Source organism: Mycobacterium sp. NS-7484, assembly GCF_001953975.1.
Taxonomy (GTDB): Bacteria; Actinomycetota; Actinomycetes; order Mycobacteriales; family Mycobacteriaceae; genus Mycobacterium.
In genome coordinates this window covers 1-42,294 of record NZ_MBEJ01000031.1, presented here as the reverse complement: position 1 = coordinate 42,294, position 42,294 = coordinate 1, and the positions used below count along the sequence as shown (strand labels likewise).

General features: G+C 66.2%; 41 protein-coding genes. 14 read left to right on the top strand and 27 right to left on the bottom strand.

The window, feature by feature from the left end; translation table 11 throughout:
- Positions 1-2,782: RND family transporter (locus A5733_RS07665; RefSeq protein ID WP_076239699.1), on the top strand; the 2,782-nt coding region annotated here is incomplete at its 5' end.
- Position 2,783: 1 nt separating this feature from the next.
- Here A5733_RS07665 and A5733_RS07660 read toward each other — a convergent pair.
- Genes A5733_RS07660 through A5733_RS07640 form a run of 5 tightly spaced genes read right to left on the bottom strand, consistent with a single transcriptional unit; the run spans position 2,784 to position 6,491 of the window.
- The gene (locus tag A5733_RS07660; protein WP_076239698.1) at positions 2,784-3,440 is read right to left on the bottom strand and encodes an O-methyltransferase; all 657 of its coding nucleotides are present in this window, start codon (positions 3,438-3,440) and stop codon (positions 2,784-2,786) included.
- A gap of 17 nt (positions 3,441-3,457) precedes the next feature.
- On the bottom strand, positions 3,458-3,928 hold the full coding sequence (locus A5733_RS07655) for a TIGR04338 family metallohydrolase (protein ID WP_076239697.1): 471 nt from the start codon (positions 3,926-3,928) through the stop codon (positions 3,458-3,460).
- The gene (locus A5733_RS07650) at positions 3,925-4,653 is read right to left on the bottom strand and encodes a DUF2786 domain-containing protein (RefSeq protein WP_076239702.1); all 729 of its coding nucleotides are present in this window, start codon (positions 4,651-4,653) and stop codon (positions 3,925-3,927) included. The genes A5733_RS07655 and A5733_RS07650 overlap by 4 nt, the downstream gene beginning before the upstream one ends.
- A 21-nt stretch (positions 4,654-4,674) precedes the next feature.
- A complete protein-coding gene (locus A5733_RS07645) occupies positions 4,675-5,655 on the bottom strand; it encodes a hypothetical protein (protein ID WP_076239696.1) in 981 nt (326 codons plus the stop codon).
- On the bottom strand, positions 5,652-6,491 hold the full coding sequence (locus A5733_RS07640; protein WP_076239695.1) for an alpha/beta hydrolase: 840 nt from the start codon (positions 6,489-6,491) through the stop codon (positions 5,652-5,654). Before A5733_RS07640 ends, A5733_RS07645 begins: the two co-directional genes overlap by 4 nt.
- A gap of 24 nt (positions 6,492-6,515) precedes the next feature.
- Here A5733_RS07640 and A5733_RS07635 point away from each other — a divergent pair, with 24 nt between their 5' ends.
- On the top strand, positions 6,516-7,550 hold the full coding sequence (locus A5733_RS07635; protein ID WP_076239694.1) for a sigma-70 family RNA polymerase sigma factor: 1,035 nt from the start codon (positions 6,516-6,518) through the stop codon (positions 7,548-7,550).
- Between the two features lie 61 nt (positions 7,551-7,611).
- Here A5733_RS07635 and A5733_RS07630 read toward each other — a convergent pair whose 3' ends face one another.
- Positions 7,612-8,103 (bottom strand): VOC family protein, encoded by a 492-nt coding sequence (locus A5733_RS07630; RefSeq protein WP_076239693.1) that lies wholly within the window; start codon positions 8,101-8,103, stop codon positions 7,612-7,614.
- A gap of 142 nt (positions 8,104-8,245) precedes the next feature.
- Between A5733_RS07630 and A5733_RS07625 the strand changes: the two genes are divergently transcribed.
- Positions 8,246-9,370, top strand: a complete 1,125-nt coding sequence (locus tag A5733_RS07625; RefSeq protein ID WP_067768976.1) for an NDMA-dependent alcohol dehydrogenase — start codon at positions 8,246-8,248, stop codon at positions 9,368-9,370.
- Between the two features lie 101 nt (positions 9,371-9,471).
- Here A5733_RS07625 and A5733_RS07620 read toward each other — a convergent pair whose 3' ends face one another.
- Together A5733_RS07620 and A5733_RS07615 are read right to left on the bottom strand one after the other, a co-directional pair.
- On the bottom strand, positions 9,472-10,344 hold the full coding sequence (locus A5733_RS07620) for a type IV toxin-antitoxin system AbiEi family antitoxin domain-containing protein (RefSeq protein ID WP_076239692.1): 873 nt from the start codon (positions 10,342-10,344) through the stop codon (positions 9,472-9,474).
- 138 nt (positions 10,345-10,482) lie between these two features.
- A complete protein-coding gene (locus A5733_RS07615; RefSeq protein ID WP_067768342.1) occupies positions 10,483-11,259 on the bottom strand; it encodes an SDR family NAD(P)-dependent oxidoreductase in 777 nt (258 codons plus the stop codon).
- 72 nt (positions 11,260-11,331) lie between these two features.
- On the opposite strand from A5733_RS07615, the gene A5733_RS07610 reads away from it, so the two are divergent.
- The 8 genes from A5733_RS07610 to A5733_RS07580 all read left to right on the top strand — a co-directional run bounded on the left by A5733_RS07610 (position 11,332) and on the right by A5733_RS07580 (position 20,171).
- Entirely contained in the window at positions 11,332-12,051 is a 720-nt protein-coding gene (locus tag A5733_RS07610; RefSeq protein WP_076239691.1) for a pirin-like bicupin family protein, read from the top strand.
- Positions 12,029-13,288, top strand: a complete 1,260-nt coding sequence (locus A5733_RS07605; RefSeq protein ID WP_076239690.1) for a sorbosone dehydrogenase family protein — start codon at positions 12,029-12,031, stop codon at positions 13,286-13,288. The genes A5733_RS07610 and A5733_RS07605 overlap by 23 nt, the downstream gene beginning before the upstream one ends.
- A 198-nt stretch (positions 13,289-13,486) precedes the next feature.
- Positions 13,487-14,743 carry an MFS transporter gene (locus A5733_RS07600; protein WP_076239689.1) on the top strand — a complete coding sequence of 419 codons (1,257 nt, stop codon included), beginning with the start codon at positions 13,487-13,489 and terminating at the stop codon, positions 14,741-14,743.
- Positions 14,744-14,759: 16 nt separating this feature from the next.
- On the top strand, positions 14,760-15,194 hold the full coding sequence (locus A5733_RS07595) for a helix-turn-helix transcriptional regulator (protein ID WP_067768294.1): 435 nt from the start codon (positions 14,760-14,762) through the stop codon (positions 15,192-15,194).
- A 5-nt stretch (positions 15,195-15,199) separates the two neighbouring features.
- Entirely contained in the window at positions 15,200-15,619 is a 420-nt protein-coding gene (locus tag A5733_RS27680; RefSeq protein ID WP_067768344.1) for a VOC family protein, read from the top strand.
- A 3-nt stretch (positions 15,620-15,622) separates the two neighbouring features.
- The gene (locus tag A5733_RS07590) at positions 15,623-17,998 is read left to right on the top strand and encodes an excinuclease ABC subunit UvrA (RefSeq protein ID WP_198938750.1); all 2,376 of its coding nucleotides are present in this window, start codon (positions 15,623-15,625) and stop codon (positions 17,996-17,998) included.
- 301 nt (positions 17,999-18,299) lie between these two features.
- Positions 18,300-19,028: a TMEM165/GDT1 family protein gene (locus A5733_RS07585; RefSeq protein WP_076239688.1), complete on the top strand. Its 729-nt coding sequence runs from the start codon at positions 18,300-18,302 to the stop codon at positions 19,026-19,028.
- Positions 19,029-19,091: 63 nt separating this feature from the next.
- Positions 19,092-20,171, top strand: coding sequence for a phosphodiester glycosidase family protein (locus tag A5733_RS07580; protein ID WP_067768300.1), 1,080 nt, complete (start codon positions 19,092-19,094; stop codon positions 20,169-20,171).
- On the opposite strand, the gene A5733_RS07575 is transcribed toward A5733_RS07580, so the two are convergent.
- From A5733_RS07575 to A5733_RS07565, 3 genes are all read right to left on the bottom strand, one after another.
- On the bottom strand, positions 20,172-20,696 hold the full coding sequence (locus tag A5733_RS07575; RefSeq protein ID WP_076239687.1) for an adenylate/guanylate cyclase domain-containing protein: 525 nt from the start codon (positions 20,694-20,696) through the stop codon (positions 20,172-20,174).
- A gap of 199 nt (positions 20,697-20,895) precedes the next feature.
- A complete protein-coding gene (locus A5733_RS07570; protein ID WP_076239686.1) occupies positions 20,896-21,174 on the bottom strand; it encodes a barstar family protein in 279 nt (92 codons plus the stop codon).
- On the bottom strand, positions 21,171-21,578 hold the full coding sequence (locus A5733_RS07565) for a ribonuclease domain-containing protein (RefSeq protein ID WP_083666039.1): 408 nt from the start codon (positions 21,576-21,578) through the stop codon (positions 21,171-21,173). Before A5733_RS07565 ends, A5733_RS07570 begins: the two co-directional genes overlap by 4 nt.
- Positions 21,579-21,659: 81 nt before the next feature.
- On the opposite strand from A5733_RS07565, the gene A5733_RS07560 reads away from it, so the two are divergent.
- On the top strand, positions 21,660-23,795 hold the full coding sequence (locus tag A5733_RS07560) for an acyltransferase family protein (RefSeq protein WP_076239685.1): 2,136 nt from the start codon (positions 21,660-21,662) through the stop codon (positions 23,793-23,795).
- A 1-nt stretch (position 23,796) separates the two neighbouring features.
- Here the strand turns inward: A5733_RS07560 and A5733_RS07555 are convergent, their stop codons facing one another.
- Genes A5733_RS07555 through A5733_RS07545 form a run of 3 tightly spaced genes read right to left on the bottom strand, consistent with a single transcriptional unit; the run spans position 23,797 to position 26,458 of the window.
- Positions 23,797-25,344: a carotenoid oxygenase family protein gene (locus tag A5733_RS07555; RefSeq protein WP_076239684.1), complete on the bottom strand. Its 1,548-nt coding sequence runs from the start codon at positions 25,342-25,344 to the stop codon at positions 23,797-23,799.
- A 17-nt stretch (positions 25,345-25,361) separates the two neighbouring features.
- Positions 25,362-26,009, bottom strand: coding sequence for a TetR/AcrR family transcriptional regulator (locus A5733_RS07550; RefSeq protein ID WP_067768310.1), 648 nt, complete (start codon positions 26,007-26,009; stop codon positions 25,362-25,364).
- Positions 26,006-26,458, bottom strand: a complete 453-nt coding sequence (locus tag A5733_RS07545) for a MarR family winged helix-turn-helix transcriptional regulator (RefSeq protein WP_076239683.1) — start codon at positions 26,456-26,458, stop codon at positions 26,006-26,008. Before A5733_RS07545 ends, A5733_RS07550 begins: the two co-directional genes overlap by 4 nt.
- Positions 26,459-26,519: 61 nt before the next feature.
- Between A5733_RS07545 and A5733_RS07540 the strand changes: the two genes are divergently transcribed.
- Positions 26,520-26,849 carry an antibiotic biosynthesis monooxygenase gene (locus A5733_RS07540; protein ID WP_076239682.1) on the top strand — a complete coding sequence of 110 codons (330 nt, stop codon included), beginning with the start codon at positions 26,520-26,522 and terminating at the stop codon, positions 26,847-26,849.
- Here A5733_RS07540 and A5733_RS07535 read toward each other — a convergent pair.
- Both A5733_RS07535 and A5733_RS07530 read right to left on the bottom strand, forming a co-directional pair.
- Complete coding sequence (locus tag A5733_RS07535) at positions 26,846-29,065, bottom strand: AAA family ATPase (protein WP_076239681.1); 2,220 nt, start codon at positions 29,063-29,065, stop codon at positions 26,846-26,848. The genes A5733_RS07540 and A5733_RS07535 overlap by 4 nt on opposite strands.
- Positions 29,066-29,490: 425 nt before the next feature.
- Positions 29,491-30,297 (bottom strand): fructosamine kinase family protein, encoded by an 807-nt coding sequence (locus A5733_RS07530; protein ID WP_076239700.1) that lies wholly within the window; start codon positions 30,295-30,297, stop codon positions 29,491-29,493.
- Positions 30,298-30,381: 84 nt separating this feature from the next.
- On the opposite strand from A5733_RS07530, the gene A5733_RS07525 reads away from it, so the two are divergent.
- Entirely contained in the window at positions 30,382-31,104 is a 723-nt protein-coding gene (locus tag A5733_RS07525; protein WP_369830914.1) for a hypothetical protein, read from the top strand.
- Here A5733_RS07525 and A5733_RS07520 read toward each other — a convergent pair.
- The 11 genes from A5733_RS07520 to A5733_RS07470 all read right to left on the bottom strand — a co-directional run.
- The gene (locus A5733_RS07520) at positions 31,067-31,753 is read right to left on the bottom strand and encodes a YoaK family protein (RefSeq protein ID WP_067768320.1); all 687 of its coding nucleotides are present in this window, start codon (positions 31,751-31,753) and stop codon (positions 31,067-31,069) included. The genes A5733_RS07525 and A5733_RS07520 overlap by 38 nt on opposite strands.
- Positions 31,754-31,768: 15 nt before the next feature.
- Complete coding sequence (locus A5733_RS07515; protein WP_076239680.1) at positions 31,769-32,719, bottom strand: mammalian cell entry protein; 951 nt, start codon at positions 32,717-32,719, stop codon at positions 31,769-31,771.
- Entirely contained in the window at positions 32,686-33,237 is a 552-nt protein-coding gene (locus tag A5733_RS07510; protein ID WP_076239679.1) for a mammalian cell entry protein, read from the bottom strand. Before A5733_RS07510 ends, A5733_RS07515 begins: the two co-directional genes overlap by 34 nt.
- On the bottom strand, positions 33,234-34,211 hold the full coding sequence (locus A5733_RS07505) for an RDD family protein (RefSeq protein ID WP_076239678.1): 978 nt from the start codon (positions 34,209-34,211) through the stop codon (positions 33,234-33,236). The genes A5733_RS07510 and A5733_RS07505 overlap by 4 nt, the downstream gene beginning before the upstream one ends.
- On the bottom strand, positions 34,208-34,849 hold the full coding sequence (locus tag A5733_RS07500; protein WP_076239677.1) for a hypothetical protein: 642 nt from the start codon (positions 34,847-34,849) through the stop codon (positions 34,208-34,210). Before A5733_RS07500 ends, A5733_RS07505 begins: the two co-directional genes overlap by 4 nt.
- A complete protein-coding gene (locus tag A5733_RS07495; protein ID WP_067768349.1) occupies positions 34,819-36,369 on the bottom strand; it encodes an MCE family protein in 1,551 nt (516 codons plus the stop codon). The genes A5733_RS07500 and A5733_RS07495 overlap by 31 nt, the downstream gene beginning before the upstream one ends.
- A gap of 6 nt (positions 36,370-36,375) precedes the next feature.
- Positions 36,376-37,527: a virulence factor Mce family protein gene (locus A5733_RS07490; protein WP_076239676.1), complete on the bottom strand. Its 1,152-nt coding sequence runs from the start codon at positions 37,525-37,527 to the stop codon at positions 36,376-36,378.
- Positions 37,527-39,161, bottom strand: a complete 1,635-nt coding sequence (locus A5733_RS07485; protein WP_067768330.1) for a virulence factor Mce family protein — start codon at positions 39,159-39,161, stop codon at positions 37,527-37,529. Before A5733_RS07485 ends, A5733_RS07490 begins: the two co-directional genes overlap by 1 nt.
- An 18-nt stretch (positions 39,162-39,179) precedes the next feature.
- Positions 39,180-40,748, bottom strand: a complete 1,569-nt coding sequence (locus tag A5733_RS07480) for a virulence factor Mce family protein (protein WP_067768353.1) — start codon at positions 40,746-40,748, stop codon at positions 39,180-39,182.
- Positions 40,745-41,776, bottom strand: coding sequence for a virulence factor Mce family protein (locus tag A5733_RS07475; protein WP_067768332.1), 1,032 nt, complete (start codon positions 41,774-41,776; stop codon positions 40,745-40,747). The genes A5733_RS07480 and A5733_RS07475 overlap by 4 nt, the downstream gene beginning before the upstream one ends.
- On the bottom strand, positions 41,773-42,294 hold a 522-nt coding region (locus tag A5733_RS07470), incomplete at its 5' end, for an MCE family protein (RefSeq protein ID WP_198938749.1). The genes A5733_RS07470 and A5733_RS07475, both read right to left, overlap by 4 nt.

Here is a 42,294-nt window from a genome sequence, read left to right as displayed (position 1 = left end):
GGTCGCGCTGATCGCCGTCCTCAACGTCATCGTCCCGCAGCTCGAAGAGGTCGGGAAGATGCGTTCGGTGTCGATGACACCGGACGAAGCACCGTCGATGGTCGCGATGAAGCGCGTCGGCGAGGTGTTCCAGGAGTTCAAGTCCAACAGCTCGGTGATGGTCGTCCTCGAAAGCGACCATCCCCTCGGCGACGACGCGCACAAGTACTACGACGAGATCGTCGACAAGCTGGAAGCCGACAAGTTGCACGTCGAGCATGTCCAGGATTTCTGGGGCGACCCGCTGACCGCCTCGGGCGCGCAGAGCTCTGACGGCCTGTCGTCCTACGTGCAGGTCTACACCGCCGGTAACCAGGGCGAGGCGCTGGCCAACGAGTCGGTCGAAGCCGTCCAGAACATCGTCAACAGTGTGCAGGCGCCCGAGGGTCTGAAGGCCTACGTCACCGGCCCCGCCGCCCTGTCGGCCGATCAGAACATCGCCGGCGACCGCAGCATGCGGATGATCGAGGCGCTGACCTTCACGGTCATCATCATCATGCTGTTGATGGTCTACCGCTCCATCATCACGGTGATCCTCACCCTGGTCATGGTGGTGCTGTCGCTGACCGCCGCACGCGGCGTGATCGCATTCCTGGGCTACTACAACATCATCGGGCTCTCCACGTTCGCCACCAACCTGTTGGTGACCCTGGCCATCGCGGCGGCCACCGACTATGCGATCTTCCTGATCGGGCGATATCAAGAGGCCCGCAGTGTCGGCGAAGACCGAGAACAGGCCTACTACACGATGTTTCACGGCACCGCGCATGTGGTGCTGGGCTCGGGCCTGACCATCGCCGGCGCCACGCTGTGCCTGCACTTCACCCGGCTGCCGTACTTCCAATCCCTGGGCATCCCGCTGGCCATCGGCATGGTCACCGTCGTGGCCGCCGCGCTGACCATCGGGCCGGCGATCATCACCATCGCCAGCCGGTTCGGCAAGACCCTGGAACCCAAGCGCGCCTCGCGGACCCGCGGCTGGCGCAAAATCGGTGCGGCCGTGGTGCGTTGGCCCGGGCCGATCCTCATCACGACCATCGCCATCTCGATGGTCGGCCTGCTGACCCTGCCCGGGTACCGGACCAACTACAACGACCGCGAGTACATGCCGGCCGATCTACCGGCCAACAGCGGCTACGCCGCGGCCGACCGGCACTTCTCGCCGGCCCGGATGAACCCGGAACTGCTGCTGATCGAGAGCGATCACGACCTGCGCAACTCCGCAGACTTCCTCGTGATCGAGCGGGTGGCCAAGCGAATCTTCCAGGTGCCCGGCATTTCTCGCGTCCAGGCCATCACCCGGCCGCAGGGAACGCCGATCGAGCACACCTCGATCCCGTTCAACATCAGCATGCAGGGCACGACCCAGACCATGAATCAGAAGTATATGCAGGACCGCATGGACGACATGCTCAAGCAAGCTGACGAAATGCAGGTCACGATCGACACGATGACCAAGATGATCGCGTTGATGGAGCAGATGCGCGACGTGATGAACAGCATGGTCGGCAAGATGCACATCATGGTCGAGGACGTGAAGGAACTCCGCGACCACATCTCGGATTTCGACGATTTCTTCCGGCCGATCCGCAACTACCTGTACTGGGAACCGCACTGCTACGACATCCCGATGTGCTGGTCGATCCGGTCGGTGTTCGACACCCTTGACGGGATCGACACCATGACAGCCGATTTCGAGGAAATCGTGCCTGACATGGACAAGATGAACGCGTTGATCCCGGTGATGATCGCGAACATGCAGCCGATGATCGCCACGATGAAGACGATGAAGACCATGATGCTGACCATGCAGGCCACCCAGGGCGGCTTGCAGGATCAGATGGCGGCCATGCAGGACAACTCGACCGCCATGGGTCAGGCCTTCGACGAAGCCAAGAACGACGACACGTTCTATCTGCCGCCGGAGACCTTCGAGAACGAAGACTTCAAGCGCGGCATGAAGATGTTCTTGTCCCCGGACGGGCATGCGGTGCGGTTCATCATCAGCCATGAAGGCGATCCGATGAGCCCCGAGGGCATCAAGCACATCGACGCCATCAAGCTGGCCGCCAAGGAAGCCATCAAGGGGACGCCACTGGAGGGTTCCAAGATCTACCTCGGCGGCACCGCGGCCACCTTCAAGGACATGCAGGAAGGCGCCAACTACGACCTGTTGATCGCCGGAATCGCCTCGCTGTGCCTGATTTTCATCATCATGTTGATCATCACGCGCAGTGTGGTGGCCGCCGCGGTCATCGTCGGCACGGTGGTGATCTCGCTCGGCAGCGCGTTCGGTCTGTCGGTGCTCATCTGGCAGCACCTGATCGGCCTGGAACTGCACTGGATGGTGCTGGCCATGTCGGTGATCATCCTGTTGGCCGTCGGTGCGGACTACAACCTGCTATTGGTCTCCCGACTCAAAGAGGAGATCCACGCCGGCTTGAACACGGGCATCATCCGCGCCATGGGCGGCAGTGGCTCGGTGGTGACGGCCGCGGGTCTGGTGTTCGCGTTCACCATGATGTCGATGGCGGTCAGCGAGCTGGCGGTGATCGGTCAGGTGGGCACCACGATCGGCCTGGGTCTGCTGTTCGACACCCTGGTGATCCGGGCGTTCATGACCCCGTCCATCGCGGCACTGCTGGGCAAGTGGTTCTGGTGGCCGCAGATGGTGCGCCAACGGCCCAAGCCGGAGCCCTGGCCGCAGCCGATCCAGCGTCAACCGCAGGACACCCTGGCGTAGCTCATCTGACCAGCGCGACGGCGAACCCGTCCCAGCCTTTGGTGCCGACGGTCTGAATGGCCGCGGTGTCCAATCGCGGGTGGTCGCCCATCATCTCCAGCATGTCGCGCACGGCCCGCGCCTGCGCATCGTCGGCCGCCGGCTCCAACACCCGGCCGAACCGTGTGATGTTGTCCACCACGATGATCGAGCCAGGGTGGCCCAGCGTGATCGCCCACTCGACGTAGCCGACGTTGTTCTCCTTGTCGGCGTCGATGAAGACCAGGTCGAAGACGTCACCGCGCTCGGCCAGCCGTGGCAGCGTGTCCAGCGCAGCGCCGACGATCACCTCGATGCGGTCGGCGACCCCGGCCCGCTCGAAATTGGCCCGCGCCACCTCGGCATGCCGGGGCTCGTACTCGAGCGTGACGACGCTGCCGTCGGCCCCGACACCCCGGGCCAGGTTGATGGTGCTGTAGCCGGCGAGCGTGCCGATCTCGAGCACCTTGCGCGCCCCGGACATGGTGGCCAGCAACGACAACAGCTTTCCGTGTTGCGCCGACACCTCGATGGCCGGCATGTCGGCGGCCTGTGCGGATTCCCGCGCTGCGACCAGCGCATCGTCCTCGGTGTGCAGCACGTCGGTGAACATGGCGTCGACATCACGGGGTTCGGTCATGTGCGTCAGGTTAGACCTCAGACCACACCCTCTTTGGCGTAGACCATGCGCAGCACCAACCCGACCTCCGGACCCATGACCGACTCGCACAGCTCGCAGTAGGTGGCCACGAAGTCGGGGCCGTGCGCCGGGCCGTCGGTGCTGAGATGGTGGGCAAGTTCGTGCAGTATCACCAGCTCTCGCAGCGCCCAGGTGTCATGCTCGGGCACGGCGATGGCGGCCTTGCCGTCGATCAGCTCGTAATGCGCCGCGGTGGCCCCGCGCCGGCGGCGGACGGTCAACGGCTGCGCCCCCACTCGGGCGACCACGTCGTCGACGTAGCGCTGCACCGATTCCACGGAGCCGAATTTCGCCTCGGGCGGTAGCGTCAGCGAGGTACCGAAAAAGTCGATGGCCCGCGAACTGTGTTGTGCCGCGCGGTCGAACATGGTGCGCACGAACTGTTCGGCGGCATAGACCTTGGCGCGCTGGGTGTCCCGGGCGTTCATCGCTCCAGGGCGCCGCGGGCGCCGGAGATCTCCGAGGTCGGCCCGATCCGCGCGTGACGCCCGGCGCGGTCACCGGCCCGCCGGGCGGCCGACGAGTATCCAGCCGACGCACTCGACGCTCGCCAGGTGCCGCGCGCCTGCGACGTCTCCCGATAAAAGCTGCGCAGCTCGATATCCTTGTCCCGCAGGGCGATTGCCGTGCCCGGCCGATCTGCTTCGTCGGCCTCGCGGTGTGCTTCTTCGCGTGCCTGGGTCAGCCGCTGGCCGATGCGCGCACCGAAGGCGAGCTGGAAGTTGAGCCGTGCGGTGATGGTGGGTGTGGGCCGGTGGGCGCCCGAGGCGATGTAGGCCTCGGATGCCTTGACCATCTGCAGCAGCAGGCTGGTGTAGAGCGCGTGGGTGGCGTCGATGTCCTCGGCGAACCCGTAGGCGTAGACGAACGTCGAATTGGACGCCACATCGCATTTCACGTCGTTGGCCAGCCCGATCACCACGAACAACTGCACGTAGGTACGCAGGCCCTTGGTGCCGGCGGCGCCGATGGTGATGGTGCGCTGCACCGGCATCTGCGCCTTGGTCCGCTCGGCCGAATGCGCGCGGGCAAGCGCGAGGTCGATCGAGGTGGCGGTGGCCAGCCGCTGGGCGGCGGCCATGAATGCCTCGGCCTCGTGCTGGTTGTCGGTCCCCTCGGCCTGACGCAGCAGAGCGGCGATCCGCGCCAGCATCTTGTCGCTCACGCGACCAACCTAGCCATCGGCACCGACAAACTTGCCGATGGCGTCCACCACCTGGGGTGACAACGGGCCGGGCTTGCCGTAATCGGCGATGTTGTCGGTGGGATCGTCACGCAGGACGTGGTTGACGCCCTTGAGCTCGACGACCGTGAGCGCGGTGTGCCCCAGCGCGTCGACCAGCGGCCGTTCGGTCACACAGTTGGCCTGGGCGTCGGAGTCCGAGCAGGTGAGCAGCACCGGCATACCGTCGGGCAGCGCGGCGGCCAGCTGTACCGGGTCGATCTTGTCGGCCTCGATGATGGCATTCAGGTTGTCCCTGTTGACGATCGCGCTCAGACCCTCGGGGAGGTCGGCGGGCACGGTGCCCCTGGTGCGGATCTCCTCGACGGCCGCAAGCCAGGCGCTGAGCACCTCGGGCGCAGCCCCGGCGCGCACCCGGTTGGTGATGATGTCCAGATAGCGACCGCTCAACGGCTGAAAGAGCGCCAGCGAGTGCACCTTTGGATCTCCGGAGCCGGCCAGGGTCATGGCGTGGATGGCGCCTTCGCCCACCGCGTAGATGGACAACTTCGACGCATCGGTGTCGGGCTGATCGGCCAAGAACCGCAGTGCAGCGGCCGCGCCCGTGGTGTAGACGCCGCTGACCACCTCGGTCGGCCTCTTCTCGTAGGGGCCGAGTTTGGTGGCCCCGGTGCCGATCTTGTCGTAGCGCAGGCTGGCCACACCGTTGTCCGACAGTGTTTCTGCCAGCTGACGCATGTTGCCGATGGGGCCGACGACCTTGTTGTCGCCGTTGCGGTCGGTGGGCCCGCTCTCGGAGATCAGCAGTGCGGCTGGGCCTTTCGCGCCCTGGTGCCGGTAGCTTCCGTGAATGGTGAGACCGTCGGCGTCGAACGTGACGTCGGTGTCGGTCCAGGTTCGGACCGGCTCGTCCGGTGACCCACATCCCGCCACCACCAGCGCTGAAACCAGCGCCACCACAAGCCGTTTCACAGGTGTGTCTCGATCCAGGCCGTCACGTCGTCGAGCACCAGTTGCTTCTCGGGTTCGTTGAACACCTCGTGATAGAGACCCGGGTAGACCTTGAGGTGCACGTCCTGCGAGGCGACACATTCGACCAGCCGGCGGCTGCCCTCGGCGAGCACCAGGCGATCTTTCTCACCGTGCACCACCAGCAGCGGCGCGGTCAGGACCGACGCGCGTTGCGGCATGGTCTCCCCCACGATGATCAGGGCACGCGCGATGCCGGCCGGGACCTTGCCGTGCCAGACCAACGGGTCGGCCTTGTATGCCGCGACCACCTCGGGATCGCGGGAGACCGCGTCGACGTCCAGGCTCTCCACCGGGAGCCCGGGCGCGACCTTGCCGAGCGCCTTGGCCACGATCACCAGCACCGGAGACACGGCGGCCTGTGCGGCGACCGCGGGCCCGGACAGCACCATCGCGGTGTATTCGTCGGGGTATTCGACGCCGTAGCTGAAGACGATCCCCCCGCCCATGCTGTGGCCGAGCACGAGGCGCGGCAGCCGGGGGTGCGCCGCGGCGGCGATGCCGACCAGGGTGTGGAAGTCGTCGACATATTCGGCCATGTCTCGCAGGTACACGCGCTTGCCACCCGAACGGCCGTGGCCGCGGTGGTCCAGTGCGTAGACGATGAGCCCGGACTCGCCGAAGCGCTGCGCGACGTGGTGATAGCGCCCGGCGTGTTCGCCCAGGCCGTGCGAGAGGATGACGACGCCGCGCGGTGTGCCGTCCGGGGTCCACACGTCGTAGACGATGCGGACGCCGCCGACGCCGTCGAAGGTCTGTTCACTGCGCGTGCTGGTCACCCTGGCGAGCGTATTCGATCGAAGTTGTCGGGGGCGCTGCGTAAGCTCGCGAACGTGACGGTCCTCGCTCACCGCCTCGACGACGGCAGCCCTGCCGATGCGTTCCTGGCCGACGCCCAGCGCTATCGCCGGGAGCTGCTGGCCCACTGCTACCGGATGACCGGGTCGCTGCATGATGCCGAGGACCTGGTGCAGGAGACCTATCTGCGGGCCTGGAAGTCCTACGCAGGTTTCGAGGGCAAATCCTCGGTGCGTACCTGGTTGTACCGCATCGCCACCAACACCTGCCTGACCGCGCTGGAGAGCAAGCAGCGCCGCCCGCTGCCGTCGGGTCTGGGCAACCCGAGCTCGTCGCCGACCGATGAGATCACCGAACACCACGAGGTCCCGTGGCTGCAGCCGTTGCCCGATTCCGCCGATGACCCGGCGGATCCGAGCACGATCGTGGGGACCCGGGACTCGGTGCGGTTGGCGTTCGTCGCGGCCTTGCAGCATCTGTCGGCCCGTCAACGCGCGGTGCTGGTGCTGCGTGAGGTGCTGCAGTGGAAGGCCGCGGAGGTGGGTGAGGCGATCGGGGCCTCGACAGCCGCGGTCAACAGCCTCCTGCAGCGCGCCCGGGCCCAGCTCGACGCGGTGGGCCCCAGCCAGGACGACGAGATCGACCCACCGGATTCCCCGCACGCCCAGAACCTGCTGCGCAACTACATGGCCGCGTTCGAGGCCTACGACATCGACAAGCTGGTCGAGCTGTTCACCGCCGAGGCGATCTGGGAGATGCCGCCGTTCGACAGCTGGTATCAGGGGCCGCAGGCCATCGGCGACCTGTCCCGCTACAAATGCCCGGCCGAGGAGCCGGGCGACATGCGGTTCATCGCCACCTCCGCCAACGGCCAGCCCGCCGCGGCGATGTACATGCTCAACCGCGAGACCGGCCGGCACGAGGCGTTCCAGCTGCATGTCCTGGAGGTCCGCCCGGGCGGGATCTCGCATGTGGTCGCCTTCATGGAGTTGTCATTGTTCGAGAAGTTCGGGCTGCCCGCTGTTCTTGACGTGGGTTAGCGCCGAGTGGCCAGTTATGCCACGCGGTCTGGGCAATGGCGTGAACTGGCCACTGAAGCCCTCACTCTGACTTGTACGCCGCCTGCAATGCCGCGATGTCGAACTTGCCGACCGTACTGAGCACCGCGGACATCAATCGGGCCTCGGCGGCGTCGTCCCCGGTGCCCAGCAGGTCGTAGTACTCCGTCGGGGTGATCTGCCAGGCCAGCCCGTACTTGTCCTTGAGCCAGCCGCAGGGCAGCTCCTCCCCGCCCTCGACCAGCGCGGCCCAAATCTGGTCGAGCTGCTCTTGGCCGGTGACGCGGACCTCCAGCGAGACGGCCTCGTTGAACGTGAACTGCGGGCCGCCGTTGATGCCGACGAAGCGCTGCCCGGCCAGCTCGAACTCGACCACCACCGGCACGTCTTGCGGTGACGGTGAATCGGGATGAGAGGCGATGGTCTTGACGACGCGGCCGTTGCCGCCGAATGCGGCGATGTAGTGCTGTGCGGCCTGCTCCGCCTCGCGGTCGAACCACAGGTTGGGGACGATGTGTGCGTTGATCTCGGTCATGTCGAGGTAGACCGGCGCCGCGCCCCCAAGTCATCGGCACCGACGAGGAAACAGCAACTCGACAACGAAATAAAGCTCGCATAGATGCAGGTCAAAGACCAGTTACCCGACAGTACTGCAACCTGTTCTATTATCGCCTCCCATGAAGACCAAAGGCGCCCTGCTGTGGGAACTCAACTCGCCCTTCCAGGTCGACGAGATCGACCTCGGCGATCCCGTCGCCGACGAAGTACAGATCCGGATGCATGCCGCGGGCATGTGCCACTCCGACTACCACATCACCACCGGTGCCACCCCGATCGGCCTGCCGGCCCTCGGCGGCCATGAGGGCGCCGGCGTCGTCACCAAGGTCGGCAAGAACGTCACCGGCCTGGAGGAAGGCGACCACGTCATCCTCGCGTTCATCCCGGCCTGTGGCGAGTGTCCGCCGTGCCTGAAGGGCTTCCGCTCGCTGTGTGACCGCGGTGCCGTGCTGCTCGGCGGTAAGGCCATCGCCGACGGCACCAGCCGCATCCACGCCGGCGGCCGCGAGGTATCGCCGATGAACCTGCTCGGCACCTTCGCGCCGTACATGACCGTGCACAAGGATTCCGTCGTCAAGATCGACAAGGACATCCCGTTCGAGACCGCGGCGATCATGGGTTGTGCGGTGCCGACCGGTTTCGGCTCGGCCACCAACGTCGCCGACATCAAGCCCGGCGAGACCGCCATCATCGTCGGCGTCGGCGGCATCGGCATGAGCGCGCTGCAGGGTGCGGTGATCTCGGGCGCCAAGCACGTCATCGCGATCGACCCCAACGAGTGGAAGCGTGAGCAGGCCATCAAGTTCGGCGCCACGCACGTCTACCCGTCAATGGCCGAGGCCATCGCGCCGGTCATCGACGTCACCCACGGCCTGATGGGTGACAAGGTCATCATCGCCGTCGGTGAGATGAAGGGCGAGTACATCGAAGAGGCGATGATCCTGACCGCCAAGACCGGCACCTGTGTGGTGACGGGCATGGGGTCGATGATGGACGCCGACGTCAAGCTCAACCTGTTCCTGTTCACCATGTTGCAGAAGACGTTGAAGGGCAACATCTTCGGTGGCGGCAGCTCGCACGTGGAGACCCCGCGGCTGGCGGCGCTCTACAAGTCGGGCCTTCTCAACCTCGACGACATGATCACGCGGACCTACAAGCTCGAAGACATCAACCAGGGCTACCAGGACATGTTGGACGGCAACAACATTCGCGGCGTCATCAAGTTCACGGAGGCTGATTGGTAGCACCGCTACCGTGTCGGACTGGTAACGTTCCTCTGCCGAGCAGACACAAACCCGTACCTTTTCGCCCGAAAAGGTACGGGTTTGTGTCTTTTCGCGGGAGATCAGGCGGCGCGGTGAAACGCGCGGTAGATCCGTGCGCACAGCTCAGCCGGGTGGCGGCGCACATCGTCGACGACCGCGGGAATGCTGGTCCATCCGGCCTCGTGCAGCCGTGCGGATTTCATCCGATCATGCTTGAACGCTTCAGGATTCGCGTGCCAGTCGACGCTGTCGTATTCCGCCACCACCCAATGTTCCGGCCAGGCGAAGTCCACCCGCCACAGCTTTCCGTGTAGATCCCTGATCTCGTATTGCAGCTCCGGTGGGGGCAGGCCCCAATCGAGGAAAACCAGCCGCATCTCTGATTCCATCGGCGATTCGGACCTGGGATCTGCCAACGGCAACAGCTCACGCACTTTGACGATGCCCCGACGACCGTGCTGCTCCTTCACTGCACTCTCGAGTTCGGCCATCGTGCAGGTCTGGCTCCGCAGCGCGGCGTCAAGCGTCGCCAGCGCGCGTGGGCGCCTGAGCGTCCTGGCCAGTTCGATCGCCGTCCATGCCGGAGCGGTCAGCAGCCGGCCGTCGACCTTCTTGAGTGGCGCGCCAATTCGCTGGTGCACCATCAGGTTCGGTGACGGACGCATGCGCACGCCCGGGTCGAGGATATGAACGCGGTCATCAGGTTCGGTGTCAAAGCCATAGATCTGCGCAGCGGTGTTCATGCAGGCGACGATCGGCAGGCCCGCCACCAGATCGAGCGCACGGAGGCGGCACGCCATGTCCGGCGGGTGGGGCGAATACACCCCGTGCCAGACCCGGAACAGCGTGCCGGCCCGCACGCGGTTGGTGAGGGTTCGCTCGTTGATCGCGGCGAGCAACTGCCGCGTCGTGGCGACTCCGCCGTGGACAGCGAACACCTCATCGACCCCCATGGCGTTCGATGCTGACGGGAACCGCGCATTACCGCCAGCATCCGCCCATTTGCCCTGTGGATAACTCCGCGAAAAGACACAAACCCGTACCTTTTCGCGCAAAAAGGTACGGGTTTGTGTCTGTTCGGCAGAGGGACGTTACTTGGGGGGCATCCGGATGCCGCCGTCGACGCGGACCACCTCGGCGTTCATGTACGAGTTGGTCAGCAGCTCGACGACCATCGAGGCCAGCTCTTCGGGCTTGCCGAGGCGGTGCGGGAACAGCACCGACTCGCCGAGCTTGGCCTTGAACGCCTCCGACGCCTCGCCTTCGCCGTAGATCGGGGTGTCGATGAGGCCGGGCGCCACGGTGTTGACGCGAATGCCGACCGCGGACAGGTCACGGGCCACCGGCAGGGTCAGGCCGACGACACCACCCTTGGACGACGAGTAGGCGGCCTGCCCGATCTGGCCGTCGAAGGCCGCCACGCTGGTCATGTTGACGATGGCACCGCGCTCGCCGGTGTCGGTGAGCTCGTTGCGGCTCATCGCGGTGGCGGCCAGCCGGATGCAGTCGAAGGTGCCGACCAGGTTGATCGCCAGGACCTTCTTGTAGGCATCCAGGTTGTGCGCCGAGGCGAACTCGCCGTCCTTGCCGATAGTGCGCTGGGCCCAGCCGATACCGGCCGAGTTCACCAGTGCACGCAGCGGGCCGAGCTCGGTCGCCTTGTTGACGGCGGCCTCGATCTGTGCGGTGTCGGTGACGTCGACGCTGACGAAGGCGCCACCGATCTCCTTGGCGAGGGCCTCGCCCTTCTCCGCCTGCAGGTCAGCCACGACGACGCGGGCTCCCTTGGCAGCCAACTGGCGGGCAGTCGCCGCGCCGATACCTGATGCGCCACCGGTGACGATGGCGCTTGCTCCGTTGAGTTCCACGTCCAACACATTAAGCCCCTGCCCCGCCCGATCCACCGGTTGGTCAGCGAAGGGCATCGGTAGGCTGGCGCCATGGCTTCCGGGACGCCCACAGTCGACATCCGACGCGGGGCCGATCGCGGCACCAGCACGACCGACTGGCTGCAATCACGGCATTCGTTCTCGTTCGCCGACTACTACGACCCGGCCAACACCCACCACGGCCTGTTGCTGGTGAACAACGACGACATCGTCGCCCCCGGCGCGGGCTTTGACACCCACCCGCACCGCGACATGGAGATCGTCACCTGGGTGCTGTCCGGGCAATTAGCGCATAAGGATTCGATGGGCAATTCCGGGGTGATCTATCCCGGTCTGGCCCAACGAATGTCGGCAGGCACCGGGGTTCAGCATTCCGAGAAGAACGGATCCGACAGCGATCCAGTGCATTTCGTGCAGATGTGGGTGCTACCAGACCAAGCCGGGGTGACGCCGAGTTACCAGCAGCAGGAGATCGAGCTGGCCAACTCGCTGACCCCGATCGCGTCGGGCGTCGTCGACGCGGCCGTCACGCTGCACAACCGCAACGCCACCCTCTACGGCGCCCGCCTGCAGCCCGGCGACTCGGTGACACTGCCGCAGGCCCGCTACGTCCACCTGTTCATCGCCCGTGGCGCCGTCACGCTGGAGGGTTCCGGGCCGCTCAGCGCGGGTGACGCCGCCCGGCTCACCGATGCGGGCGGCCGGGTCACAGCAGACACTGAAACCGAGATCCTGGTTTGGGAGATGAATGCGGGTTTGGGCGGCGCGTAGCGCGATCGCAGTGATCACCGTGGCCGTGCTGGCCGCGTGCTCGGCCGAGCCGACATCCGAACCGGCGCCACCGTCGGCCTCGACCACCGAGCAACCGCCGGCAGGTTTGGCCTCGGTACTCCTGCAGGTGCCCGAGCGGTTCGCCCAGGCCCCGCTCGATGAACCCCGCCGGGCCCAGGTCCCCGCCGGGTGGACGATCGAGGTGATCGCGCGGATACCCAAGGCGCGGCTGGCCGCATTCGCTCCGGATGGCACCTTGCTGGTGTCGGTGCCGGCCACCGGGCAGGTGCTGACGGTGCTCCCCGAGCAGCGCCCCCTGCTCGAGGGGCTGGAGCAACCGCACGGCTTGGCCTTCGCCGGCTCGACACTGTATGTGGCCGAGAGCAACCGGATCGACGCCTACGACTACGTCGACGGGCGAGCGGTCAATCGCCGCACCGTCGCCGGTGACCTGCCCGACGCCAAGAGCCCCGAGCTGCACGGCGCCTATGCCCATGCCCTCAAGAGCGTGGCGGTGGGATCCGATGGGGCGGTGTACTTTTCGATCGGCTCCACCGGAAACGTCTCGGCCGAGGACCGCACCGCCACCCCGCCGCGGGCCACCATCATGCGGGTGCCGCCCGGCGGGGGTCCCGCGACACCGTTCGCCACCGGGGTACGCAACGGCACCGGGTTGGCTTTCGCGCCGGACGGCGCACTGTGGACAGCGGTGAACAACCGGGACAACGTGGCCGACCCGCAGGGCCGGGTACGCCAGGACTATGTGGACGACCACCCACCGGAGTCAGTGGCGAAGTTGACGCCGGGACGCGAATTGGGTTGGCCCTACTGCAATCCCGACGGGCCGCCGCCGGCCGGGTTCATCCGGGACATGCAGACCAACGCCGACGGCACCAAACTGGATTGCGCGGCACTGGCTCCCGTCGAGCAGACGCTGGGCGCCCACTCGGCTCCGCTGGGGATGAGTTTCGCGCAACTGCCGCCACCCTACGGACCCGGAGCCCTCGTCGGGGTGCACGGCTCCTGGAACCGGCAGCACCCGCAAGCCCCCGAAGTGTCGTTCTTTCCTTGGCACAACGGCACATTGAGCCCGCAGCAGACGTTGGTGGGCGGGTTCCAGGCCGACGACGGCAGCCGCTGGGGACGCCCGGTCGCGGCGGTGACCGGTCCGGACGGCGCGGTGTACATCACCGACGACTACGCCGGCGCGGTGTATCGGCTGGGTGCACCGGCCTAGTTGTCGTCCGAGCCACCAAACCGCCGTCCTACAGCTCTGTGTCACAGCTCATTTGACTGCCGCAAAGTCCCAGATCTAACCTGAAACGGCACGCAGCTATGTCGGGACGCACGCGTCCTAGTCATTGGGTCCGGGTGTCGACGGTGTTGGTGGGACGTCGGCACACCGCTTCGGCGTCCCTATGAACAAGGCTGATCGTTGACCACCACCACTACCGCCGGCGCGGTTGCCGGCAAGCCGCTGCGCTTCCTGTCCCGTCACTCCGGGCTTTCGTTCTTCCCGATCGCGCTGGTCGCGCGACTTCCGATCGCGATGCTCACGTTGGGTATCAGCGCGTACGTCGCCGCTGTCCGCGACTCGATCGCCGACGGCGGCCTGGCCGGCGGGTGCTATGCGCTGGGCGCGGCGATCGGCGGTCCGTTGGCCGGCAGTTGCGCGGACCGTTTCGGTCAACGCCGCGTCGGCTATGTGCTGCTGGTCGCCAACGCTCTGGCGGTCGCATCGGTGATCGCCACCGCTGCCGGGCAACTGCCGCTGCTCCTGGCCGTCGCCGTGCTCACCGGGTTGACCGTCATCCCGGTAGGGCCGTTCGCCCGGGTCCGCTGGACCACCGTGATCGACGCTCACGTGCCCGCCGACGAGCGCACCAGAGTCAAAGGCGCAGCCTTCGGTTACGAGACATTGGCCGACGAACTGACATTCGTGTTCGGGCCGGTGATCGTCGGCATATTGTCCTACGCCGCGGCATCCACCCCCTTGGTGGCGTGCATCGCGATCGTGGTTGTTTTCGGTTTCCTGTTCAGCCGTCACCGCAGTGCCCAGATGGTGCCGCGGGTGACCGCACAGTCGGCCTCGGCGGCACCGCTGACCACCCTGCTGCGCAGCGACCGGTTCACCTTGATCGCGACGATGACCGTGATCGGTGCTCTGCTGGGCTGCCAGGTCACCTCGGTGATCGCTTTCGCCCAGGAGCACGGCGCCATCTCCAACGCGGGTCTGATCTATGCGGGTTTCGGCGTCGGTTCGGGTGCTGCGTCGATCGGCGTCGGGCTGATCCAGACGTCGACGAGCTTGTATCGACGATGGCTGGCGGCCGCCGCCCTGGCGGTTGCGGTCAGCGCAGCGATGGTCATGGTCACCGAAACTTGGCTGCTGGCAGCGGTACTCGCGTTGCTGGGGCTAGGTATCGGACCGATCATCGTCACCGTTTACCAACTTGCCGGCGAGCACACCCCGGCCGGCCGGGACAGCCTCTACATGAGCACGCTCTCCAGCGCCCTGATCGGAGGCAACGCCATCGGGGCGGCGCTTGCCGGCGTGATATCCGAGGAGCACGGATCACGGTGGGGATTCGCGATCATCGTCGTCCTGTCCATCGGTCTGGGCGCGCTGGCCGCAGTGTCGAGGTGGGCATCGAAGTGGGCTCCGCGCCGAACCGCTGACACCGCACCGTAGCCGTACTATCGCCGATGTGGCCGACCAACCGCTAGCCGATCTCAAGCTGCTGCGCCGGGTCCGGGACCGCATCGACCGCGAGTACGCGCAACCGCTGAACGTCGAAGCGCTTGCCCGCGGGGTCAACATGTCTGCCGGGCACCTCAGCAGGCAGTTCAAGATCGCCTACGGCGAATCCCCGTATTCATATCTGATGACGCGTCGCATCGAGCGCGCGATGGCGCTGCTGCGCCGCGGTGACATGTCGGTCACCGAGGTGTGTTTCGCCGTCGGCTGTGCGTCGCTCGGCACGTTCAGCACCCGGTTCACCGAACTCGTCGGCATCCCGCCGAGTGCGTATCGGCAGCAGACCGCCGGAGTTACGGAAGGCATGCCGTCGTGCGTCGAGAAGCAGGTCACCAAACCGATCAGGAATCAAGAAGCGCCGGCCACCCGTCTCCACCTAGCGTGAACGACATGAACAGCACAGACATCACAATCCACTCCAGCATGCTTCCCCTCGACGATCCGGAGGAGTCCCTGGCGTTCTATCGCGACATCCTCGGCTTCGAGGTCCGCCTCGACGTCGGCAAGGACAAGATGCGTTGGATCACGGTGGGGCCGCCGAACCAGCCCGACACCTCTGTCGTGCTCTACCCGCCGTTTGCCACGCCCGGGCTCACGGATGACGAGCGCCGCACCATCGCCGAGATGATGGCGAAGGGTACTTTCGGAACACTGCTGCTCGCCACCAAAGATCTCGACAGTACATTCGAAAAAGTGCAGGCCGGAGACGTCGAAGTGGTCCAGGAACCGACTGAGCAACCATACGGTGTGCGGGACTGCGCACTTCGCGATCCCGCCGGCAACATGGTCCGTATCCAGGAGTCGCGCTAACCGATGCATCCCGCCGACAGTCACGATCTGATCCGCGTCACCGGTGCCCGGGAGAACAACCTCAAAGACGTCGACATCGAGTTGCCGAAGCGCCGGTTGACGGTGTTCACCGGGGTGTCGGGGTCGGGCAAGAGCTCGCTGGTGTTCGACACGATCGCCGCCGAATCGCAGCGGTTGATCAACGAGACCTACAGCGCCTTCGTGCAGGGGTTCATGCCGAACCTGGCCCGGCCCGAGGTCGACGTGCTGGACGGGTTGACCACCGCGATCATCGTGGACCAACAACGCATCGGGTCCGATCCGCGGTCCACGGTCGGCACCGCCACCGATACCGGTGCCATGCTGCGGATCTTGTTCAGCCGGCTGGGCACGCCGCATATCGGGTCACCGCAAGCGTTTTCGTTCAACGTCGCCTCGATCAGCGGGGCCGGGGCGGTGACGTTGGAGAAGGGTGGACGCACGGTCAAGGAACGGCGTGACTTCAACATCGTCGGCGGGATGTGCCCGCGTTGCGAGGGGCGCGGTGCGGTCAACGACATCGACCTGAGCGCGTTGTACGACGACACCAAATCGCTGAACGAGGGTGCGCTGACCATTCCCGGCTTCAGCATGGACGGCTGGTACGGCCGGATCTTCCGGGGCTGCGGGTTCTTTGATCCGGACAAGCCGATCAACACGTTCACCAAGAAGGAGCTCGACGCGCTGCTGCACAAGGAGGCCACCAAACTCAAGGTCGACGGGGTCAACCTGACCTATCTCGGGCTGATCCCCCAGATCCAGAAGTCGTTCCTGGCCAAGGACATCGAGGCCATGCAGCCACACATCCGCGCCTTCGTCGAACGTGCGGTCACGTTCACCACCTGCCCGGAGTGCGACGGCACCCGGTTGTCGGAGACCGCACGGTCGGTGTCGATCGAGGGCGTCAGCATCGCCGAATGCTGCGCCATGCAGATCACCGACCTGGCCGCCTGGCTCGGCGACGTCAAGAAAACGTCCGCAGCGAAAACAGTGGCCCCGCTGCTGGCAGCGTTGCAACACACGCTGGACTCGTTCGTCGAGATCGGGTTGGGCTACCTGTCCCTCGACCGGCCGGCCGGCACGCTGTCCGGCGGAGAAGCTCAGCGGGTCAAGATGATCCGTCATCTCGGCTCGTCTCTGACCGATGTCACCTATGTGTTCGACGAGCCCACCATCGGCCTGCACCCGCATGACATCGCCCGGATGAACAACTTGCTGCTGGCGTTGCGCGACAAGGGCAACACCGTGCTGGTCGTCGAGCACAAACCGGAGACCATCGCGATCGCCGATCATGTCGTCGACTTGGGCCCGGGCGCCGGCTCGTCCGGTGGCGAGGTGGTGTTCGAAGGCGACGTCGCAGGTCTGCGGGCCAGCGACACGATCACCGGACGCCACCTCGGGTACCGGGCGACCCTCAAGGGTGGGGTACGGAAGGCTCTTGGCGCCTTGGAGATCCGTGGCGCCGACACCCACAACCTGCGTGACGTGGACGTCGACATCCCCCTGGGTGTGTTGACGGTGATCACCGGCGTGGCGGGCTCGGGGAAGAGTTCGTTGATCGACGGATCGGTGGCCGGACGCGACGGCGTGGTGGTGGTCGATCAGAGCCCCATCCGTGGCTCGCGCCGCAGCAATCCGGCCACGTACACCGGCCTGCTGGACCCGATCCGCAAGGCCTTCGCCAAGGCCAACGGCGTCAAACCCGCACTGTTCAGCTCGAATTCGGAGGGCGCCTGCCCGGCCTGCAACGGCGCCGGGGTGATCTACACCGACCTCGGGGTGATGGCCACCGTGGAGACCACCTGCGAGGAGTGTGAGGGCAGACGGTTCGGCGCCTCGGTATTGCAGTACACCTTGGGCGGGCGCAACATCGCCGAGGTGTTGGCCATGCCGGTGGGTGAGGCACAGCGGTACTTCGCCACGGGTGACGCCAAAGTCCCTGCGGCAGTGAAGATTCTCGACCGTATGACGGATGTGGGGCTGGGCTACCTGACTCTCGGGCAACCACTGACCACGCTGTCGGGCGGGGAGCGTCAGCGCCTCAAGCTGGCTGCCGCCCTCGGAAACACCGGGGCCGACAAGGCCGATACCTACATCCTCGACGAGCCCACGACAGGCCTGCACCTGGCCAATGTCGAACAGCTGCTCGGGCTGCTGGACCGGCTGGTGGACTCGGGCAAATCGGTGATCGTGATCGAGCACCACCAGGCGGTCATGGCCCACGCCGACTGGATCATCGATCTGGGCCCCGGTGCGGGTCACGACGGTGGCCGCGTCGTCTTCGAGGGCACTCCGGCTGATCTGGTGGCCAAGCCCCAGACCCTGACCGGCCGGCACCTCGCCGAATATGTGGGCACCTGAATCGGATTTGTCAGGACACCCGAACTTTCTCGTGTCGATTCCCAAACTTATTGGCCGATAAGCACTTTCGTCGGGAGCGGTTTGCGCTGCGGACACCGGCGTGCGTATGGTGGAGCGCAGCGAAGGGGAGTAGCCCCCAATCGGATATTCGACATACTGGCCGCGCAGCGCGACATAGCGGCCCGGGTATCCGAACCGGTCACCGACCGGTGGGCGAGACCTTCGGCCGTAGACCATTGGGTTGCCGGCCGGAGGCATCTGTTCAGCCCCCAACGGCAGCCAACGACCGAGGAGTTGGTGCGTGCTCGCTGCCTTGCTCTTGAGCTTCGCCGTCATCTTCGTGGCCGAACTGGGTGACAAATCGCAGCTGATGGCGATGACCTTCGCGCTGCGCTACCGCTGGTGGGTCGTCCTCATCGGCATCACCGCGGCCACCACCGCGGTGCACCTCATCTCCGTCGCCGTCGGCCACTACCTGGGCGCGGCGCTGCCGACGCACCTGCTCGGCATCCTCGCCGGCGTCGCATTCGTGTTCTTCGGGCTGTGGACCTTGCGCGGCGACTCGTTGTCCGACGACGAGGCGACCCGGGCCCAGCGTTCGACCGCGCCGGCGTTCTTCACCGTCACCTCGGCATTCCTGCTCGCCGAGCTCGGCGACAAGACCATGCTGGCGACGATCACGCTGGCCGCCGACAACGACTGGGTGGGTGTGTGGATCGGTTCCACTATCGGCATGGTGGCCGCCGACGCGCTGGCCATCCTGGTCGGGGCCATCGCCGGCAAGCATCTGCCCGAGCGGGCCATCCAACTCGGGGCCGCGGCGCTGTTCGTGGTCTTCGGGGTGTCGATGCTGCTGGAGGGCGCGTTCCCGTCCGCCCCGAGCCTGTTGATCATGGCCGGCGCCGTCGCCGTGACCGCACTATGCGCCGCGCTCCTGCGCGGGCTCCCCGAACGTGTGCGCCCGGCGGTGCTGCGCAAACCTGCCGCGGCCCCGACGGACGCCGACCGCCCGGGAGCGATCACACCTTGATCCCGCCGTGACCAGGCTGTTACGGATGTTGACAGAGTTTCCTGTGTGGTTATTGTGTAATCCGTGCCGTACCTGGCAAAGCTCCTCAAGTGTGCGGTCGCAACAGTCACCGCCACTGCCATCTGCGCGGCGTTGGCCACCACCGGCTCCCCGATCGCGCGCGCCGAGGACGCCAAGGCGCTCCTGCTCGGGGCGATCGCCAACACCAAGGGCGCCTACCTCGTCTACAACTTCGGCGGCCAGTTCGCCGCACCGTTCCTCACTGCCGACGGGCGCGCCTACACCCTGAACAACGGCGGCCACCTGATGGCGATGAAGAACGCCTCCGGCCGGCTCAACCCGCGGTTGCTGGTCGACACCCATCAGGGATATCAGTCCCGCTGCGAGCGGACCCCCGGCGCACGCACCGGTGAAGGGCTCTGGCAGGCGTCGGAAACCTATGCCCCGCTGGCGGCGTGGCAGGTGCTGGGTCAACCGACCATCGCCGTCAACGCCAACTTCTTCGACGTGCGCGGGCAGAAGGGCGGCTCGTGGCGCGACACGAAGTGCTCGTCCCCGCTCGGCGCCTACGTCGACAACACCCGCGGGCAGGGCCGCGCCAACGCCGCGGTCACCGGCACCCTGGCCTACGCCGGCAAGCAGGGCCTGTCCGGCGGCAACGAGCACTGGTCGGCCCTGGCCACCATGATCCTTCCGATGGGCGGGGCCCCGTACGTGGTGATGCCCAAGAGCCGCGACGACTACGACTCCGCCTCGCCGGTGATCCAAAGACTGCTGGATCAAAATGCCCGGTTCGTCGCGGTCGCCGGTATCGGACTGCTCGCGCCCGGCGACACCGGTCAGCTCAACGACAACGGGCCCAGCGCGGCGCGCACCGCCGTCGGCTACAACCGCTCCGCCGATCTGCTCTACGTCTTCCAGGGCGGCAGTTACACGCCCGACAACATGCAGGACCTGTTCCGCGGTCTCGGCGCCGACAATGCGATCCTGCTCGACGGCGGCGGTTCGTCGGCGATCGTGCTGCGCCGCGACACCGGTGGCATGTGGAGCGGCGCCGGATCGCCCCGAGGTAACTGCGACACCCGTCAGGTGCTGTGCGATTCCCGCGAACGGGCGCTGCCCAGCTGGTTGGCCTTCAACTGATCAGTTCGTAAGAACTTCGGCCAGAAGGGGTTTCGGCATCCTCGGGGCCGGCAGGTAGCGGCGCAACCCAGGGTGGCACAACTGCAGGATCTGATGGGCGGCGTTGTCCATGCGATGGTCGCCGAGGTGTTTCAGGGTGGCACCCGAGGGAAGGTCATCGGCCGATGCGGCCGTCGCACCTGATACCAGGGTCTGTCCGCCATGGGCGATGTCACGCAGACACCGCGCCCCGGTGCGGATGCGGTGAATGCCGATGCACAGATCGAAGGGATCCAACGGTGTCAGTTGCAGTTGCAACGCGCAGGACACCGCATCGGCGGGGCGGTCGAAGGTGGCCACGAAGCTGTCGCAGGCAGCCTGCCGGGCCGACAACGTGCCGTCATGGAGGGCGACGACGTGGACCACCGTCGCCCGCAAATACGGCAGCGCGGCGACCATGTCATCGGACTGCGTTTGCCACAGGTGGGTGGATCCCTCGGTGCGCGCCATCAGCCACGTCGTCTCGATGGGCAGCTGTTCGGTCACGCGCGTGTTGCTCCCGCCTGTTCTCGCCACTTGCCTCGCGCCAGACGGCACGCAGAAAGCCAGCTTAACCGCACTTGGGCAGGCACGCCCTTGGCGTGCAACCGGTTGCCACAGCGCACCGTTGCCAGGCCGCCGCCGCACCGATCTTCCGCACGTGGGACGCGCGTAAGCCGCTGTGCCTACTATTTGCTGGCGGGCTTCAGTTCTCCAACCACAGGTCGACGCCCTCGACGGCGAAGATCGACAGCACCGTGCGCCAGGCGTCGTCGCCGAGGGCTTCCTTGATGTTGCGGTATGAGGTCATGACGAACCGGAACCTGCGGTTGTCGGGAGTGCCGAAACCACCGCGCAGGCAGTCGGCCAGCGCATCGAGATTCGAGCCGAAGTAACCGCCCTCGCCGTTGACCGCGCGGCCGATCTCGGTGAAGAAGTCCGCCTTGGAATCCACCTTGGTCCCATCGATCCGATACGTCTTCACATGCCTCCGATCAGGCAGAAGGATTCGTAGTGGTCGCCGGTGTAGTAGTACTCGGGCGGGTTGTCCACCGGCGTGCCGCCGGTGACGATGCGGCGCGTGCCGCGATGAGTGAGACCGGGTGTCGGCACCGTGTACTCGTGGTAGTAGCCGCGTTCATGCCGGGGCAGCCGGCCTTCGTAGTTGCCGAAGACGACGCCGTCGTTGCGCGGGTACGGGAACGGACCGCCGGATTCGATGAGCTGCACGGTGTTCTGCGCTTCGGGCGGAAGGGTGTCGAGCGCGCAGGTGCCGTCCGCGGCCTTCGATGTGACCGGCGGCGGTGCCGACTCAGGCCCGGCGGGAGCACACGCGCCGGAAAGCAGCCCGCACAGCACTGCCAGCACCGCAATGCGTGATCGCCCCATCGGGATGAGGCTAGCAACAGAGGCCGCAAATCCCGGGCCAATCGCCGTTGACGTGCGACCATCGTTACTCGAGTGAACAGAGTGACTACCCCTTCTCGGCCCGACACCCGCCGCGACACGCTCGCGAGTGGCCGTAACCGCGTGTCCGGCAAGCAGTTTCGGCCCGACATCGAGGGCTTGCGGGCCGTCGCCGTGCTGGCGGTGGTGCTGTTCCATGCCGGGCTGCCGGGATTCGGCGGTGGATTCATCGGCGTTGACGTGTTCTTCGTGGTGTCGGGCTTCCTCATCACCGGGCTGCTGTGGCGCGAAGCGTCGGGCACCGGGACGATCCACCTGGCGCAGTTCTACGCCGGACGCGCGCGGCGGCTGCTGCCGGCCGCCGCGCTGGTTCTGGTGACGACGTCGGTGGGGGCAGCGGTCCTGCTCCCACCGTTGCAGGCCCGGTCGGTGCTTGCCGACGCGATCGCAAGCGCGCTGTATGTCGGCAACTACCGCTTCGCCGCCGAGGGCACCGACTATCTGGCCGCCGAGTCCGCTCCCTCACCGCTGCAGCACTATTGGTCACTCGGTGTGGAGGAGCAGTTCTATCTGTTGTGGCCGGCGCTGATCCTGGCCATCACATGGGCGCTGGCGCGCAGCGGCCGGAGCCCGCGGTCTGCCGTCCCGTACGCCGCCGCGCTGACCGCGGTGGCCGCCGCGTCGCTCACGATGTCGCTGGCCTGGACCGAAACCATGCCGCCCTGGGCCTTCTTCTCCCTGCCGACCCGAGCCTGGGAGCTGGCCGCCGGCGGGCTCATCGCGCTCACCGCGGCCCACTGGCGCACGCTGCCACCGGTGTGCGCGGCGCTGGTCGGTTGGGGTGGCCTGGCGTTGATCCTGGCCACCGGCACGCAACTCGGAATCTCCACGCCCTATCCCGGCTCCGCGGCAGTGCTGCCGGTGTTGGGCACCGCGCTGGTGATCGGCGCCGGATGTGCGATCCCCGATCTGGGAGTCGGACGGCTGCTGTCGAAGCCGTGGATGCGCGGTCTGGGCCGGGTCTCCTACTCGTGGTACCTGTGGCACTGGCCTGTCTTGCTGTTGGCACCGGCCCTGTTCGGTCACGAGCTGGGGCTGGCCGGCAGGCTCGCGCTGGTGCTGATATCGCTGGGTCTGGCGATCCTGACCTTGCACCTGGTTGAGAACCCGGCACGGTTCGCCGCCGCGCTGCGGACCTCGTCATGGCGCAGCCTGACCCTGGGCGCGACCGCCACCGGCGTCGCCGTGTGTGCGGGCCTGGTGTTGTTGGCGGTGCGTCCGGTGCCGACGGGTTCCGGGCCGGCGGCCGTCCCGGTGGCCGCGATCGTCACGCCGTCCGCAGCGGCGCCGACGCTGACGCCGGAGCAGCAGGTGCAGGCGGCCGTCGCCGCCTCGGCCGATGTCCGGGCGGTCCCGTCGAATCTGTCGCCCCCGCTGGGCAATATCACCAAGCCCCACGTATTCGTCAACGGCTGCGTCCTGTCGTGGCAGGCGATCGACATACCGGAATGTGCTTCGGGGGCCGTGGATTCGAGCACCCGGGTGGCGCTGATCGGTGATTCACACGCCGGTATGTGGCACCCGGCGCTGGAAACCGCAGCGCGACAATCTGGTTGGCGGCTGGACACATTCGCCAAGGTCACCTGCCCGCCGATGAAGCTGCCGATCCTGAGCCCGTATCTGGACCGCGAGTTCACCGAGTGCAAGCAGTGGCGGGCCGACGTGCTGGCCCGCATTGCAAAGGAACCTCCGGCGTTGATCGTGTTGGACATGGTGCGCCGCTACGGCGCGGACTTCGGCTTCGTCAGCTACGACCGGGTTTGGCTGGACGGGCTGCGCCAACTCGTTGCGCAGTTGCGCGGCACCGGGGCCCGGGTGTTGGTGCTCGGGCCGGTGCCGGATCCGCACACCACGGTGCCCACGTGTCTGTCGGCACATATGGACGACGCCACGGCGTGCGCTCCGGACCGCTCGGTGGCGGTGAACGATACGGGTGTCGCCGCCGAAATGGCCGCGGTGCGGGCCGGCGGCGGTCAGTACGCCCGCCTGGATCAGTACTTCTGCACCGACCGGCGGTGCCCGGTGATCGTCGGCGACACCCTGGTGTTCCGCGACGACAACCACATCACCGCCGAGTATGCGCAATTGATGACGCCGGTACTGGGCCGGTTGGCCGCAAGCGCGTTGGCGCCCAATTGAATCAGAACGCAGCGACCCGATCGGTGAACGCCCCGTGATAGCTCATCGGCAGGTGGAACGGCAGCCACGCCTCGGCGACCGGGCCGGCATCGACCCGGGGCGCGTCGAACACCATGAGCCGGCTGCGGTGTTGGGTTTCGTCGTAACCCACGGTCAGTAGCCAGCCGTCGGTCTCATCGGTGCTAGCCGGGCGGGGCACGAAGATCGGTTCGACGAGTTTGTGGCCTGCCGGGCAATAGGTCTGCACGGTGCCGTCGGCATGGTCGAACCGGCCGATCCCCTCCCCGCTACCCTCCCCGTCACTGGGCACGGTCACGTAGGTCACCGCGTGCGGCTGGGTTGACCGTCGCTGATCGATCCGGGGAAATTCACAACCCATCTGCGCCAGCGGTTCTGCCTCGACCCGGTCGTCAGAGGTGATGCGGAAGCGGGTGAGCCGCACCGTGTCCGGCAATGCCTCAGGGGTGACGTCCCGGTACAGCTGCGACATGTCGCTGCGGCTGTCGGACGCCCAGGCCTGCATCCCGCCGAAGGTTTCGGGCGCAAACCGTGGCAACTCCACCACCACGTCAGCACCGTCCTCATAGGCATTGGCGTAATGCCACATATAGAACGGGTCGGTCTCGATCACCCGGACCTTGCCGCCGTCGCGCGGGGCGAGGATGAAATACGACGGTTCGTTTTCCTTGAACTGCATGGCGTCCCAATAGGATTGACGCCCCAGCACGGCCCAGGGATTGATCCGCAGCGGGGACAGCATGAAGACCGCATACCGCGGCGTCAGCGCCATGTCGTGGATCAGCCCCATCCCGGGTAGCGGAACCGCCCGCAGGTACCGGGTGACACCCCGACTGTCGGTCTCGTAGAGCCGCAGCCGGACCCGCGGGATGGCCTCCCCGGCGAGTTCCCGCAGACGTCGCAGCTTTTCGGACCGCGTCGGCGCGCCGCGGACATGCCGCAGGTCAAGGCGCGGGTAGTACGGTTCGAAACCGAAGTTGACCCGGGAATCCGTCGTCGCGTCGTACGTGTAGTGCGCCGAGTAGGCCCCGATCGGACCCTTGAGGACGCCGTCGAGGCTGCAGATCCCGATGGTGTTGAGCGTGTCGAGGTCCATGCCGTGCGGACGCCCACCCTCCCACAGCGCGAGCAGTTGGTCCGACCCGATCATCACGTTGGTGTTGGCAGTGTTCGCGGGTAACCGAAAGGCGTTGGCCCGCATGCCACCTGGGCGCTGATAAGAGAAGCCTCGTTTGACCATCCGGCCGGCCGCGGTGGTGGTCAGGTAGTGCTCGGTGCGCACAAACCGGTTCTTGAACCGCACACCGCTGCCGTCGATCGCGAAGGCGACCACCATGCCGTCGGCGTCGAAGAGGCTGTCCACCCGCGACGTGCCGATGTTCCAACGACCTGATCCATTGCGGTAGAGGGTGCCGGTCAGCCCCTCCGGCATCGCGCCGGTGATCTCGGTCAGCGTCAGATCGTGTTCACCGGGAACGTCCTCCCAGTAGCGCGAGGGACCGTCGATGTGGGGTGCCGCGGGAGCAGTCATAAAAGACATCGTGTCTTTTATGACTGGCCGGTGTCAATAGCCTTCACGTCGAAGGTGTTGAACGGCAGCGCCGCGCCGCCGTCCCAGCACAACGTCGTGAGATGTTCGACGAGCTCAGCCCGGGGCATGTCCGAATCCCGGATCCACCACTGCGCGCTGACCATGGCCGATCCGACGATCGCCCGGGCCCACGGCGCCGCCGCTGCGGTATCGGCCCCACCGGCAGCCAGCGACAAACGCAGCATGGCCTCGACCGCGGCGGCCAGTTCATCGAAGATGCCCGGCATCTCGTCACCGCTGGCGGCGTGCATGCCGAGGGCGCGATACAGGTTGGGATCGTCCTGCATCCAGCCGCAGATCACGTCGAAGAACAACCACATGCGCCGGCGCAGATCGACCGAACCGTCGGCACGTTCGGTGATCTCGATCAGGAGCCGCCGGGCCTGACGCTCGCCCAGGGCGGACAAGATCGCCGCCCGATTCGGGAAGACGGCATACACGGCCGAGCGCACAAAGCCGGCTTCTTTGGCCACCTCGGCGATCCCTACATCAGGCCCATGAGCCCGGATCGCACGTTCGGCAGCATCGAGCAGATCCGAGCGCCGTTGCGCGATGTCGACGCCTGGTCCGGCGGGTCTACCGCGCCCACGCCTTGCCGCAGTCACCGCCCAATCGTAGGTTCTGCGGCCGCCTCCAGGTTCTCCGCGCAGCGCAGCAGCAACGCGGCGAGGTCTTGCCGGGCCCGGTCGGAGAATCCGTCCAGCATGCCCTGCTCGACATCGATCACCGCTGCGTGCGCCTCCTTCAGCCGACGCCGCCCCGGTCCGGTCAACTGCAGCGCTCGCGCTCGGCCACGCTGGGGACCCGGCGATTCCACGACCAAGGCATCGGCCCGCAAGCCGTGCAACACATCCTGCAACGACTGTCGGGTGACGAAGCACAACCGTGCCAATTCCGCGGCCGACGCCTGCGGGTGGTCGGCCAATGCGCGCAGGACTGCGTACTGGGCCATCGACAGCCCGGTAGATCGAAGTGCCGCATCGCAATTGCGGCGCAGGCTCTGCTGCACCCGCTTGACGAGGTAACCGGCACCGCTCTCCACAGTCTGGGCCATGACAGGAACCTTACATCGGTGCTACCGTCGGGTATGTAAGGAACCTGACATAGGAGGAATCGTGACGACCATCGGAACGGACAATTCACACGCCACCTTGATCAACGTCTTCACCGTCGAACCCCAGCGGGCAACCGAACTCGTCGAGTTGTTGCGCACCGCAACCGAGAACGTCATGCGGCACGTGCCCGGATTCGTCTCCGCCAACATCCACCTGAGCACCGACGGCACCCGCGTCACCAACTACGCACAGTGGCGCAGCGCCGAGGATTTTCACGCCATGCTCGCCGATCCGACCGCGCGAGAACACATGGGGCGCTGCGCCGACCTGGCGATCAGCTACGAGCCACACCTGTACACCGTGGAGTCGGTGCACCACGCCGAACGTTAGGCTGCATCTTTCTTGTCGCGCTTGGTTTCCTTCTTTGCGGTCTTATCGGCGGCCTTCTTCGCCGGGTCGGCGCCGGCGTTCTTCCCCTTGCCCTTGAGCCCGTTGGCCGCCTTTTCGGCACCCTTCACCACACCCTCGGCGGCGGCCTCGATCTGCTTACGTCCGTTCTCGGCCACCGCGTTCACCCGCTTCTGGGCCTCCTTGACCGCCGTGGCCGTCCGTTCACGCGCCTTCTCGGCCGAGACCTTGGCCCGGTTACCTGCAGCGGTGAGTGATTTGTCCACCTGCCGGCGGGCGTCATCGGCAGTCGCAGCAATCGTCTTGGCCTCCGGCTGAATGTCCTTGCCGGCTTCGGTCTCAGCAGTCAGCGTCAGGGTCTTGCCGTCCTTACCGGCGATGTCGGTTTCGGTGATCGCCTGCGGGGCGAAGTTCGTCTTCACGACGCTCTGCGTCCGCGCATTGGCGAGCGGGTTCGGAGCGAGCTTCTCGACCGCATCGGTGAGGGCGGAAAGATCAAGCCCGGTGCCACCGGTTGGGACCGCATCATCCAAGCCGAGCAGGCCGAGCAGGGTTTTGATCGGATTGGAGACCGGGTTCTGGCTCACCAGGCCATCGCTGACCGCTTTCTGGACGCCGGTGACGAGGTTGTTGACCAGATGACCCGGCACCTGCGCCCAATCGACGTCAGCCGGCAGCGTGCCGAAAGCCGTTGGGATATCGGCCTCGTCGAGAGTGCGTTCGTAGATGCCGGTGGTGGAGTTGTAGTACACATCGGTATAGCCGAGGTTGACCAGGCTGGTGAGCACCGGGCTCAACGCGGTACCGATCGGGTTGTTGAGGTTGGCGCCGGTGAACAGGTTGATGACGTCCACGGCCAGATATGTCGGCTCCAGCAGCGGCAGGCTGTTCGCAGGGATGGTGATGTAGATGTTGAGCTTGGGGCCGAGTTGCGGGTCCGACCCGGGATTGCTCAAGTAATCCGTTACGGCCGTCTCGAGCTGACCCAAGGCTTGGTCGATCAACACCGTGCCGAGGGTGTCCAGCGACTGGTTACGCAGGATGTACGTCGGGAAGAGGCCCGCGGCAACGTTATTCGCCATGGTGAACGGATTCGGCCAGGCGGCGAAATCCGACATCGGGAGGTACTCGGCGGTGGCGTCGATCTTGATCGGGATCAGGTTGGCGCCACCGGGGGTGAGGCCCAACAACGAAATATCACCGAGGATGCTGTCCCCGTCGCTCTGCACCTGGGTATCGGGTGTCACGGTGTCGATGCCCAGCAACCCGAACAGTGGATAGGCGCGGGCCAGGATGCCGCCGTTCGCTCGGCCCGGGTTGTCGAGCAAGAGCATCGGGAGGATCGTAAAGCTGCCCAGGATCGGGTTGCTGGTACCGGTATAGGCCGATCCCCCAGGCTGATTCGGCAGATCGTCGACCACCTGTTGATAGGCCGCGCCAGCCGCGAAGGCACCCAGGCCCCAGCCCGCGACGATGGGGACGCGGAGGTCGGCGACGTCTGTAGAGAGTTCCGGCAGGTGGATGCCGGCCAATGCGAGTGCAGCCTTGATCACCCCGAGACCCGGCTCTCCTGTGGGTAGCCCCAGCGCCTTGAAGACGGTGTCGAGCGAAATCGACAGGTACTCGGTGTTGTTGATCTCGTCGGCCACCGAGTTCGGGAATGACGGTGTCCACCCGAGGTCGACGCCGAGCAGCCGCAGGAGGGTGAACGGTCCACCGGCGGTGATGATGTTGATCCCGAGATTGTCGAGGGCGGAGAGCGGGTCACTGAGGTCGACACCGAGGGCGGCGAGCAGCCTGCCGACGGGCAGTTCTGTCGAGAACAGACCAGTGGTCTCGAGGAGCTCGATGATCGGCCCCAAGGGGGTCTGCGCCAAGATCGGGCCCAGATCGACCGACAGATCTTCCAGACCACTGCCGCCGATGACGTCACCCAACGCATCGTTGATGGCGTTGCGGATCACGGTCGCCGGGTCGAGTCCGGCCGCTTGCAGCAGTGCGACGAGGTTGAAGTTGTCGACAAATGCGGTTGACAGTTGGGCGCCGACGTCCTGCGTCCAGTTGTAGACCTGAGTTCCGAAGCCGCCCGTGAGGTCGGGTATCTGATCCGGTGGCGGAAAGAGGTGATCGCCGGCTCGCAGGTCGACGTCACGTTGCACCGCGGCGGCATGTGCCTGTGGTGGTGGCGCAACGCCCACCGTAAGCGCGGTGATCGTTGCCGTTGCCGCGCCGAGGGTTGCGACCCTGCGAACGCGACTCCGCTGCCTACGGTGCTTACGTGCCATTGACCAGTCCTTTCGGCGGTTTTCTCAGGTAGGTCTCAGGCAACTTAACACTAATGTGACCTCTGTCACCACATTGCTGGATGAAATTTTCCGGTTCATGTATTGAGCTCCTCGCAAACTGCTATCGTTTGCACGAATCGGCGCTGCGCTGCGGAAAAACATATTGACGCGGGCGACAGGCAACTGCGCCCATTCACGTCGTCGATCAGGCCATGTGTTGCTGCGCGCCCCATTGCCTGTTACAGGTGGCGGCTGGCGTGTCAACCGATCCGTTTGATACCGAAAACAGCCCCGAGCTGCGGTCCCACGCGCTCGGCGGCTCCGATAGGCGTTTCGACCTACTCGATTCGAAGTTTGCCGGCAATCGTCAGAGTCCGCCGTGCGGCCACCTCGACCTGACCGGCATAGCCCCCACCGAACAACACCACGTGGGCCAGCAACGGATAGAGCTGGTGCAGATCGATACGCTCCCGCCACCCGGCGCGCAGCGGCTGCACCGATTGATATCCGGCCAGCACGTCATCCGAGAAGGGGCAGCCGAACAGCGCCAGCATCGCCAGGTCGGTTTCCCGGTGACCACCGTGAGCGGCGGGGTCGATCAGGACTGCGCCGTCGACGGTCCACATCACGTTGCCACTCCACAGGTCACCGTGCAGGCGAGCCGGTCCGTCGTCGTCATCGAAGGCGCCGGTGCGGCACGCCTCGGCCACCGCCGCCACCGCGTCGTGAACCTCGGCGCCGAGGCGCGGTCGGGCCATGTGCAACATCGGTGTCAGCCGTTCGCGGGCATAGAAGGCGCCCCAGGAACTGTGGCCGGCCAACGACATCGGCAACGGCTGCGACATCGGTCCGAAGAACCCGTCGCCGGTATGGCCGGCCGGGCCCACCCCGAAAGCCGGCGCCCCGGCATTGTGCGTGCGTGCGAGTCGCGCACCGAACTCCCGAGCGGCGGGCGCCGTCGACACGGAAGGGTATAGCCGCCGAAGCGTCAAAGACGTTGCGTCGTGGGCGATTACCTGCACACACGGGACACCGCCTTCGACGGCGAGCCACTCCAGCCCGGCCGCCTCGGCGGCGAAGAACCCGGGCGGTGCCGACGCATTGCGTTTGACGAAGACGTCCGCCCCGTTGCCGGTTTTCGGCATGTCGGTCAGGGTACCGACTGTGATCGCCACCTCCGTTTCAGAAGGCGCCCAATTGGGCAAGATAGCGGGGTGGGAATAAGCCTATTGCCTTCTGTTCGCCTGTCCGACGCCGACGTGGCGGGTGCGCTCGGTCGCGCGGTCGGCGTGATCAACCCGGTTCTCAACGTGGTCACGGGCTTTGACCCATTGAGGCTGCGGCAGCGCACCCACCGCGAGACGCCCGCCGTCGGAGCTGTGGGCAAGTCACTCGACGTCGCCGCTGCCGTGCTCAACTTCGCCGAGCTGCCGGGCACCAAAGCGTGGGCCGAGATGGACCAGGACGGCCACGTGAAGTGGTGGGTGCATCGATTCGGCGCCGTCACCACGATCTTCGTCGCGTTTCCCGGTGCGCTGGGCGTCATCGGGCAACGGCTTCCGATCAAGGACCTCGTGGGGTTCACCAGTCAGGCGATCGTGCTGTGCGCGGTGGCTCGCGAGACCGGTGTCACCGCACACGACGATCAGGTGCAGCTGCTGGGCACGGTTCTGTGCGACCGCCATTTCGGCGACGCACCGGCAGATGAGCCGGGCTCAGCGCCGCAATCGCTGCCGAAAAGACTGTGGCAGTTCGCCGGTACCGTGCGCGCCGTCGGTGAGGAACTGACGAAAAGGCCGCACGGGGACGGCCTTTACCGCTACCTCGGGATGCTTCCCGGGATCGGTGCGGTGGCCGCATATTTCGGCGAACTCAACGCGCTACACCATGCCGCCGACGAGGGCCGGGCATGGATCACGTCCCATCCTCCGCTGGCGGCGGCCCAAACCTGAAGATCAGCGCACTGATCGCGACCACCGCTGCGGCACACCCGATCACCGGCGCCACCGTGAACTGGGACACCGTCGCACCCAGCACCGCACCGGCGCACATCGTCAACACCACGCCGTAACGCAACTTTTCACGGTCCCCGGTGCCGCCGGCGAGCCGGCTGTCGAAGCCGAGGCCCACGATCGTCTGGGTCAGCACCGTGGTGCTCAGTTCCTGGATGCCGAACTGGCGCGCGGTCGCATTCTGGATGCCGAACGTCATCGCCAGCAGGACCAGGATGAGTTTCCGGTTGTCTTGATAACTCAGCACGCCGGTGCCGACGAGGATCGAAAGTGCGGTCAGGAGAACAACTTCCACGCCCAAGGCGGTGGCCAACCAGGTCCGGACGTGACCGTCGAGGTGGCGGCGCAGGCGTCCCCCCACCACGGTGCCCACCACGAATCCGATGAACGCTACGAGCGCCCCGGTCACATCCACCGCCGAGCTCGGCACGAACCAGAAGCCGAGAAAGATCACGTTCCCGGTCATGTTGGCGACGAACACATGGCCGAGCACCAACACACTGATGGCATCGACAAGACCGGTGGTGAACGTCAACAACAGCAGGGCCACGACGGTCAACCGCTGGGTTACCGGTGAGGCGATGGCCATGCCTACATCCTGCCGCTACAGCTGCGGAGACAAGTCCAATTGGGTCAGTGCCGGCATCTGTGTGATCAGCCAATCCCCGCCGGCGCGCTGCAACGTCAACCGGTAGGACATGTACCGCAACGACGGGATGTTCTTGGTGACCGGGCTCGTCGACACCGTGTTGGTGTAGACGATTGCGGTGGCCTCGTCGCGGTTGATCGACTCCACCGCGGTACCCATCACCTCCGTGTTGTTGGTGACCTGAGCCTGCTTGTTCGTCGGCACCAGCGAATCGATCAGCTGCCGGTACTGGTTGGCGAAGTCGCTGGACAGATACTTCGCCGCGCGATCCGGCAGGGTTTCGATGTTGTCCGGGTTGTAGGTCCACAGTGTGGTGATGGCGTCGGCCGAGGTCTGTGCCACCTCCAGTTTCGTGGCGACCAACGCGCGATCGGCCAGGTACGGCTGCAACATCGCGCCACCGAAGGCCCCCGCCGCGACGAACACCGCCGCCGCGCCGACGGCGGCATACGTCAGCCGCTTACCGGCCTCGCGGTGCGGAACGAGGACCGGCTCCTCAGCCGGCTCCCGCTGTTCGTCCTCAGCAGCCGATGACTCAGCGTCGGCCTCCGTCGCCTCAGCTTCGGCGTCAGCGTCAGCCTCAACGTCGGCTTCCGTGTCGGCTGCCGGTTCCGGCTCTGTCTCATCATCAGGCTCGGTATCCGCCTCAGGTTGGGACGCCGCTTCCGGCTCGGTAACCTCCTCGGATTCGACGGCCGTCTTGCGGCCGGCCTTACCTGTCGGGGTACGACGTTCCGGCGTGACCCCCTCGGAGTCCGAGTCGCCCTCGGAGTCCGAGTCATCCGTGTCCGACTTGGGGGCCTGCACCGCCTCGCCACCTCGACGCCGCCCGAAACGTAGTCTGCGGCGCGGCTTGTCGGGCTCGCCGGTGGTCAGATCACCTGAATCAGCTGGCTGATCTTCCACTGCTGTCCTTCCCAAATCGTCGTCGCAATCCAGCGGCTGCCGCTCTCGATCACGGATTTCCCGTCCGGCGTCCGCGTGCTGATCTTCGTCGCCACCAGCACATCGGCGCTGCCGTTGTCGTTCCACCGCTGGATACCGGCATCCAGGACGGCACCTTCGGTCGGCTCGGACCGGGCCACCTGGACGACGATCTCGTTCTGCTTCTCGGAGAACATCTTTCGGAAGTCGCCGGTGGCCTGTCCCCTTATTCGGTCGGCATAGTCGTTGGCGTGGAACGGATCCAGCGTGGTGTACATCGTCATGAATTCACGCACGTAATCCAGCGCGCCCGCGCTCTTGATCTCGGCGCGCCGATCCGACTCGTGGCGCACCAGGATCAGCGTGCTGCCGACGATGGCCGCGGCGATGAGCAGTGCCGAAACCACCGCCACGATCGGCAGGCCCCAACGGATCGGTTCCTTGGGTTCGACCGCGAAGTAGTCGGGCTCGTCGGCCTCGATCCGGCGCCGCGGGCTCACTGTGCGCCCCCGCCCAGCACCGGGCGCTTGAGCACCGTCAGATTGTCGACGAGCCACTGATCGCCCGGTTTGACGAACTCCACGCGCACCGTCGCGGTGATGAACTTCAAGTCCTGCGGATTGGTGCCGCGCTGCCCCTGCAAGGCCAACAACATCGAGGCCGCATCCTTGGTCACCCCGGGCAGCACGGCGCTGCTCACCGCCCAGTAGTCATTGGTGGTCGCCCCGGCCTTGCGTACCGCATCCTGCTGGGCGACCAACTGCGGACGGTAGTTGTCGGTGGTCAGGGACTGGGCTTTGGTGAAATCCGCATCGACCGAATCCACTCCGTAGCTCAACAGTTCTTCGACGATCCGCGGCCCCTGTTCGGTGAGCTGCGCGCGAGCCTGGTCCACCGCCCGATCCTGGCGATACACCACCACATAACCGACCCCTGCGGCGATCGCGCTGAGCAGCGCGATGGCCAGCAGCATCACACCGACACGACGCCGGACATTGCCGTGCGGGCGTTCGACGCGGCGCACCTCGGTGCGGGTCAACAGGTCGGCGAAGGTGCGATTACGGGAATCCCACAGCGGCCACAACCACCCGACGAACACCGCCGCGGTGTCCAGCAAATGCGCCAGGTCACGCAGCAACAGCCGACCGAGACCGGCGTCGCCTGACGCGGACACCACCCGGATGCCGAACAGCGACCGACCCGGACTCCAGCCGGTGAGCGCCGGCAGCAGAACGCGATTGACTGCGGAGACGGCCACCGCGAGCACCACCGCTCCCGCATACACCGCCCACCACAGCCAGTCGCCAACCGGCGTGCCCTGGACGACGAGCATCAAGGTCGCGATCAATCCGGCGGGCGCCAGCACATCGATCGCGAAAGCTCCGGCCCGCGCCGGCCACGACGCCAACCGGGTCTGATCCGTCCCGGTCCCCACCGCGGTGACCGTGTCGGCGTCATCGAGCACAGCCGTCACGACGTGACCTGGTCGAGCCGTGCGACCTTGTAGTTGCCGTCCTCGGCACGGGCCATCTTCACCCGCAACCGATAACCCTGCTCTTCGTCGGATTTCTCGGTGTTGGTGACCAGCACGCGCACCGCGACCAGCAGATCCATCGACCCGTCGTCGTTGTGCTTTTCCACCGCGGCCCGCAGATCCGACACCTTCACCTGCACGTTGGCCGCCTGATAGGCGTCCAGCAGCATGCCGCTGTACAGGCCGGCCTGCGCCCCGAAATCACCCGTCGCGCATTCGATGATCTTGGTCTGGGCCTCGATCATGGCCTGGGTGTCGGGCGCCTGTGTCGCGGTCACGCAGTCCTTGGCGGCCTGCAGGGCCTCGGCCTCGTCGCTGGCGATCCGCTCACTGTCCTGATGCGAGCGCAATGCCAGATAACCGCCGACGCCGACGGCCGCCGCCACGATCAGCAGCCCGGCCAGAATCGAGGCCATCCAGCCCCGCCCGAGCCGAGACGGCCGCGCCGTGGCCGGTTCGGTGGCCGCGGCCGAGCCCGGGTCAACGCTCTCGGTGACGGCCTCCGCGTGCGGTTCAGTGATGTGGGGGTCCTGCTGGTCGGCGAGGTTCAGCTGGCTGGCGCCAGCATCTCCTTCCATCCGTCATCTCCTGGGTTATTCGAGTTGGTGACGGAGTACTTCACACCGCCGGGACCGACCACCTCACCGCTTGACGGGCTGTAGGTGGCGGTCGAACCTGCTGCCGGAGTGTAGATGCAGGGGTTCGGCTGCTGTCCACTACAACTCACATTGCCACCCCGCGGTGCCGTCAGCGGATCGCTGGTCGGCGCCGTGGACTCCGGTGGCGGGAGCTGGCTCGCCGGCAACGGGTTCATCCCATTATTCACCGAGGGCGCGGGGATCACCCGGCCCGGATCGACGGGCTGAGTGCAGCGCGCGCCCGGAGCCGGGCAGTCCCGGATCTGGTTCGGGTCGCCGTACCACGGGTTGGTGCCCAGCGGCTGGTAGGGCTCCTCGCTGTGGCATTCCCTGGGCGAGGCGGCCCGCTTACCGGGCACATCGGCACACGGATAGTTACGTGCGCCGCGCACCGCGTTGGGCGCGTCCTTGGGGATCTTGCAGTACAGGCCCTCGGGCAGCGGCGCCAACGACGTGTCCGCCGGCGACCGCCACTGTGAGGCCGGCAGGAACCCGGTCAGGCACGGCGGCGGCATGTTGATGCCGAGACCGAAGTGCAGCAGACCCTTGGGCGCGAAGATCGTCGCGGTCTGGGCGACCGCGCCGCCCTGCGGCAGCGCCACCAAGACCTGCTCGACGTTCTTGTTGTAGCGCTTGAGCATGTCGATGACGATCTCGAGGTTGGCCAGCGTCTGCGGCAACGACTCCTGCACATCGCCGAACACGGAGTTGAGCTGATCGGCAGTCGGCGCCGCCTGCTGCAAACCGCTGCGCAGCGCGGCGTCGTTCTGGGCGCTCTGCGCGGCCAGTGTGTTCAGGTTCCTGGCCCACTGCGAGATCGCATCGCCGGAATTGACCTGGCTGTCGATGATCGGCCCGGAGTTCTCGACGATGTCGTTGATCGGATCGATGTTGTCCTTGAAGTCACTGGCGATCGCCTGAGTCGAATCGACCAGGCGCTGCAGTGACGGCCCGAGCCCACCGACCGCCTTCGACGTCTCCTCGAGCAGGACGGCGATCTTCTCCTTCGGCAACGCCGCCAGACCCGCCTGCGCGGCATCGAGCGACGGGCCGACCTCGGCGGGCACGGTGCCCTTCTCGATCGTGTCCCCGTCGCGGAAGTACTCCTTGGAACCGCCCTCGGAGACCAGGTCGATGAACTGCTCACCGACCGCCGACACCGAGTGCACGTTGGCGCTGGCATCCCGCGGGATCCGGTACTGGTTGTAGATGTCCATCTGCACGTGCGCGCCCTTTTCGGTGGGCTCCACGGACGTCACCTTGCCGATCGTCGTGCCGCGGTAGGTCACGTTGGCCGTGGCGTACAGGCCGCCCGAGTTCGGGAGGTTGGCATTGAGTTGGTACATGCCAACCCCCGCCCACGTCGGCAACCGCAGATAGAACAGCGCCAGCACCACCAGCGCGACCAACGTCAGCACCGTGAACAGAACAAGCTGCATCTTGATGAAACGGGTCAGCAACATGTCTCACTCACCCCTTTCCACCAGCGGTCCGCCAGGTGCGTCGTGCGGGTTCGGCGTGAACCGAACATCCGGGATCATCGTGGCCGGATCGCGACCCCACGCCTGCTCCAGCGCGCGGAGCATGCCCGACAGCCCGGTACCGGACAGGAACGCGTTGTCCACCGAGCTCAGCGTGAGGTCGATGGTCAGCGACACGTTGATGTAGTCGCCGCGGACCGCCTTCGGGATGTTCTCGATGTTGAACGGCACCGTCAGGATCAGCTTGAGCGCCTGCACCAGATACGGAGCCGAGCGCGCCAACTGCTTGAGCGGACGCTGCAGGTTCTGCAGGTTGGTGTGCAGATTCGCGTTGCTGTTCGACAGCGTGTCGTCGGCCGCCTTCGACAACCGGCCCAGCGACGTCACCGCATCGGCGAACAGATCGCGGGTGTCGGCGAAATGCTGGATCAGCGGCGGGAACTCGGTCAGCACCCGGTCCAGCGTGTCGTTGCGCGCGGCCACGATGTTCAGCAACCGGTTCGTCGAATCGATGGCGCGGGTGATGTCGTTGCGCTGCTGATTGAGCTCGTCGGTGAAGGTATCGAGCCGGCCCAGGAAGTCGCGGATCTGATCGGCGCGACCGTTGAGGATGTTGAACACCTCGGTCTGGATGGTCTCGATGTTCGGGATGCCGCCGCCGGTCAGGATGCCCGAGATACCGGCCAGCGTGCGCTCGATCGTCGGATATGCCGAGGACTGCGACAGCGGGATGGTGTCTCCGTCGTGCAGCTTCTCCTCGGACGGCTTCTCCGGCGGGTTGAGCTCGACGTGCTGCGAACCCAGCAGGCTGGTCTGACCGATCTTTGCCTCGGTGTTCTTGGGCAGCTCGATGCCCGGCTGCAGATCGATCGTCAGGGTCGGGGTCCAGTTGATCAACTCGATCTTGCGGACCCGGCCGACGAACACGTCACGCACCCGCACCCGGCTGTTGGCGTTGAGCGCCAACGTCTCCGGCATCTGCACGTACAGCGTGGTGTGGCCGGACTCGGTGCCCGGCCCACCCGGTAGTGGCACGTTGGCCACACCGCGCCACTGCCCACACGAGGTGAGGATCAGCGCGGACGCCGACAACACCGCGACGCGTCGTCCGACGCGACCCCAGTTAGGTGTCTTCATTACGGCTGCCCTCCAACCTCGGCCGGCAACGCAGGCCCGGCCGGTGCCGGTGCGGGTGCTGCCGGTGCGGGCGCGGACATCGGATCACCCGGGATCACACCGGGCGCCGGTGCCGGCGGCGGACCCGGCTGCGGGTACCACGGCGGCGGCAACGGGTTGCGCTCGTCGTAAGAGTTCGGCGGTCCGGGCAGGTTGCCACCCGGCGGAACCCCGAAGGCCGGCGGGGCCGGCGGAGCGACGATGTCGGGGCCACCCATCAACTCCGACAACGATTCCGGGGTCAGCATCTGCTGCGTGGCCGGTTGCACCTGGATTCCCTGCATGCCCGGGGCGACGGTCCAACCCGGCTCGTGGTTGCCGTGCGAGAACAAGGTGTCGCGCGACCAGATACCCGGCACCGTGGTGTCCTTGTATCCCGGCGGCGGCTGCAGGCGCGGATCCGAGTAGGAGATCTGCTTGGGCAGCGTCATCGCCGTGTTGGCCAGGTTCTGGCCGAACGGCAGGAAGTTGAACTTGATCGCGTCGAGGATCGGCGCCAGGTACTGCGCGCACAGCTCGGCCGAATCCTGGTACCCCAACCGGCTTCCCGCCTGAATCGAGCTGCAGATGAACTGCAGCGGGTTGGAGAAGTTGGTCAGACCGGGCAGAACCGGCAGGCCCACGATGCCGCCCTGGTTGGGCGAGACGATGTTGAGCACGTTGGCGGCCAGGTTCGGGTAGGCGTGCAGACCGGTTTCCAGCCCGTTGCGCGGCTCGGGCTGCAGGATCGCCGTCGTCACGTCCGACAAGTTGTTCACGTCGTGCGCGAGCACGCCGCCGTTCTTGTCGAGGAACTCGCGGGTGGTCTTGAGCACCCGGTTGAGATCCTGCAGCGCGTTGGCCAACTCCTGATCGGTGTTGGTGAACGAGTTGGTGAACTGCGCCAGATCGTTGTTGAGTGCCACGAACTGCTGATCGCTCTTGTGCAGGGCATTGACGAACAGGGCCAGGCTCTTGACCACCTGGAAGAAGTCACCGCGGCCCTGGTTGAGCGTGGTCAGCGCCTCGGACAGCCCGTTGAGCGTGCGGTTGAGCTGATCGCCCTTGCCCTGGAAGCCGTCGGCGAAGGATTCGATGATGTCGCCGAACGGGCCCTTGGGTTGCTCGGCGGTCGGGCCGAGATCGTCGAGCAGGCGGGTGATCTGGTTACGCAACTCGTCGTACTCGACCGGGATCTGGGTGTTCTCGATCGGGATCACCGCGTTGTCCTGCAACTGCGGCCCGCCGGTGTAGGGCGGGGAGAGTTGGATGACGCGGGACGCCACCAGGCTCGGGTTCAGCACAGAGGCCGTGACGTCCTGGGGCACCTTGTACTTGTTGTTGACGTGGAAGACGACCTTCATCTTGTCGCCGTCGGTCTCGATGCTGTCGATCGCGCCGACCTTGACGCCCATGATGAGGACCTTGTCGCCGGGATACAGCGCAAGCACCTCGGGGAAGTACGCGGTGACCGTGGTGTTGGTCAGCTTCTTGTACAGCGCCAGTCCGAAGTAACCCAGCACCAGGGCCGCCACCACGGCGAGCGCAGCGACGATGACAGTTGCCCGGGAAGCCTTGGGCAACTGGATGTTTCGCACATTGAAAACGGTTGACATAGCTCTCTGTCCCCCTGCCTATCCCTGCGACCCGGGCGGAAGGAACGGTGGGTTACCCGGCAGCGGCGGGGTTCCCGCCGGACCGGCATCCGGACCCGGCCCCGGCGGCGCCGGAGGGGCGTTCACCGGTGCGGGATGGGGTGCGTAACCGGGGATCTCACCCGGCAGCGGTTGCGGAGCGATCGGCACCGTACGGGCTCCCGGCGGACCGGGCGCCAACTCGACCGGGGCACCCGGCTGATCCGGCGGCATCTGGCCGGGGATCGCCGCACTGGGCACGCCCGGCGAATGCGCGACGCCGTCGGGGTTGGGTGCGGAGGTCGCCACGTCGGGCGGGCCGAAGCCACCGGGCACCGGACCGAACGGACCCTGGGTGGCACCGGCACACGGCAGCGGGTTGCCCGGTGACGGGATCCCGGCCGCCGTCGGGGTGTACGAGCACGGCGATCCCGGCGGCACGGCAGGTCCCGGATGCTCCGGGGTGCCCTCCAGCGGCGTCGGGGCCGCAGCCGGAGCGCCGTTCTCGTGACGCTGGCCGTTGGGGTCGGGGAAGCGGAACGACGGCAGACCGGCGTTGCGCCAGAACTCTTCTGGGTCGATCCCGCGCTTCTTGAACGCGGCGTCGACGAACGGCTGCAGGATCTGCGGCGGGATCAGGTTGACCAGCATCACCTTGAAGTACGGGCCCGAGGCCAGCGCCTCGGCCAGTGAGGTGATGAATTTGCCTGCCACAGTGAGGGTGTCGGCCAGATCCTGCTTGCGCTCGACCAGCAGATCGCTGACCGTGCGCAACTGCTCCAGCACGTGGTTGAGGTTCGGGTTGTCGTTGATGACGCCCTCGACCTGATGCGACACCGAGGACACCCGCTCCAGCAGCATGCTCACGGCCTGGCCGCGCTCGTTGACCGCGGCCAACAGCGTCTGGGCGTTCACCAACAGCTGGTTGACCTGGGTGCTGCGGTCACCGAGCACCGTGGCCACCTTGTTGGCGTTGGCCAACAGCTTCTTGACGTCCTCGTCGCGCTTGCCGATGGTCTCGGAGAACTTGGCCACCCCGTCCAGCGCGGCGCTGAGGTGCGGCGAGGTCTGATCGACGGTCTCGGACAACACGTTCAGCGATTCCTTGACCGACTTGGTATCCCAGCCGGCCGCGTTGCGGGTGACGTCCAGGAAGGCGTCGTAAATCTGGTACGGCGTGGTGGTCTGCCCCAGCGGCAACATCCCGCCCGGGGCCAGGGTGTGGCTGCCACGCGGCTGGATCTCGATGTTCTTGCGGCCCAGGATCGTATCGGTACGGATCGCCGCACGGCTCTCGGTGCCGATCGTCTTGCCGCCCAGCGTGAAACCGATCTCGACCTTGTCGCCGTTGATCTCCATGCTGCGAACGGTGCCGACATCCATGCCGGCGATACGCACCTTGTCCCCCGTGTTCAGGCCACCGGTATCGGAGAACTGGCCGTAGTACGTGGGCACCGCGAACAGCATCGGCACGCTGGTCAGCGTCGAGCCGACGGCGATGATCAGCGCCACCACCACGACGCCCATCAGGCCTTTGCGGAAGCGGTCGGAACCTTGCAGTGTCCTCATCGCGGCGTGCACCTACCCGACGGCTGTGAAGAGAGTTTGACGGTTCGGACCGGACCGCCCGGCTGCAACCCGTTGAGCTTCAACGAGAGGTCACAGGCATAGAAGTTGAAGAAGTCACCGTAGATGCCACCGGCACGGCCGATGATCTTCAACGCCTGGGGGAAGTCGATCAAAATCTGGTTGAGCTGCTCTTTCTGGTCGATCAGCGGCTGCTGGATCACCTCGAGCTGACCCACGGTGTCCTTGAGCAGCGGACGGTTGTCGCTCAGCAGGTCGGCCAGCGATCCGGCCGCGTTGCTGATGTCGGCCACCGAAGAGCCGATCGGATCGGCCCGATTCTTCAGCCCGGTGATCAGCGTCTCGAAGTTCTTGAGCGTGTCGTCGAACTGCTGCTGATGCTTGACCGTGGTGTCCAGGACGATGTTGAGGTTCTTGATCACCTCGCCGATCGCCTGATCCCGATCGGCGATGCTCTGGGTGAGCTGCGCCGTCTGGTCCAGGATGTCGTTGATGGTCCCGCCCTGGCCCTGGAAGATCGTGATGATCGATTTGGAGATGGTGTTGACCTTCTCCGGGCTCAGCGACTGGAACAGCGGACGGAAGCCGCCGACCAGAGCGTCGAGATCCAGTGCGGGCTCGGTGCGCTCCAACGGAATGGTGCTGCCGGGCGCGATCTTCGTGTTGCTCTCACCGCGCTTGAGTTCCAGGTACCGATTGCCGATCAGGTCCTGGTAGCGGATGGCTGCGGTGGTCTGATCGAACAACGGCAGCGACTTCTCGACGTTGAACGACACCTCGGCCTGCTGGCCGCCGTTGATCAGTTTGACGCCGGTGACCTTGCCGACCTCGACGCCCGAGGCGCGGACGAACTGCCCGGTGCGCAAGCCGCTCACGTTGTTGAAGATCGCCGAGTACTCGGAGGTCCGGTTGAACCGGATCTGACCGAACACCACGAAGATGATCGCAGTGAAGGTGAGCAGCACCACCGAGAAGATGCCGAGCTTGATAAGCGTGCCCTTGATACTCATGGGTTGATCGTGTTCTCCCCCACTTGGCGGCCCCAGACATACTCGGCGACCAGCGGCTGTCCCAGCTCGAGGTGGTTGTACGGCGCGATCGATGCCCCGGTGTCCATCACCAGGTACGGCATGGGCCACAGGTCACGGGTGACCGGTTGCCAGCAGCCGGGCCGGCCTTCCGGGCCGCCCTTGGCGTTGATCCGCGGCAGGTTGTCGGGGTAGACGTAGGGGTTGCCGACGCCGATCACCAATGACTGGGTCTGCAGCGAATACCCGTTACCACCAAGCGCGCCAGCGAGTTTCGGGCCGGCGTCATGGTAGTTGCGGATCGTGCAGAACAGCGCGGGGCTGTACTTGTCGAGCAGAGCCGAGGTGGGCAGCAGGTCCTGCGCACCGCGCACCAGGTACGGCCCGCCGCGTTCGAAGATGTCGCCGCCGGTGTTGCCGAACCCGACTGCGGCCACCAGGGCCTGGTCGAGGTTGCCGCGCTGCTCGTTGAGGGTGCGCGCGGTGGTGACGGCGTTGGT

Coding starts and splice junctions, on each gene's coding strand:
- A5733_RS07660 (WP_076239698.1), bottom strand. CDS start 3,440: ATGACCGAACCCCGTGATGTCGACGCCATGTTCACCGACGTGCTGCAC.
- A5733_RS07655 (WP_076239697.1), bottom strand. CDS start 3,928: ATGAACGCCCGGGACACCCAGCGCGCCAAGGTCTATGCCGCCGAACAG.
- A5733_RS07650 (WP_076239702.1), bottom strand. CDS start 4,653: ATGCTGGCGCGGATCGCCGCTCTGCTGCGTCAGGCCGAGGGGACCGAC.
- A5733_RS07630 (WP_076239693.1), bottom strand. CDS start 8,103: ATGACCGAGATCAACGCACACATCGTCCCCAACCTGTGGTTCGACCGC.
- A5733_RS07625 (WP_067768976.1), top strand. CDS start 8,246: ATGAAGACCAAAGGCGCCCTGCTGTGGGAACTCAACTCGCCCTTCCAG.
- A5733_RS07620 (WP_076239692.1), bottom strand. CDS start 10,344: ATGGGGGTCGATGAGGTGTTCGCTGTCCACGGCGGAGTCGCCACGACG.
- A5733_RS07610 (WP_076239691.1), top strand. CDS start 11,332: ATGGCTTCCGGGACGCCCACAGTCGACATCCGACGCGGGGCCGATCGC.
- A5733_RS07605 (WP_076239690.1), top strand. CDS start 12,029: ATGCGGGTTTGGGCGGCGCGTAGCGCGATCGCAGTGATCACCGTGGCC.
- A5733_RS27680 (WP_067768344.1), top strand. CDS start 15,200: ATGAACAGCACAGACATCACAATCCACTCCAGCATGCTTCCCCTCGAC.
- A5733_RS07590 (WP_198938750.1), top strand. CDS start 15,623: ATGCATCCCGCCGACAGTCACGATCTGATCCGCGTCACCGGTGCCCGG.
- A5733_RS07565 (WP_083666039.1), bottom strand. CDS start 21,578: ATGGGGCGATCACGCATTGCGGTGCTGGCAGTGCTGTGCGGGCTGCTT.
- A5733_RS07555 (WP_076239684.1), bottom strand. CDS start 25,344: ATGACTGCTCCCGCGGCACCCCACATCGACGGTCCCTCGCGCTACTGG.
- A5733_RS07545 (WP_076239683.1), bottom strand. CDS start 26,458: ATGGCCCAGACTGTGGAGAGCGGTGCCGGTTACCTCGTCAAGCGGGTG.
- A5733_RS07530 (WP_076239700.1), bottom strand. CDS start 30,297: ATGCCGAAAACCGGCAACGGGGCGGACGTCTTCGTCAAACGCAATGCG.
- A5733_RS07520 (WP_067768320.1), bottom strand. CDS start 31,753: ATGGCCATCGCCTCACCGGTAACCCAGCGGTTGACCGTCGTGGCCCTG.
- A5733_RS07500 (WP_076239677.1), bottom strand. CDS start 34,849: ATGGAAGGAGATGCTGGCGCCAGCCAGCTGAACCTCGCCGACCAGCAG.
- A5733_RS07490 (WP_076239676.1), bottom strand. CDS start 37,527: ATGAAGACACCTAACTGGGGTCGCGTCGGACGACGCGTCGCGGTGTTG.
- A5733_RS07485 (WP_067768330.1), bottom strand. CDS start 39,161: ATGTCAACCGTTTTCAATGTGCGAAACATCCAGTTGCCCAAGGCTTCC.
- A5733_RS07480 (WP_067768353.1), bottom strand. CDS start 40,748: ATGAGGACACTGCAAGGTTCCGACCGCTTCCGCAAAGGCCTGATGGGC.
- A5733_RS07475 (WP_067768332.1), bottom strand. CDS start 41,776: ATGAGTATCAAGGGCACGCTTATCAAGCTCGGCATCTTCTCGGTGGTG.